This window comes from Streptomyces sp. NPDC005931 (assembly GCF_042871235.1).
Classification (GTDB): Bacteria; Actinomycetota; Actinomycetes; order Streptomycetales; family Streptomycetaceae; genus Streptomyces.
Window position 1 is genome coordinate 230,687 of the sequence record NZ_JBIAIG010000003.1, and the last position, 57,671, is coordinate 288,357.

38 protein-coding genes and 1 pseudogene (2 of these 39 running past the window's edge) are annotated in these 57,671 nt (G+C 70.9%); 16 read left to right on the plus strand and 23 right to left on the minus strand.

Annotated elements, in window-relative coordinates; all coding sequences use genetic code 11:
• Nucleotides 1-118 carry the 5' end (the start) of a glutamate--cysteine ligase gene (locus ACFYOV_RS08665; RefSeq protein WP_389084566.1) on the minus strand. It extends 977 nt beyond the left edge of the window, so only the first 118 of its 1,095 coding nucleotides appear in the window; the start codon lies at nucleotides 116-118; its stop codon lies off the left edge, out of view.
• 221 nt (nucleotides 119-339) lie between these two features.
• Nucleotides 340-728, minus strand: a pseudogene (locus ACFYOV_RS08670) (ATP-binding protein).
• A 110-nt stretch (nucleotides 729-838) separates the two neighbouring features.
• Here ACFYOV_RS08670 and ACFYOV_RS08675 point away from each other — a divergent pair.
• Nucleotides 839-1,417 (plus strand): hypothetical protein, encoded by a 579-nt coding sequence (locus ACFYOV_RS08675; RefSeq protein ID WP_389084569.1) that lies wholly within the window; start codon nucleotides 839-841, stop codon nucleotides 1,415-1,417.
• 11 nt (nucleotides 1,418-1,428) lie between these two features.
• Here the strand turns inward: ACFYOV_RS08675 and ACFYOV_RS08680 are convergent, their stop codons facing one another.
• The 5 genes from ACFYOV_RS08680 to ACFYOV_RS08700 all read right to left on the minus strand — a co-directional run bounded on the left by ACFYOV_RS08680 (nucleotide 1,429) and on the right by ACFYOV_RS08700 (nucleotide 12,362).
• Nucleotides 1,429-4,299: a CHAT domain-containing protein gene (locus tag ACFYOV_RS08680; RefSeq protein ID WP_389084571.1), complete on the minus strand. Its 2,871-nt coding sequence runs from the start codon at nucleotides 4,297-4,299 to the stop codon at nucleotides 1,429-1,431.
• Between the two features lie 43 nt (nucleotides 4,300-4,342).
• Complete coding sequence (locus tag ACFYOV_RS08685; RefSeq protein WP_389084574.1) at nucleotides 4,343-5,713, minus strand: hypothetical protein; 1,371 nt, start codon at nucleotides 5,711-5,713, stop codon at nucleotides 4,343-4,345.
• Nucleotides 5,714-5,765: 52 nt separating this feature from the next.
• Complete coding sequence (locus tag ACFYOV_RS08690; protein ID WP_389084576.1) at nucleotides 5,766-6,494, minus strand: Crp/Fnr family transcriptional regulator; 729 nt, start codon at nucleotides 6,492-6,494, stop codon at nucleotides 5,766-5,768.
• A gap of 296 nt (nucleotides 6,495-6,790) precedes the next feature.
• Nucleotides 6,791-8,656 (minus strand): caspase domain-containing protein, encoded by a 1,866-nt coding sequence (locus ACFYOV_RS08695; RefSeq protein ID WP_389084579.1) that lies wholly within the window; start codon nucleotides 8,654-8,656, stop codon nucleotides 6,791-6,793.
• Between the two features lies 1 nt (nucleotide 8,657).
• A complete protein-coding gene (locus ACFYOV_RS08700) occupies nucleotides 8,658-12,362 on the minus strand; it encodes a CHAT domain-containing protein (protein WP_389084581.1) in 3,705 nt (1,234 codons plus the stop codon).
• A gap of 669 nt (nucleotides 12,363-13,031) precedes the next feature.
• On the opposite strand from ACFYOV_RS08700, the gene ACFYOV_RS08705 reads away from it, so the two are divergent.
• Complete coding sequence (locus ACFYOV_RS08705; protein WP_389084583.1) at nucleotides 13,032-13,166, plus strand: hypothetical protein; 135 nt, start codon at nucleotides 13,032-13,034, stop codon at nucleotides 13,164-13,166.
• Here the strand turns inward: ACFYOV_RS08705 and ACFYOV_RS08710 are convergent.
• Both ACFYOV_RS08710 and ACFYOV_RS08715 read right to left on the minus strand, forming a co-directional pair.
• A complete protein-coding gene (locus tag ACFYOV_RS08710; protein ID WP_389084586.1) occupies nucleotides 13,161-17,474 on the minus strand; it encodes a tetratricopeptide repeat protein in 4,314 nt (1,437 codons plus the stop codon). The genes ACFYOV_RS08705 and ACFYOV_RS08710 overlap by 6 nt on opposite strands.
• A 37-nt stretch (nucleotides 17,475-17,511) precedes the next feature.
• Nucleotides 17,512-17,841 (minus strand): CU044_2847 family protein, encoded by a 330-nt coding sequence (locus tag ACFYOV_RS08715; protein ID WP_389084588.1) that lies wholly within the window; start codon nucleotides 17,839-17,841, stop codon nucleotides 17,512-17,514.
• Nucleotides 17,842-17,957: 116 nt separating this feature from the next.
• Here ACFYOV_RS08715 and ACFYOV_RS08720 point away from each other — a divergent pair, with 116 nt between their 5' ends.
• Nucleotides 17,958-18,929 carry a hypothetical protein gene (locus ACFYOV_RS08720; protein WP_389084590.1) on the plus strand — a complete coding sequence of 324 codons (972 nt, stop codon included), beginning with the start codon at nucleotides 17,958-17,960 and terminating at the stop codon, nucleotides 18,927-18,929.
• Here ACFYOV_RS08720 and ACFYOV_RS08725 read toward each other — a convergent pair.
• Genes ACFYOV_RS08725 through ACFYOV_RS08760 form a run of 8 tightly spaced genes read right to left on the minus strand, consistent with a single transcriptional unit; the run spans nucleotide 18,904 to nucleotide 31,808 of the window.
• Complete coding sequence (locus tag ACFYOV_RS08725; protein WP_389084592.1) at nucleotides 18,904-21,510, minus strand: AAA family ATPase; 2,607 nt, start codon at nucleotides 21,508-21,510, stop codon at nucleotides 18,904-18,906. The genes ACFYOV_RS08720 and ACFYOV_RS08725 overlap by 26 nt on opposite strands.
• Complete coding sequence (locus ACFYOV_RS08730; RefSeq protein ID WP_389084594.1) at nucleotides 21,507-22,907, minus strand: hypothetical protein; 1,401 nt, start codon at nucleotides 22,905-22,907, stop codon at nucleotides 21,507-21,509. Before ACFYOV_RS08730 ends, ACFYOV_RS08725 begins: the two co-directional genes overlap by 4 nt.
• On the minus strand, nucleotides 22,904-23,548 hold the full coding sequence (locus tag ACFYOV_RS08735; RefSeq protein WP_389084597.1) for a 4Fe-4S single cluster domain-containing protein: 645 nt from the start codon (nucleotides 23,546-23,548) through the stop codon (nucleotides 22,904-22,906). Before ACFYOV_RS08735 ends, ACFYOV_RS08730 begins: the two co-directional genes overlap by 4 nt.
• Nucleotides 23,545-25,149: a VWA domain-containing protein gene (locus ACFYOV_RS08740; protein ID WP_389084599.1), complete on the minus strand. Its 1,605-nt coding sequence runs from the start codon at nucleotides 25,147-25,149 to the stop codon at nucleotides 23,545-23,547. Before ACFYOV_RS08740 ends, ACFYOV_RS08735 begins: the two co-directional genes overlap by 4 nt.
• Entirely contained in the window at nucleotides 25,149-26,495 is a 1,347-nt protein-coding gene (locus tag ACFYOV_RS08745) for a hypothetical protein (protein WP_389084602.1), read from the minus strand. The genes ACFYOV_RS08740 and ACFYOV_RS08745 overlap by 1 nt, the downstream gene beginning before the upstream one ends.
• A complete protein-coding gene (locus tag ACFYOV_RS08750; protein WP_389084604.1) occupies nucleotides 26,492-29,077 on the minus strand; it encodes a hypothetical protein in 2,586 nt (861 codons plus the stop codon). Before ACFYOV_RS08750 ends, ACFYOV_RS08745 begins: the two co-directional genes overlap by 4 nt.
• On the minus strand, nucleotides 29,074-30,297 hold the full coding sequence (locus ACFYOV_RS08755; protein WP_389084608.1) for a hypothetical protein: 1,224 nt from the start codon (nucleotides 30,295-30,297) through the stop codon (nucleotides 29,074-29,076). Before ACFYOV_RS08755 ends, ACFYOV_RS08750 begins: the two co-directional genes overlap by 4 nt.
• Before the next feature lie 26 nt (nucleotides 30,298-30,323).
• Nucleotides 30,324-31,808, minus strand: a complete 1,485-nt coding sequence (locus ACFYOV_RS08760) for a hypothetical protein (protein ID WP_389084610.1) — start codon at nucleotides 31,806-31,808, stop codon at nucleotides 30,324-30,326.
• Nucleotides 31,809-32,665: 857 nt separating this feature from the next.
• Between ACFYOV_RS08760 and ACFYOV_RS08765 the strand changes: the two genes are divergently transcribed.
• Entirely contained in the window at nucleotides 32,666-32,995 is a 330-nt protein-coding gene (locus tag ACFYOV_RS08765) for a transposase (RefSeq protein ID WP_389084613.1), read from the plus strand.
• Between the two features lie 94 nt (nucleotides 32,996-33,089).
• Here ACFYOV_RS08765 and ACFYOV_RS08770 read toward each other — a convergent pair whose 3' ends face one another.
• The 3 genes from ACFYOV_RS08770 to ACFYOV_RS08780 form a co-directional block, all read right to left on the minus strand.
• On the minus strand, nucleotides 33,090-34,619 hold the full coding sequence (locus tag ACFYOV_RS08770) for a helix-turn-helix domain-containing protein (RefSeq protein ID WP_389084615.1): 1,530 nt from the start codon (nucleotides 34,617-34,619) through the stop codon (nucleotides 33,090-33,092).
• Between the two features lie 64 nt (nucleotides 34,620-34,683).
• Nucleotides 34,684-34,881, minus strand: a complete 198-nt coding sequence (locus ACFYOV_RS08775; RefSeq protein ID WP_389084618.1) for a DUF4236 domain-containing protein — start codon at nucleotides 34,879-34,881, stop codon at nucleotides 34,684-34,686.
• 46 nt (nucleotides 34,882-34,927) lie between these two features.
• A complete protein-coding gene (locus ACFYOV_RS08780; RefSeq protein WP_389084620.1) occupies nucleotides 34,928-35,296 on the minus strand; it encodes a hypothetical protein in 369 nt (122 codons plus the stop codon).
• 136 nt (nucleotides 35,297-35,432) lie between these two features.
• Between ACFYOV_RS08780 and ACFYOV_RS08785 the strand changes: the two genes are divergently transcribed.
• Complete coding sequence (locus ACFYOV_RS08785) at nucleotides 35,433-36,185, plus strand: DinB family protein (protein ID WP_389084623.1); 753 nt, start codon at nucleotides 35,433-35,435, stop codon at nucleotides 36,183-36,185.
• Here the strand turns inward: ACFYOV_RS08785 and ACFYOV_RS08790 are convergent.
• Nucleotides 36,157-37,269, minus strand: a complete 1,113-nt coding sequence (locus ACFYOV_RS08790; protein ID WP_389084625.1) for an amidohydrolase family protein — start codon at nucleotides 37,267-37,269, stop codon at nucleotides 36,157-36,159. The genes ACFYOV_RS08785 and ACFYOV_RS08790 overlap by 29 nt on opposite strands.
• A 312-nt stretch (nucleotides 37,270-37,581) precedes the next feature.
• Here ACFYOV_RS08790 and ACFYOV_RS08795 point away from each other — a divergent pair, with 312 nt between their 5' ends.
• From ACFYOV_RS08795 to ACFYOV_RS08805, 3 genes are all read left to right on the plus strand, one after another.
• Nucleotides 37,582-40,377, plus strand: a complete 2,796-nt coding sequence (locus ACFYOV_RS08795; RefSeq protein WP_389084627.1) for an aconitate hydratase — start codon at nucleotides 37,582-37,584, stop codon at nucleotides 40,375-40,377.
• Between the two features lie 127 nt (nucleotides 40,378-40,504).
• On the plus strand, nucleotides 40,505-40,927 hold the full coding sequence (locus ACFYOV_RS08800) for a hypothetical protein (RefSeq protein ID WP_389084629.1): 423 nt from the start codon (nucleotides 40,505-40,507) through the stop codon (nucleotides 40,925-40,927).
• Between the two features lie 13 nt (nucleotides 40,928-40,940).
• Nucleotides 40,941-42,416 carry a caspase family protein gene (locus ACFYOV_RS08805; protein ID WP_389084632.1) on the plus strand — a complete coding sequence of 492 codons (1,476 nt, stop codon included), beginning with the start codon at nucleotides 40,941-40,943 and terminating at the stop codon, nucleotides 42,414-42,416.
• 216 nt (nucleotides 42,417-42,632) lie between these two features.
• Here ACFYOV_RS08805 and ACFYOV_RS08810 read toward each other — a convergent pair whose 3' ends face one another.
• Together ACFYOV_RS08810 and ACFYOV_RS08815 are read right to left on the minus strand one after the other, a co-directional pair.
• A complete protein-coding gene (locus tag ACFYOV_RS08810; protein WP_389084634.1) occupies nucleotides 42,633-43,160 on the minus strand; it encodes a hypothetical protein in 528 nt (175 codons plus the stop codon).
• Between the two features lie 160 nt (nucleotides 43,161-43,320).
• Entirely contained in the window at nucleotides 43,321-47,148 is a 3,828-nt protein-coding gene (locus tag ACFYOV_RS08815; RefSeq protein WP_389084636.1) for a GH92 family glycosyl hydrolase, read from the minus strand.
• Nucleotides 47,149-47,569: 421 nt separating this feature from the next.
• On the opposite strand from ACFYOV_RS08815, the gene ngcE reads away from it, so the two are divergent.
• The 8 genes from ngcE to dxs all read left to right on the plus strand — a co-directional run.
• Nucleotides 47,570-49,042, plus strand: coding sequence for an N-acetylglucosamine/diacetylchitobiose ABC transporter substrate-binding protein (gene ngcE, locus ACFYOV_RS08820; RefSeq protein ID WP_389084638.1), 1,473 nt, complete (start codon nucleotides 47,570-47,572; stop codon nucleotides 49,040-49,042).
• A 75-nt stretch (nucleotides 49,043-49,117) separates the two neighbouring features.
• Nucleotides 49,118-50,047: a carbohydrate ABC transporter permease gene (locus ACFYOV_RS08825; RefSeq protein WP_389084641.1), complete on the plus strand. Its 930-nt coding sequence runs from the start codon at nucleotides 49,118-49,120 to the stop codon at nucleotides 50,045-50,047.
• Nucleotides 50,048-50,062: 15 nt separating this feature from the next.
• Nucleotides 50,063-50,998, plus strand: a complete 936-nt coding sequence (locus ACFYOV_RS08830; RefSeq protein WP_389084644.1) for a carbohydrate ABC transporter permease — start codon at nucleotides 50,063-50,065, stop codon at nucleotides 50,996-50,998.
• 230 nt (nucleotides 50,999-51,228) lie between these two features.
• Nucleotides 51,229-52,440, plus strand: a complete 1,212-nt coding sequence (locus ACFYOV_RS08835; RefSeq protein ID WP_389084646.1) for an ROK family protein — start codon at nucleotides 51,229-51,231, stop codon at nucleotides 52,438-52,440.
• 133 nt (nucleotides 52,441-52,573) lie between these two features.
• On the plus strand, nucleotides 52,574-53,674 hold the full coding sequence (locus tag ACFYOV_RS08840) for a substrate-binding domain-containing protein (RefSeq protein ID WP_389085595.1): 1,101 nt from the start codon (nucleotides 52,574-52,576) through the stop codon (nucleotides 53,672-53,674).
• A gap of 192 nt (nucleotides 53,675-53,866) precedes the next feature.
• Nucleotides 53,867-54,658 carry an ATP-binding cassette domain-containing protein gene (locus ACFYOV_RS08845; protein ID WP_389084649.1) on the plus strand — a complete coding sequence of 264 codons (792 nt, stop codon included), beginning with the start codon at nucleotides 53,867-53,869 and terminating at the stop codon, nucleotides 54,656-54,658.
• Nucleotides 54,655-55,947, plus strand: coding sequence for a sugar ABC transporter permease (locus tag ACFYOV_RS08850; RefSeq protein WP_389084651.1), 1,293 nt, complete (start codon nucleotides 54,655-54,657; stop codon nucleotides 55,945-55,947). Before ACFYOV_RS08845 ends, ACFYOV_RS08850 begins: the two co-directional genes overlap by 4 nt.
• A 197-nt stretch (nucleotides 55,948-56,144) precedes the next feature.
• Nucleotides 56,145-57,671 carry the 5' portion of a 1-deoxy-D-xylulose-5-phosphate synthase gene (dxs, locus tag ACFYOV_RS08855; RefSeq protein WP_389084653.1) on the plus strand. The gene runs 405 nt beyond the window's last position, so 1,527 of the gene's 1,932 nt are visible here — the first part of the coding sequence; its start codon is at nucleotides 56,145-56,147; its stop codon lies off the right edge, out of view.

Consider the following 57,671-nt stretch of genomic DNA (forward strand, 5'->3'; position numbering starts at 1 on the left):
GGTCGGACACCAGACGCGCCAGACCCGACGCGTCGCGCACCTTGTCGGCCAGGGGGACCGGCAGACCCGTGACCGGGTCGAGCAGCAGGTACTCCTCTTCCACACCGATCGTCGTCATCGGGCACCCTCGTTCTGCCCCGTCGCCGGGACCGGATCGCGACACGCCGGGGTGGACGCTCGCGGTGCCCCGAGTTGCCGCCGCCACGAGGTCACAAACACCGGCCGGTCCGTGCGCGTGGATGAGCACCGCCGTGTTCTGGCCGGCGTCGGTGAACAGCAGATCCACCGGGTCCGCCCGTCGCCCCGCACGCCGATTCCCCGGAGGCCGAGTCCCGCGCGTCACGCGAGGTCGAGTTCCGCCCAGACCGACTTGCCCGGCGCGCCCTCGCGACGGGCGACCCCCCACCGCGTGGCCGGCCCGGCGACGATCAGCAGACCCCGGCCGGACTCCGCGTCGCCGGGCGGCCCCGCTTCGGAGAGGACGGGGACGCGCTCGGTCCGGGTGTCGGTGACCTCGACGCGCACGGTGCCGGTGCCGTGGGTCACCCGGACGTGGAGTCCCGTCCGGCGACGTGCCCGTGACGTACGGCGTTGGCCACCAGCTCGGCGGTGATCAAGGTGAAGGTGTCGTTGATCCGGCCGCCGTACGGGTGCCCCCACGCGTCGAGCCGGTGGGAGACAAGTCTGCGGGCGAGGCGCGCGCCGCGCCGGGAGGAGGTGAAGGCCATCGCGAACTCGTGGCCGTGGCGAACGGGTTCGGCCTCGGCGCCGGGGGCGTGCATCCGTGGGGTGGAGATGGGGCTGTTCATGTGGCTCACGGTGCCGGTGTCGTCCTAGCGTGCTGCTGGGCAGGGGACGGGCGCGCAGGCTCGTGCACATCTTCGATACCGCCGGTGAGCGCTTCACCAAGCTGGAGGACACCGACGCGCTGCGGTACGTGCGGACCGCCCGCACCTTCGTCTTCGTACTTGACCCGTTGTCGGTGGCCGCGTTCTGGCAGGGGTTGTCCGCCGAGCGACAAGCCCACATGGATCGCTCCCTCGCCTCTCCGGTCGATCCGGAACTCGTCTTCAACCAGAGTGCGCAGACGATGAAGCGCATGAACGGCGCCCTCACTCAGTCCCGGCTCGCGGTGGCCGTCAGCAAGTACGACCTGCTGCGACGGCAGCCGCTGCTGGGTGAACACCGGCCGGACGACAGCCAGTCCACCCGGGCCTGGCTCGTCGATGTGCTGGGGCTGGGCAATTTGGCGCGCGCCATGGAGATGGAGTGTCGTGAGGTGCGCTTCTTCTTCGCGGCGCTGCTCATCGCCGAGGGCGCGCAGGTGGACGGCAGTATCGCCCCGCTGGTCGACTGGTGTCTCGGGTCCGGCCGTTACGACGCCACGACGTCCGCCGACCGGGCGCCCCAGCGGTGAGGTGACAGCGATCACCGCCCGGTGTGTACGAAGGCCGCCCAGGACGCGATGTCCGACTGATCGTGGCTGCGGAGTTGGGCACGCATCCGCCCGGGCATGGCCACCGGCGGTTTCTGACGGCCCACCATGCACAGCTGCGCGGTCCGCAGGGCGTCCGCGGGTGCCAGGCCCTCCTCCTTGAGGAAGTGGTGGAACATGAACATCAGCACCGAGGTCGCGTCGTCCGGCACGCTCCAGGTCGCACTGACCACCGACCGGACCCGGCCGGCCAGCAGTGTGGTGCTCAGGCTGAACGCCTCGTCGTAGCCGCGCCCGGACCGGCCGCTGCTGCACGCGGCCAGGACGGCGAGCGCGATGCCGCGGTCGGGTCCGGTGCCCAGGGTCCGCACCAGCCGCTCGGCGGCGAGGTGTTCTCCTCGGTCGAGCAGCAGGTAGGAACTGTCTCGTGCCGAAGTCGTCTGCTCGACGATTCCGTGGCAGGCCAGGTGCATCATGGTGCCGCCGTCGGGATCGGCGAGCCAGCGCAGCACCTCGTCGCGGGTGCCCGATCCTTCCTGACTGAGCTCTCCGTCGGGGAGCCTGCCGACGTATCGTGCGTCCGGATAGAAGCAGTCCTTGATCGCCAGCGCTTCGAGGCGTGCGGCGGGGAGGTCCCTCGCTTTTCCGGCGGGGTCGGGGTCGCCGACCACCAGTCCCGTCGCGGTGAGGGGCACCGGAGCGTGCCAGGCCGACTCGCACAACAGCCGGGCGGACGGCGCGTAGGAGAAGACGACGCGTTCCATGGCGTAGCGCCACGTCCCGTCCGTCGACCTGGTGCGCGCCGCGTGCCACGGCACTCGGGCCAGTTCCCGTACGGGAATCAGCACCAGTCGCGCCGGGCGGTCCGCGGGCAGGTTCAGATGGCGCTCGACGAGCGGTCCGATCGCGGCCTCCCACGCCCACTCGCAGATGTCCTCGAGCGCCTGCGGGGCCCTGGCCCGTGCCCCCAGCAGAGCGCTGTCACGGGTGCGCGCATCCCCGCCCTCCATGCCCTGAGCGGCGTCGAAGAGGAACGCTTCGAACTCTGACATGCCGTTGTCGTTCAACTTCGGCAGCAGGAACCAGGTCGGGGGTGCGTCGGCCGGGATCACGACAGCGGCTCCGTTGAGCTCGTCACCCGGTACCAAGTAGACGAGCGCGTCCGCGCCGAGCGAACGCAGGGCGGCCCTCGTCTCGTGGGGCTGCGGCGGGTCGAGCAGCCGGGTCGTGCCCTTGGCCGGACTGGCCTTCGGCGAGCCGTCGGCCGTCAGCTCGACACCCGCCAGCGCGCCGACGACCCGGCGTCGCAGCTCACCCGGGATGTCGTCCGGTGTGTGACTCCGCTGTGCCCGGGCCCATTCCTCGGCGAGGGCCGGGGCGCCCTCGGCGGTGAGCCGGGCCTCGATGTCACGGGTCTCGGCGGTGGCGTAGAGGATCAGACCGCGGCCCGCGTCCAGGGCGGTGGCGGCGCCTTCCGGATCATGGTCCATCAGGCACAGTCGCGCCGTGTCCAGGGCGTCGCCGGCCGCGTCGCGTGCGGTGGCCTGCATCTCGTCGGGCGTCGACTGCAGCAGCACGCTCCACGCGTGCCCGCGCAGCCCGCTCAGCGCCGTCGAGCGGCCCAGCTCATGGCGGCCGGCGAGCCGATAGGCGTGGGCCAGCGGCATGACGGTCGTGGTCCACAGCGCATGGGTGCTGGACTCGGCCTGCCGCCAGGCCTGTTCGAGCAGTTCGGTGCCGGTCTTGAGGTCGTGCCGGTCGCCGGTCATCTCAACCCGGCGCAGGTGCGCGACCCCGGCGAACATCAGGTAGTACGTGCGTCGCGGGTCGTGTTCCGTGGCGACGGACAGAGCCTCGGTGAGGTGGCGCACCGCGCTGTCCACCGACTGCGGGGTGTCCGTGGCCAGTTCGGCGGTGCCGAGCTGGGACAGCCTGAGGGCGCGTTCGTTGTCCGGGATGCCGACCTGGTCGGCCATCTCCCTGAACATGCGCAGATGGTCATCGCCTGCCGCGTTCACGAACTGGGCACGGCGCGCGCCCCCACCGCCCGTGCCGTTCGGCTGGAGCATCTCCAGAAAAGGGACGAGCTGGTTCCACACCTCGTCCACCGCCATCCGCAGCGGATCGCCCACAGGCAGCCGGAGGGCGCCCTCGCGCAGTTCCTCCAGCTTCTCCATGGCTCCCGCGGGGTCTCCACGCACGGCCTTGGCGCTGGCCTCCTGCAGCAGTGCCATCACCTTGCCGCGGTCGAACAACGGTGACCGGGGATCCAGGCCGTCTGCGAACGCGCGGACGTCTTCGGCCAGGCGCTGGGCTGCCGCCGGATCCATGTCGTCCTGGATGACCAGTTGCTGCAGTCCCCTCCGCGCCGCGTCGACCAGGCCGGCCTGGGGCTGGGTGTCGCCGACGATCCGTGCGTACCGCTCCAGCTCCTTCAGCGCGGCGCGCGGACGGTATCCCGGCCGGCTCTCCTGCCAGGCCACGAGCAGGTCCGCGGCCCGCAGCGCGGCGGAGGTCACGGGCCATTCCGGAAGCGGGGACGCGTCCGTGTCGGCGATGTCCACGAGAACCATCGCGCGGGGCATGCGCGTCGACCCCAGGAGCGTGCCCGACCTGATGAGGGCGGTCGCCAGTACGGCAGCCAGTTTGGCCCGGCCGGGCAGCTCCACCGGCAGGTCGTCGAAGTCGTCGAGGGCTCCGTCGATGTCCGTGGGGTCCTTAATGATCGCGTCGTAACGGGTGGCCCGCATCCAGCAGCGCGCGAACAGCCAGGGCACGCGGTCGTGCGGGCCGGCCATCTCGATGGCCTGAGTGGTACGTGCGATGACCATGGCCAGCGTGTCCGCCGACGCCGTGTCACTCATGCCGGCTCCTTTGCCGATAGAGATCAGAACACACTTGAACGAATCAGCCTTCGGCCACGGAGCGCATCGCGCGTACCCACGCGATGGCGGCGAAGTTCTTGGCCGCGATCTCGATTTCCACCTTCTCGAAACCGACGGCCGACAGTCCCTCGTAACCGGTGTCGACGAGGTCCTGGTAGAGCGTGTCCGAGAAGGCGGTCACCAGGTCGTAGTCGGGGGACTCCGCCAGAATGCGGCGTACGGGGCCGGAGTCGAGTACGCGGAAGAGGGCAACCACGGCGGAGCCCGCGTATCCGCTGTCGGCCTCGTGCACGATGCCCTGGTGCAGACTGGCCCGCATCCGCACACTGCCCGGCTTGCGCCCCGAACTCTCCTTTCCGGCAACGGATTTGGTCGCGGACGCTCGTGCGTTGGCCGCTGCCAGGCCCGCTGTGAGTGCGGCCAGGAGTCCGGGTACAACCCTGGCCTCCTCGACACCCGGTTCCAGGACGAGGAGGTAGCCGTCGCCCTGGGCCTGCCTACCGCAGCGCTCCCAGACGACTCCGGCCCGCTCGCAGGCCGTGCGCAGGGTGCGCAGCAGCACTCGCTGCAACCAGACCATGTTGGCGTTGTCACGGGTGCTGTACTTCTCGATGTCCACCGCAAGACACAGTCGCCGAAACCCCGGGGGCATCTCCTCGTCGTCCGGCTCCCATTCATCGGACTTCGGCATCTCGTACTCGTACGGGGCCAGAGCCCAGGCCGCGGGCAAGGTCCCCGGCCGCGCGAGCGGGGTGACCGCTGTCCACATGTCCGCCGCCCTCATACGGAACGGCGTCTCGCAGCGTGTCTCGGCCGCCCGGCGCAGCAGGGTGCCACCGAGCACCGGCTGCACGGTCGTCGCGCTGAGACTGATCCGGCCGGTTACCGCCGTCGAGGACGCCGGCATCCGCACCACGGCCTGTGCCCACCGCCCGTCGGGTCGGAGCACACCGCCGCGTCCCGGGGCCCGGAAAGTCCAGCGGAGCCGCTGTCTGCCAAGCCCGAACACGGAGATCTCCGTTCCGTCGGCGGCGACGGTGCCCGGAGCAGGGTCCAGGCTCAGCGCGTACAGACCCTCGGCCAGGTCGATGATGAGGGTGACCTGTTCGTAGTGGCGTCCGTCGGGCAACTCCTCCAGATCGAACGGGAAGCAGACCAGGAACTCACGGTCCCTGTCCGCTGACGCGCGGCGGCAGCCCGGGTCCTCCAGGGCGTAGGCGAGCGGTCGGCCGAGGGACACACCGCCGATCCGGTCGTGGACGGACGGCCCTCCTCCCTTGGGAACCACTCCGTCGAGGGCGACGAGATCCTGCGTGGCGAGCACGTCACTCCACACCTCCCCATCGTCACCGCCGTCGTCGTCCGCATCCGTGTACGCCGTGTCGTCCCGCATTCGTCCGGTCCCCCTCGTGTGCGTGCCGTGCGCGTCCCGGTGCCGGCTCCGGTCAGCCGTCGAGTTCTGTCAGCAGGGCGGCCCGTCGCAGCCCGGCGACAGACAGGACGGTCGTCCGTCCGTAGCCGACCTGTATGACTCCCCGCCCGGCCAGTTCGCCGAGCGCGTGGTGCACTCTGCGCTCCCTGGCACCGACGAGTCCGGCGAGCTCCGCCTGGGTCAGCCGCGGTCCGACCAGCACGCCGCCGTGCTGTGGCTCCCCGTAGTCCTGGACCAGGTCGAGGAGAACCCTGGCGACCCGGGTCCCCACCGGACAGCCGCCGAAGTCGCCCCGGCGCCGCACCGACCACCTGTTCTTGCGCACCAGCATCCGGCTCACGGCCAGCGCCGCGGCCGGATTCCCGTCCAGGCATTCCAGGAAGTCGCGCTGGCCGATGCGTCGGGCGGTCACGGCCCCGGCAGCGGTGACGTTGGCCGACCTGGGCCGGTTGTCGAAGGTGGCGAACTCCCCGACCAGATCCCCGCCGATCCGGATGGCCAGCAGCGCGGTGTTCCCGTCATCCGCGGTCGTGGTGATCTTTGTGACACCGTCGAGCAGGAGCAGTACGAAAGTCTCCCGCAGGCCTTCGATCAGGAGGTGTTCGCCCGCCTCGTACGAGCGGGGTGTTCCCAGGGAGAGCAGGGCCTTGGCCACCTCCGGGGAACCGGCCAGTTCGGCCAGGAACGTGCCGTGCGGCCACGGGCCGACAGCTCCAGGGTCCTCCGCTCGCCTCTCTGACATCACGGCACCTCTCCAGAAAACCTTGCTTTCTGCGGCATTGGCGACGTATCGCATCGTATCCGCCGAGCAGCGAACAGCCTCTCCTTTCGCCCAAGTTGGGCGACGGAGGTGACCTTCGGATCCGCTGTGGACCCAGGTGCGGCATTCCGCGTCCGCATTCCGCAGTGCTGCGGAGAGGCTGTCACCGCGGTTGCCGCACCCTGGCTGTTCGGGGGACAGCGCGGGGGCCCGGCCCGTCACTGACAGCCGGGTCCCCGTCGCTCGCGGCCCCGATGCGCGGCGGACGGCCGACGGGATCACGCGTCGGCCTGCCGGGGCCGGGGCAGCGCGTCGGCGTGCACGGTCCACACCCGGTAGTGGAATTCCTCGCCCCCGTCCATCTGCTGGTCGCGCGCTCCGTCCCAGACCTCCTGGAGCAGTGCGCCAAGAGCGGGGGCGGTCAGGTGCGCGGACCGGTCGCGGGCCTCCCGCGAGGCGAGTGCGCTGAGGTCCATCCGGCGGTCGCCGACGATCAGGTGGATCGTCTCGGGGCGCGGGCCCCGCTCGGGTACGTCCCCGGGCCAGTACACCCGCACAGGGGCGGTCGCGCGGTGGGTGTGGGGCTCCGTGCGGTAGCCACTGGGCTGGTCGTTGGTCACCAGTGCCGTGCGGCCGCTGAGTCCGACCCCTAGCACCCAGAAATACAGCGGCGTGCCGGCGCGGTTGTGCACCGTGACCCGGTAGAGGTCGCCGTCGTACAAGCGCTCGCCCATGGGTCTGATCACACGCCAGCCGCCGTACCCCGTGGACCGCCGGGTCTCGAACAGGACGTCCGGTCCGGCGTCGAGACGGCTCGAGTCCTGCGGGTCGCGCAGCCACCGCACGCGTTCGCCCCTGGCCAGCTCGTCCAGAAGCGCCATCACTGCGGAAGCATTGGAGTACGTCGGATCGGTCGGTCTGCGCACGGGCAGCCCCGCGCGGTCCAGCACCTCGGGCCTGCCGTCGCGGACGCGCACGACAGCGAAGGCCGCGTTCGCCTCGAGGGTCTCCGCCAGGCGCGGTGAGCGCACGAGTTCCTCACGCAGTGCGTCGGCGAACGGGCCGACGGCGTCGATCAGCACCTGTCGACGGTCGTGCACCCGTACGGCGAGCGCGTACGAGCCCGGCGGCACCAGCGCGCTGGACAGTTCGTCCCCCTGTGGCCGAAACGAGGTCCGCCTGGCGCGCAGCACCGCATCGCCCCCGCGCATCTCCTCCACGGTCGCCGGCACCGATGTCTCCCGGCCCCCGTCCTGCGCAGTGTCGTCGGGGAACACCATCCTGACCTCGTCCTCGGGACCGAGTCCGAACAGGGCCCCGCCCGGGATACGGAACCGGCCCTCCCGCCGCAGCAGGGGAAGTCGCTCCGGCTCGGCGGGCTCCTCCAGGGAGAACGGCAGCCTCCCTGAGGGCCCGCCCGCATCGGGCCACTGAAGCACCTGCTGCTGCTTGATCCGGTCGCGGGCCCGGGCCACCAGCGTGGTCCAGGGGACCGGACGGGCCACGGAGGCGTCGAGCAGGTCAGCGAGGGCCGCGGTGAACACCCCCTGCCGACCGGACCCGGGCCGGAGTTCGGCCTCGTACGCCGAGCCGTGCTGCTCGCACGCCGTCAGCCGTACGACGTTCGGTACCAGCGGGTCGTCCGAACCGGCCAGGAGGGCCGCGCGTGCGAGTCCCGCGTCCGGGGGCACGCGGGGCAGTCGTACGGACTTCAGCGCCCACCGGCCCGATTCGTACGCCGCCTCCCGTACCGCTCCGCCCGAGTGACAGGAGTCCAGGACACAGGTGATGTTGCGCGTGACCGCGGAGAGCGCGCGTACGGCGGCGGTGAGCTCCTCCGCGAGGTAACCGCGGAAGTCGGTCGAGCTGCTCTCGTCCATGTCGACGGGTACCAGGTACTGCAGCCCGTCCGACAGCCCGCCGTGCCCCGAGTAGTAGATGACCACCCCGTCACCCGGCCGGACGACACTGCGCAGCCTGGCCATGCCCTCCGTGATGCCCGAGTACCGGGCCCGCCTCCCGGTACGGACGTCGAGGTCGGTGAACCCGCGATCCGCGAGGACACGGCGCATCAGCTCGACGTCGGCGTGCACGCCGCTCAGTCCGTAGGTCTGGGCGCCGATCAATACAGCTCTCAGGGTCATTTCACACCCCCACGTGGATGAAGGGCGCCCAGTGGTACGGGTGCCGCCCGGCCACGGCCGGGCGCCGCACCGGCTCGCTGTCCCGCGACGACCCGAAGTGTTCGCGCGGGGGCCATGAGCGGGCGCGGGCCCGAGGACCCGGGGCGACCCCGGCCCGGCGCGCGAGCAGGTGGAACTCTTCGTCCCGTTCCGCGCCGGACAACCCGCGCACCTCGCGTTGAGCCAGGGCCAGTGCGTCGCCTACATGAGCGGTCTGGTGGCGGACCAGGTGCCGGTACATCCTGGTGATCACCAGGCATCCGACGCTGTCGTCCACCGGCCAGAGCGACACCACCGTATGCCGGGCACCGGTGATCAGGGCGGCCCTGGTCAGCCCCAGGACGTCGCCGCCCGAGGTGGCCCTGCCACGCCCGGTGTCGCAGGCGGACAGCACGAGCAGTTGCGGGTCGTGGACGACGGACAGGAGGTCGGCGAGGCCGAGGGAGTCCTCGCCGGCCAGAGGCAAGCGGCTGCGGTTCGGCGCGAGTTCGTCGACCAGACCATGAGTGGCGAGGTGCAGCACGTCGTGACCGGGGGCTGCCTCCATCACCTCGGCGCGGGTCGCCCCGACGTCCGTCAGCAGTTGGCTGCGAGGCAGCAGGCGGGCGATCTCGGCGGTCTCGACAGCAGTGCCGGGAAGTGCCGGCAGCCCCTGGCGGGGATCGCTCGCGGGAGCACCGACCAAGAGGGCCCCGAGTTCGCTCCAGGGCCGGTCCGGGCGCTGCGAGCGGCGCCGCGTGAGCTCGGCAGCGGCGGGCAGGTACGACACTTCGTGGGTGGCACCGAGGACGTCATCGTTCCAGGGCAGCACGTGGAACGGCAGCAGGGCGAGCGTCGCGGGCGGCACCACGATCACACGCCGGCACTCCCGGAGCGGCGCCGCGAAGGGCCGTAGCAGCCAAAGGGTGAGTTGGCGACCGTCGGCTTCCCCGCGGTCGCCGCCCACGGCCGCGGCGCACCAGTCGCGGTACCGGCGGGCGGTCGCCACCACGTGGTGGGCGAGCTTCCGATGACCGGGCGGTCCCGTCACCGGCTCGACCAGCAGCCTGTCGCGGGTCATGGCCCAGCCGACCAGCGAGTCGTCGTGGAGGTGGTGGGCGAGCAGCACGGTGTCAGGGGGCAGTGCCTCGGCAATGGCCGCCGCGTCAGGCACCACGTCGCCGACGACGGGGTTGAGAGCCGACGGAACCCGCATCCGTACGACCGCCTCGGCAGTGCTCAGCGCCTGGTTCGCGGCCTCGATACGCGTCCGCCGCCGGGCCAACGTCGTCTCGGCACCCCCGGACAGCCGCTCTCCGGCCGTCTCCGCCCGGTCGTCGTGCGCACCGACGGTCTCACGGCGGATGACACCCATGTGTTCCTCGAACTCCGCGGCCCAGCGGGCCTCGGCTGCCAGCCAGTTCCTGACGGCTGTACGGTCCTCACGGTCCGATCCCGCGGCATCGAGGGCGCGGACAGCGCTGAGGAACCCCGCCCGGACGCGCTCGGCCTGTGTGAAGGCGGCGGCTGCCGCGTCCTCGCCACCGGGCAGCAGCAAGGAGAGGACGGCTGCGTGGTGGAGCCCGGCCGGCACCGGGTCATCGGCGAAGGAGGCACGCAGCGTGTCTCTGGCCAGCCTGCGACGGTGCTCCTCGTACCCGGCGAGCCCGCGCAGCGCCTGGTCGGCGGCGTCCTCGTAGGAGCCCTCGGCCAGTGCCAGGTCGGCGCGCAGGGCGGCGCCTTCCCAGGAGTGGTCCACGTCGGGACCGATGACGCCGATCAGCGGAACATGCCTGCGCGCCCGCTCGGGGCTGCCCAGCCGTACCCACAGGTTGGCCGCCTGGACGGGGGAGAGCCGTGGCTCGACGACTCCGGCCTCGGCACGGGCCGTTTCCCACCGGCCCAACTCCGCGAGAGCGGCGCAGCGCACCAGGCTGCGGAGGACCTCGTGCGGGATCTGCCCGGCCCGGACAGCCGCCTGGTCGGCGAGCCGGTCCGCCTCCTCCTCCAGCCCCGCCGAACGTGACCGCCGGGACCGGAACAGGGCCTCCTGGGCCGGACAGGTCGCCAGATCGGAACGGAGACCTTCGAAGGCCTGGGCCAGCGGGCCGTCCGCCAGAGGACCGGTGCCTGCCACATGGAGTCCGCCGAGGCCGAGGGCGAGTTCGATGCGTGAGCTCGCGGCGGCCATCAGGTCGGGATCCCCCATGGTGGAGGCCTGCTGATGGAAGAGCTGGGCGCTGCGGATGACGCCGAGGCAGTGGGCGAGGTCGGGCGGTTCCCCCAGGTCGGTGTGGCGCCGAACGTGTGCGAGGTGGTCCCGCTGCTCCAGGTCACAGGTGACGACCGTGGCCAACCGGTGCCGCGCCGCCGCATAGGTGCCCGGCATCGGCGGGGCGCCTGTGTCCGCGGTGTCACCGTCCCGGTCCGGGGTCAGCAGTCGGGCCAGAGACGTGGCACGGCCGCTGCGCACCAGATACCCCTGCGCGCTCCAGGACTCAGCCCTGGCCTGGACGAGCTGGGCCAGCCCCCGCGCCCATGACGTGCTGCCGACCGTGCCGGCCCAGTCCCCCACGGTCGCCGCCACCTCGGCCTCCGCCGCGGATTCGGTGTCGGTGGCGATCAGGTCCAGAAGCTGGTGGACCCGGAGCAGCGCCGCGCAGGCTCCGTCGCCGGCCGTCACCGCCGCGGTGAGCGACGCGGCCATGGTCGCGCGGCAGGCCTCCGTTTCGCCGCGCAGTCGGTGGACGTGCGCGAGACGCAGCAGCGCCGCGGCTCGTCCGCGCTGCGAGTCCGCCGCCTGGTAGGCGGCTTCTGCGCGTTGGTACCGCTCGGCGGCCAGGGTGAGTCCCGGCGTGGTCGGCGGGACCGGCGGGACGACGCACTGCTCCGCCGAGCCCGGAGGACCGAGTTCCCAGTCGCCCCTGAACAGTTCGGCCAGACCGGTCGGGGCCGGGCGCCGGGCGGCGTACCGGAGTCCGGCGCGCAGCAGCGAGGTGGCCGCCTGTCGATCCCCTGCCCTCATACGCAGATCCGCCGCGAGCAGGAGATGGCAGGCCGCGGACTCCGCATGACCGGCTTCGGCGATCGGCTCGTACAGGTCGTCGAACCACTTCAGCGGTTCATCGATGCCCTTCGAGAGGTTCCACTCCGCGCCTTCGGTCCGCGCCCCGTAACGGTCGGCTCGTTCACGTGCGGCCTCGCCCGTCGTCGCCTGCCCCAGTGTCATCCGCGCGGACAGGAGGACGGGAACGCACTGTCCGGCCAGGTGCGCGCACAGCCGCAGCCGCTCGTCGGCGACGGGCCCGGATACCGTGGTCACGGCCTCGGTCTGTGGCGGGACGAGGTACCCGCCGGGAAGCCAGTCCGTGTCCATGGCGAGCGCGGCGGCCTGTATCGCGCGAGTCAGTGCGTGCGATGTGGGCGACATCCCGTCCAGGACGGCCAGAGCCCTCTTCGGCTCCCCGGCGGAGAGGGCGGCCGCCGCCGCGAACCAGGTGTCGAAGAGCGCTCGGTCCGGTCCGGCGGCTGCGCCTGACGTGCCGGCCGCGGAGCCGCTGCTCCCGTGCTCGATCCGGATCGCGGCGGGATCGACGCCTCGCACCTCGACGAGCAGCAGTGCAACCAGCTGATCGACGCGGAATCCGTCCCCCGTGCCTGCTGCCTCTCCCTTGAGTATCTCGGCCATGGTGTCCCCCCTCGCAGCCACCCGGACATCGACAGTAACGGCGTAAAACAGGAATGCGCCAGGCCTGTTTTGTCGAAGTCGAGAAGAGGAAATTTTCGATCCGCCATCCGGTCGATTGTGAACAATTTTTGGCAAGGCGGCAGGTGGACCAACGAGCAGTGTCGCGAGAGGGGTTAGGTTGACAGTACGAAACAATGGCCCCATCCCGGCGGGCTTCGGGTCGCTGCGAAATGCCGTTCTCCAGGGGTATCACGGTCCGTACCGGTCGATTCGGCAACGCTACTGGATTTCGGCAGGGGGCCCGGTGGAACGGCGGCAGGCAGGCGTCGGCAGCAGGAGTCGACGCGCCTTGTGCCCGTCGCGGCGCACCCAGTTCCGCATCCGTTCCTCGGTGAACTGCGCCGTGCACGCGGCGGAGTCCGTACGAGTTCGTCGAACGGGAATTCCTGGAGCGGCCATGCCGCGAAGTCGCGGATCCCTCCAGTCGAAGCATGAAGGCACCGAGCGGGCCGCGCCGGAAGCCGGAACGCCGAGAAATTCGCCGATTACCCCTACGAGCCCTCGGTCACGCGGAACTCGCCGCCCGGGTCAGCCACCGCCAATACCGCGAACGCCGCTCGCGTCGAGGGCTTCCTCGATCCGCCTCGCGCACCCCTTCTTGACCAGGTAGTGGCGGCCCTGCTGCCGGCCGACGAGCGCGCCAAGACACTGCACGGCGTCTACGAGGACCTCTTCAAGGTCCGGTCACTGGAGCGGGGCATCCCGGGCGTGGGCGCCGTCGGCAACGCCCTGCCCGGTTCATGACGCCTCTGCCACCCCGGTCCCGGCGAGGCCGTACCAGTAGCGGGCCTCGCCTTCGTCGCCCTCGGCGGACGCCACATCGCCGAGCAGGGCCAGGACCGCCGCCGGAAGCGGATGGGGTGCGGGAGCCGGGGGCACGGACACCGCGGGGGCCACCGACGCCGTAGCCGGACCCGGGGCGACCTCCGCGGGACCGTCCTCTTCGGACACCTCCGGCACCCACACCTCCCGGGCGCGTTCTCGCTGCCCCATATCGACCAGCAGCGCCGCGAAGTGGTAGCGCGCCGTCGACTCGGTCTCCGGGTCGCCGCAGGCGATGGCCTCCTCGAACCAGGAGTACGCCTCCTCGGGCCTGTTGTCCGTCACCAGTACCTGCGCCAGCAGGAGCAGCGCCTGCGGGCGGTGTTCGGTGTCCGCGGAGCGGGCCAGCGGCAGCAGTGTCTCCTCGGCCTGCCGCAGCAGTCGCATCCGGAACAGCGTGCTGCCCAGATAGCGCCGGGCGAGCGGCTCGACCTCCGGATCCCCGGTGGCCAGGGCGTCGGACAGCAGCCGTCGGGCCTCCTCGAAGTCGTTGTTCGAACGGCGTAAGACGCCGAGCAGGGCGCCTGCCCTCGGCGCGGTCTCCGCGGTGCCCACCCCCAGCGCGCCCTCCAGGAGGTCTCCGGCGGCCTGGAGCTCACCGATCTCCAGCAGGTGCTCGCCCATGCCGAGATAGGCCACGGCGATGGCCTCGGAGTCGCCCGAACGTTCCACGCCGAGAAGCAGTTCCTCCGCCGCGTCCTGGTCGCCCTCGCGCAGCAGCATGACGCACAGATAGGCGCGGGCGGCCTCGGTGACGTCCGTCGGGCGGTCCTCGACGACAGACCGCAGCAGCTCCCGGGCTTCGTCCAGCTCGCCGTCCTCGATCAGGAATTTCGCCAGCTGGAACCGGGCCATCTGCGCCACCGGGGCCTCACCGGTCCGCCCGGCCTCGCGCAGGTGACCGAGGCCCTCGGCCCGCCGTCCGGCATGCACATGGACCATCCCGAGCAGCGTGGTCGCCCAGGCCACGGCGGTGGCGTTGGCGGACTCGGCGACCACCCGCAGCAAACTCTCCGCGCGGGTGAACTGCTCGTTGTCGGCGAGCAGCAGGGCCAGGTCGATGCGGCCGATCAGCGACCACTCCTCATGGCCGGAGTCGATCGCGACCCGGTAGGCGTGTTCCGCCTCCGCCGACCGGCCCGCACCGGCGAGCAGGTCGCCCAGCAGGTCGGCCGCTCGCGGCCCCTGCTCCGGATGGTCCGACTCCATCACCTGCGTCAGCAGCTCCCGGGCCCCGGCCGTGCCGTCCTCCCCGGCCGCCAGCAGGGAGGCCAGGTTGATCCGGGCGATCCATGTCCACTCCCGGTGCCCCGAGTCGATCGCCACCCGGTAGGCCTCCTCGGCCTCAGTCGGCAGACCGGCCAGGGCGAGGAGTTCGCCGAGGAGGTCGGCCGCTCGCGGCACCTGCTCGGGGTGCCCCGAGCGGATCACCTCCGTCAGCAACTCCCGTACCGGGTCCATGTCGTCCGACTCGGCGGCCAGCACCACCGCGAGGTCGACGCGGGCCGTGTGCGACCAGTCCGGGTGCCCGGACTCCACCGCGGGCTCCAGCCACTCGCGGGCGGCCGGGCCGTCCTCCCGCGCGGTGTACCACTCGCCGAGGACGCAGGCCGCGCGCGGCCCCTGATCAGGGTGGCCCAGCTCCGTCACCTCACGCAGCAGGGGCAACGCCGTTTCGGCATCGCCCTGTTGCAGCAGTGCGATGCCGAGGGCGACCTGGGCGGTCGGTACCAGCAGCGGGTGCCCGGAGCGCAGCACGGCCTCGAACATCCGCTGGGCCTCGGCGAAGCGCCCTTGGAGGAGGTACAGCTCGCCGAGCCCCGACCGGGCGTGCGGGGTGGCATGGTATCCGCCGCTGTCCACGGCCGACTTCAGCAGTTCCTCGGCCCGATCGAGCCGGCCCTGGTGGGCATAGATGCCGCCGAGTCCCACCGATGCGAGGGCGGTGATCTGTCCGGCGATCGACTCGCTCAGGGCCCGGGACAGCGCCCATGGCTGCTCCGTGGGTTCCGCCGAGCCGCCCCGGGCGGCGGTGCCGCGCTTGCCAAGTGCCCGGCCCGAGTCGCGTCCCGCGCGTACTCCGGGTGAGGCGCCGGTCAGGACGCGGACCAGCTGGGTCTGGGCGAGCGGCGTCACCTCCGTGTCCCCGGCGGCCAGTACAGCCTCAAGGAGCCGCTCGGCCCGCTCGGCCTCGCCCTGTGCCGCCAGCAGCCGGGCGAGGCCGACCTGTGCCATCTGCGACACCTGCGGATCGCGGGAGGCGACGGCGGTTTCCAGCAGTGCCCGGGCTCGCGCGCGCTCGCCGGTCACCATGAGGACCCCAGCCAGGTCGAGTTGGGCCAGCGGGACGACGTCCTCGACGCCGGAGTCGGCCGCCCGGCCCAGCAGGTCCGCCGCCGCCTCGAAGTCGTTCTGGTACAGGCGCATCTCGCCGAGCATCAGCGAGGCCCGGGCCGCGCCGTCCCGGTCGTCGGTGGTCCTCGCGACCTGCTGGAACATCCGCTCGGCGACCTCGGACTCCTCACGCGTCAGCGCGACGTAGGCGGTGCGGAGCAGTTCGCCGGGCGGCTGCCGTTCGGCGAGGTAGTGCCAGGCGAGCGGCGGCACCGCGGCGGAGGGGTCGTCCGAACGGGTGTCCAGGTACTCGGACAAATAGGGGGAAGCGGCGTAAGCGGGCACCTCGCCGGAGACGCGGTGCAGCAGGGCGATGCTGCCGGCGACGGGCTCCCGCGCCCACGCCAGCCCGGTCCGGTAGAGCGTGTCGTCGGTGTCGGACTGGGGGTCGTGCGCGCTGAGGTAGGCGTCGAAGAGTTCGCGCAGCGCGGCCTCCGGCACCGCCTCCGTCATGCCCATCCGCAGCCAGTCCGTGGCCGCCTTCACCAGCGCCCAGCCGGCCGGGCAGCTCTCGGCGCCGTCGTCGAATCGCTGCTCCAGCGCGGGCGCGGCCACCATCAGTTCGCCGATGCCGCGGGCGGTGAAGTCCTCGCCGGGGTACAGACGCTGGGCGACGGTCTCGTCCACCGGCGTGAGTCGCGAGGGCAGTTCGACGGTGCGGGCCTTGCCCAGAACGGTACGGGAGACACGGCCGACGTCGTTCTCCATGGCGGTCAGCGTGGCCCGCTGCTTCGCCGGGATGGTGGCGACGACCGTGAGGGCCGGGAGCCGGCGGGCCAGCCGGTCGAGGATCTGCAGGTCGAGGCCGCCGGGCTGCAGGAAGCGGTGCAGGTCGTCCAGCCAGAGCACGCTGCGGTCCGGCCCGGTGGGCAGGTTGAGCCGGCTGAGGTCGTCGAGCACGCGCTGCTCCGGCTGATCGGGCCGCGGCACGATCAGCCGGGCGCCGGGCAGCGTGCGCCGCAACGCCTCATACAGGGTGCGGGACTTGCCGGCCTTGGAGCGGCCCGCGAGCACCACGAACCGGGCGTCGGCGAGGGCCGCGTCGAGTTCCCCGTCCTGTTGTCGCCGGGCCACGTAGGGCGCATCGTCCGGGCCGCTGCTGTACTTGGAGCGGGAGACGCCGATGTCGTACGGATCCACCTGGTCGACCCGGGGGATCTCGCCCTCCTCGGTCAGCGGGACCCACAGCAGGCTCTCCAGCCGGCCGCGCGTCTCCTCTGTCGTGGCGTCCCGTACGTGGGCGGCGAGCGGGGGCCAGTACCGGGCGAGGGCCTCGACCCGGATGGCGTAGGCGGTGCGCCGGTCGACCTTGCCCACGGAGTCGCGGGCGACCAGGATCCCGACGACACCCTGGCTGTTCATGTCCCACAACGGCGCACCGGAGAAGCCCTGTTCGAGCGCCCAGCCCGCGTGCGGGCTCGCCTCGACCTGCAGTCGGTCGTCGCCGGCCTGGCCGATGATCTCGCCCCGGGCGTAGACGCCCTCACGGGGATGCTCCTTGGGATACCCGTACGCCCGGAAGCGGTGGTCCCAGGTACCGGGGTCCGTGGTGCGCAGCGGTGCGGGCGCGGCGCCGGCGGGGGCAGGCCCAGCCAGTTCGAGGACGGCGATGTCACCGGTGTCGTGTCCGCCGGCCGGGTGCCAGCCCTCGGGTACGACGGTGGCGGCGATCGGGTCGTGGTGCCGGGCGAACTGGAACTGGACATAGACGGGATCCGTAGGGACGCCGGGTGCCGTGCCCGGCCGCACGACGTGCGCGCAGGTGAGGACTTGGCGGGGGGTGACCAGCAGGCCGGCGCCGACCGGGTTGTCGTCCCGGCCGCGGCGGATGCTCACTTGCCAAGGCGGGCGCTCCCAGGTGACGGACACCGCGTCACTCCGCCGGGTGCCGGTCGGTGCGGGACCAGTGGATCCTGACGCTGAAGTGCCCCTCCACGGCCGTCTTCGCGATCACCACGCCCGACTCCGCGTTGAGCTTCATCCCGAACTCGACCTCGTACTCGGCGGGTGCGAGGGCCTTGACGGATTCCACGACCGAGCGGAGGGCCGGGTGCACCGCGGCCAGCGCGTCCTCCAGCCGTCGGCTCGCCTGGACGACACCGCTCGGATCCCGGGCGATCAGCTCCAGCCCCGTGTCGTCCTCGTCCACCTCGATCAGGAGCGACGCTCCGTCAGGACCGCGGAACCGCACCAAATCGGCCATGAATCCCCCGAACTGCCACCGCCGGACGTTGTGCGTGAAGGATAGTGGTGCCCATACCGGCTGCGTGGGGATTTGGGCGATACGCCGACACCGGCCGAAACACGGACGGGGGCAGCGTGGAGGACAGCAGACGAGAGATCGCGGAGGCGCTGGCCGCCTCCGACACGACCGGCGCGGAGGCCGCCCTGCAGGTGTTGGGTCATGCGCTCCGGTGGGTCATCGCAGCACTGCGTGGGCTGGACGGGGGAGCGGGCGGCAGTGATGCCCTGGCGGCCTTGTTCGATCTGGACCTCGCTCTGGAGGCGGGCAGTGGTCTGCCGGATGTACTGCCGGGACTGCTGGCCGCGGCCCGGCCCGGCGACCAAGGAGCGCCCTATACCGAGGAGTTGACCCGGCGACTGACGGAGACCAGCGACCGGGTGCGGGCGGAGCGCGAGAGGCTGGAGAAGCTGACGGCCACGGAGGAAGCCCTGCGTGCCAGGCTCGCGGTCCACGAGGACCTGCGCCGACAGGTGGACGAACTGCGCCGACTGGAGCGGCTGGTGGCCGCCCTGGACGGGCTGCGCGACCAGCAGCAGGTCGTGCAGGAGCGGCTGGTGGAGCTGCGCGGCCAGGACGCCGGAGTCGACGAGGCCCTGCGCACCAGCAGCGACGCCCTGGTTCGGCTCACCGAGGACCAGCTGGCGGTCCTTGCCCCGCAGACCCGGCAGACGCTGGAACGGGCCGCCACGGCGCAGCGGGCGCTGGCCGCTGCGGAACGCGAGTACCGGGCGAGCTCGGACGAACTCGCCGCCTGCCACGATCGGTTGGAGCGGATCCGGACGGACCGCGGCGGCCAGTTGGCCGCGTTGACCCGGCACGCGCAGGCTGACCGCGAGCTGGCGCACGCCCTGCGCGGGGCAGCGGGGCCCGACGGCGCGGCCCCCGCGACGGCCGAGGAGACGGTCACCCTGGAACAGGTGGCGACCGTCACCGAGGTCATCGAGCGGCGGCTGCGCGAGGCGGACGACGCACTGGGCCGGGTACTCGGACAGCGTGCGGGGCGGGACACCGACGGGCGCGTCACGGTCCCGCACGGCGGCGGGTGACCGGCGCGGCCGGTGGGCCGGTCGGACCCGGCACGTCCTCCGGCAGGAACACGGGATCGGCGGGCCGCAGAGCGAACCGGGCGGCCATCCGGCCCTCCATGGTCTCCAGCAGCCCGCGCACCGTACGGGCGTTGCCGAACGCGGCCGGGTCGGCCCGTCTGGTCGCCTCCAGCCAGCGCGCGGCCCGTTCGGTAACGCCCTCGCCCAGGGCGTAGCCCTCGGCGGCGGCCATCCGGCCCAGGATCTCCACCAGGTCGTCCGGTGCGTACTCGGGGAACGGCACCCGCTGCGTGAAGCGGGACGGCAGGCCCGAGTTGAAGGCCAGCAGACGCTCCATGTCCTCGGGATAGCCGGCGGCGATCACCACGAGCCGACCGCGCCGGTGTTCCATCTCGCGCAACAGTGTGTCGATCGCCTCGGCGCCGAAGCCGCCGAGTCCGCCGGTGTCGCGGGCCAGGCTGTAGGCCTCGTCGATGAAAAGCACACCGTCCAGCGCCTCCTGTACGGCCTTGCGTACCAGCGGCGCGGTCTGGCCGACGAAACTTGCCACCAGGTCGGCGCGGGTCACCTCGACGACGTGTCCCTTGCGCAGCAGGCCTAGCTCGCGGAACAGGTCCCCGGTCATCCGGGCCACGGTGGTCTTGCCCGTGCCGGGTGGCCCCGTGAACAGCATGTGCGGTGGAGTCGGCGCGCCCTTGTTGTGGGTCTGGCGCATCCGCAGCCGGTTGGCCAGGTTCTCCAGGACCGCGCGGACCGGGCCCAGTCCGACGTACGCGTCCAGTCCGGCGAGCAGGGCGGCCGGATCGGGTGCGGGCCCCGGAACGTGTGCCCGGTAGGCCTCGGGGATGTCCTCGGGGCGCACCGGTTCGGCGATGTCTCGGCGGTTGCGGTAGGACCAGCGTTTGTAGACGGCGTCGCCGAAGGTGCGCATGGACCGGGCGTTGGCGAAGTCCTCGCCCCGGGTGCGGTGCATTTCCGCGACGATCGCCCGTAGTTCGCTGGCCGTCTGCTCAGCGAGCCGCAGCCCGCGTTCCGCCAGGCGGATGTGGAGGATGTCCTGGAGGACCTCGGGAGTGTAGTCGGGGAAGTCCAGGATGTTGTCCTGCGGGAACCGGCTCGCCAGTCCCTCGTTGGACTTGAGGAACTCCTTCATCTTCTCCGGGTATCCGGCGACGATCACGACCAGTCGGCCGCGGTCGTCCTCCATGCGTTTCAGCAGGGTCTGGATCGCCTCGCCACCGAACCCGCCCAGCTGGTCGCTCAGTCCGTACGCCTCGTCGATGAACAGCACACCGTCCAGGGCACGGTCGATGGTCCGGTTGGTCAACGAGGCGGTCTGGCCGATGTATCCGCCCACAAGCTCGCTCATCTGCGGTTCTATGACATGGCCGCGGCTGAGCAGTCCGAGGTCGCGGTACATCTCGGCGACGAGCCGGGCCACCGTGGTCTTCCCCGTGCCCGGGTTGCCGGTGAACACCAAGTGCAGGGCGGGAGGTTCGGCCGCGGAGACCCGCCCCGCGGCGACGAGTTCCTCGCCGGACTCCACCTCGGCGCGCAGGTGCTCGAAGTGCTGCTTGACGGCCTCGAGGCCCGGCATGGCCTCCAGTCTCTCCCACGGTGTGCGGGCATCGCCACTCACCGCGCCGAGCCACCGGCGTACCGATTCCCTGTCCAACGGACTGTTCCGACTCGCCAGTTGACCGAGACGGGCCTCCCAGGTCCGCGCCTTGACGGGTTGCCCGGCCATGGCCTTGACGATGGGGTCGAACTCCCGCCAGTCGGCGATGCGCAAGCCTTCGCGCAACCGCACATGGTGCACGAGCCGTTCCAGTTCGGCGGCCTGGGGATGCCCGATCCGGAAGGTGCCGCCGCGTCCGGGCGCGGCCCGCTGTTCGTGCACGAAGGTCTCCAGGAGCGGGAAGTCCCCGCGTCCGCGCACCCACTCCTCCACGTCGTCCAGTCCGGTCCTGCGGAAGACCAGGATCCACAGATTACGCTCATTGCCGTCGTGGGCCCAGCGCTCCATGACACCCGCCAGCTGCCGTGGCGCCCTGGTGTGCCGCAGGGTCTCCTCGGCGTGCGAGAACACGACGGCGGTCCGGGGCCCGTTCTGGCGGAGGTAGCCGATCAGGGTGCTGACGCCGAACGGATCGGAGAAGCCGGTCGAGGGGGCCGCCGGACGTCCCGCCTCCGCCCCGCCCGCGCTGTCGGGCTGTGCGGCCGGACGGGGGGCGAAGTCCCGTACCAGCAGCCTGCCGAGCGGGCCCTGGAGCTGCGGGTGCCGCATGGCGCGCGGCCCCGCCGGGCGGGCTTCGGCGGCCGGGGCCGCCCGGCGGCGGGAAAGGTCGCGGGAGCCCTGGTCCCGGTAGTAGAGCGGCTGGTCCAGGGTGCTGAAGACGATCCGCTCGTAGCCCTCCGCCCGCAGCAGCCGCCAGAGCGCGTGCTCGAACTCGCACACCTGGTAGGCGTCGTCCACGAAGTGGTCGCCCACACCGGGGCCGTAGACGATGGTGAACGGTTCGCCGCCGCGCAGGGCGGCCGGGTCCATCCGTTCCGTCGACGGCATCGGCGGTGCGGTCACTCGGCCGCCTTCTTCCCCCACTGCCCCTGTTCGGTCGGCAGCGGAGCGGGCTGGGGACTGCTCCGGCGGGCGGACGGGCGCAGGGCGGGGTCCGGGACGCCGGGCTCGGTCTCCGGCGCGGAGGCCCGGAGCCCCTCCGCCGCCAGTGCCTCCTGGACGGCCTGGGCACGGTCCATCAGGTCGGCCTCGGCCGTGGTGTCGTGGTCGTAGGACAGCACCCTGATCACGCACTGGTCCGAGTCCCGCTCGGCCTGCGAGACGCCCACCACGATCTCGTTGCCGTTCGCGTCGTTGCGGAGCTTGGCGAAGTAGGCGCCGCGTTCGTCGCTTTCGTACTCGCCCTCCACCAGGTCGTAATAGGCATGTGCGGTGAGGGTCTGGGCCACCGCGTCGGCCAGGTTGACCCGGATCTGCGAGGACAGCTGACGCATGCCGGCCCGTTCCACGGTGTCGCCCAGTTCCTGTTCGAGCCGGGTGGCCTCATGGTCGCGCAGGTCGTGCAGGGCGTCGGCGTCCGTCCCCTCGTCGCGGGCCCGGGCCAGGGCCCGGACGGCCTCCTGGCGCAGGCCGTCCAGTTCGCCCTCCGACCAGTACACGACGTCCAGCCGGTAACCGGCCAGGGCCTCGCCGTCCGGTCCGATGACGGGCCGCTCCTCGTTGCCCTCAATCAGTTTCTCCACCCGTACGAGGGCCTCGACCGCCTCCGTCTGGGTCGAGCAGCGCTCCAGTTCCCGCTGCGTGATGTCGACCCGCAGATCGCTCAGGGAGTGGAAGGTTTCCTGAACGACGGCGAGGGCTGCGTCGAAGCGGCCTTCCGCCAGGTTGTGTTCCGCGGTGGTGAGCCGCCCGGTCAGCCGGGCCAGATCGCCCGGGGCGTACCGCTCGTGCGGCAGGGTGTCGCCGATCAGTCCGGCCATCGTCCGGGCGTCCGCCAGCCAGGCGCGCACCATCTCCGCGGCGTGGACCCGGTCCGCCTTCATGGCGTCGATCTCCTGGGCCAGCGCGGCCATCTCGGCACGCCGCTGAGCCCTCTCGGCGGCGATCGCCTGCCGGTTCTCCGCCTGCTGCCGGGCCAGCTCGTGCCGGGTCTCGGCCTGGATCCGCCCCGCGGTCTCGTCCAGTGTCCGGTGCAGCTCGGCCGCCTGCTGCTGGAGTCTGCGCGTGGTATCGGCCTCCAGCCGCCGGGTCTGTTCGCTGAGCGAGCGGACCGCCTCCTCGTGCCGGCGCTGCCGCTCCTGCACCCCGGCGAAGGTCCGGTCGATGTCCGCACGGGTCTGCGTGCGGACGTCATCGATCAGCCGAGGGATGTTGCGCTGCACCTCTTTCAGCTGCTGCGCCTTGCGCTGGATGCGGTACCACTCCGACTCGTCGACCTGAATGCGCTTCCTACCACTCATTGGGGTGTCCTTCCTGGGGTTGTACGGGCGCGGACGGCGTCTACCGCCGTGTCGAACGCGTTCAGCAGACCCGTCGGTGGCACCCCGATGAGCAGGGCCTCAGGTCCGCTGACGGCGATCTCGGCGGTGCGGGGGCCCTGACCGAAGTCGTATCCGCAGTCCGCCAGTCGTGAAGTGAGGTGGTGAATGCGCTGGTTGGAGCTGCCGCGCAGGCCACGTCCATCGTTCAGTGCGGCGACGTACAGGCCGTCGACGAGGACGTCGACCGCGGAGAGCAGGGCCGTTACCCCGGGCGAGGGAGGCCGGAGGCGCAGCTGTTCCAGGCGGTGTCCGGTGAAGCAGATGACGGAGACGTCCCTGATTTCCTGGGCCGCGCGGACCAGTTCGGCAAGTCCCGCGGCCTGTCCCATAGGTTCGCCGCCGGAGAGCGTGAGCCCGCACACCCGGGGATCGGCGAGCAACTCGGCGGCCAGCTCGTCGGGTCGGGAGTGCCGGGCGGGCCGGTCCGGGATCCAGTCCGGCGAAATGCAGCCGGCACAGTGGAACGGACAGCCCTGTACCCACACTACGGACCGTACGCCGGGCCCGAGGGCCTCGGTGCCGACGTGGGAGGCCGCGATGTTGAGCGCCGGGGCGTTCACAACGGCCGTCCGTCCAGCGGAACGCGGCTGTCCGCCCGCTGTTCGGGCACATGGGTGAAGGACACGCCGCCCACGACGACGTGGCCGCCGGGTCCGCAGGTCGCCCCGCTCCACCGGTCCGCGGATCCGTCCGGTGTGTAGCGGATGAGCAGGTCGACCTGCGGGCCGCGGTCGGTCGCCCGGCGTCGTCCGCGTACCGAGCCCTGGCCGCCGAGGATCCGCGGACGCAGCGCGACCCGACGGCCGGACAGTGCGATCCGGTCGGGCAGTTGCCCGCCGAACACCGGCTCCATCAGCAGCTCGCCGCGCAGCCGGGGGCGGTGTGTGCGCCGCCACGCCAGCCAGAGGACCAGCAGCACGGCCAGGAGACCGGCGCCGAGGGCGGGCAGCAGCACCGCGGAACCCACCGTGGCCCGCAACGGCAAGGGCGTTCCCGTGACCCGGACCTCACGCGGCACCTTCAGCGCCACATCCGGTGCGAGCACCCGCTCCCAGTCCGAGGTCACCCGACCTGACAGCTTGAGCCAGACCGCGCTGTCCTCGGTGCGGCGGTACGGCAGTAGACCGGCCGACAGCTTTCCGTGCAGCCGTACCGGAATGGTTTTGGACCGGCCGGGTTCCAGGGTCATGGTGGACGGCACCCCGGTGACCCGCAGGGGCTGCCCGGTCACCGAGACGCTCAGGTCGTGCACGCTCAGCGGGACATGCCGGGTCGCCGACCGGAGCGTGATGGTCGCGGCGACCGAGCCGCCGGTGATGTCCTGGCGGGCGTTCGGGCCCCAGGTCGCGGTGATGCCCTTGCCGACGTCGTCCGCGAGCAGCAGCCGCGCCTTGCGGGCCTGTGTCCCGGTGCCCGCCCGTTCCAGATAGCCGCTCAGGTCCTGGATGCTGTCCGGGCGCAGCACGGTGGTGTTGTCGACGACGTCCCCGAGCAGGTCGGCCCCGGTGGCCCCGGTGCCCAACGGCAGGGCGTAGCCGGCCAGTTCCGTGTGGGCCGCCAAGGCCTGGGCCCGCCGGTGCAGTGCGGCCCACATGGAGCCCGTGGACTTGGGATAGGCGGAGCCCGCCGGCGGATGGTGCACTCCGTCGGTGATCAGCACGACGGAGGCGATCTCGGAGGCGTCAGGCCGATCCAGTTCGCCGAGCGCGCTGTTCAGGGCCGCCCCGATGTCGGTCTCGCCTTCAGGGTCGGGGAACTTGGGCAGCCGGGTCATGATGGCGTCGGTGTCGCCGGCCGAGCCGATGTAGCGGGGCTCGGGACGGGAGTCGAAGGTGAACAGCGCCACGTGGTCCTTGGCGGACAGCCCGTCCAGGAACGGGCGCAGCGTGGAGCGTACGGTGTCGTACTTGCCGTCGTGCGCCATTGACCCCGACGTGTCCACCAGCACGACGTAGTCGGCCGGTTGGTCGCCGAGGCCGAGAGCCCGGTGGATCTCGGCGCGGGACGGCGCGGTGTCGGCTGTCGCCGCGGGCGCGCTGAACGGCACGAGTGCCAGGACCGCCGCGGTCACCACGGCGGCGCGGGCACACTGGGCGAACCGCCGGGCGCGTCCGGCGGCAGGCTGCCGGGCCACGTCCGACGGCCCGGTGGCGGATGACATCACGATCGAGCTCCCTCGATGTCGGTCGGCAGGGCGCCGAGCGGATATTCGCCGGGCGTTCCCGAACCCAGTGGGTGCAGTACGAGCAGGGCCTCGCCGTCCACGGCTAGGCGGACGCCCACGTGGAAGCGCGTGCCCTCGGCGGCGGCAGGGACCGTCAGGGTGCCGACCTGCACCGGACGGCCGTCCCGTGCGGCACGGACGTGGATGCGCACGGGGCGCCCGGCGGATGTGCCGACCGGCCTGGTCCGGATCCGTACGGGCCGGCCATCACTCTGCGCGAAGACCGTCGCGCCGCCCGGTTCCAGCGCTCCGGCGGGACTGATCAGCAGCTCCTCCCCACGGGGCACACCGTCGACCGTCCGGTGCGTGCCCACGAGGACGGCGTACGGATACCGGTCGGCGGGGTCGATCCGCCCGGCGGCTACGAGGGCCGCGCCAAAGGCGGCGGCGAGCGCGGGGTCCACGTTCCCCGGCAGCGCAAGCAGTTGCCCTTGCCGAGCGGTCAGCTGCCGTACCAGAGCTCCGAGCCGCGCCGCACCGCCCACGGCGACGACCGGGGGGCCCGGCTGCTCGCCCCGCGGCGCGTCGAGCGAGTCGAGCGCGGAGCCCAGCCCGGTGGTGAGCCGGTCCAGCGCCGGTCGCAGATCGCCCACGGTGATGTCCCGCCCGTCCGCCCGCCAGACCATCCGCTCGTCGTAACGCCCGGGATGCCGCGCACTGTGCGCCAGGGTGAGGTCGAGCCGCCGGTCCGCGCCGTCCTCGGCCCGGGCCGCGGCGAGCGCCGTCCGCCCGTTCTCGTCGTCGGGCAGCCCCACGGCGGTGAGCAGCGCCGTGTCGAACCCCGCACCGAAGCCGTCCACGGGCGCGTGGCGAGCGGAACCGGTCACCGCCACCGCGCCCGGGGCCAGAGCGCACCGGGACACCTCGGCCGCCGTGGCTCCCAGGTCGCACACCGTGTACAGGGGGCCGGTCGCCGCGTCGGCGTGGCGCAGCAGCGCCAGGACGGCATGCGGGGTGCCCAGGGCCCGCAGCCGGGGCAGCGGCTCGGTGCCATGCAGGGCGGTCAGTACGTCCGTGGCCCGGCGGGCGTGCGCGGCGCGGTCGTGCTGCGGTACGACCACCACCACCTGGTCGGGTGTGCCGTAGCGTTGGCGGTAGACGGCGTAGGCCGACCGCAGTGCGGCACCATGATGGCCGCCGACGCTCGCGGACGTGGGCAACCCTTCGCCGGGCACCGTGCCGGGCAGGTCGGCCAGCACGGGAGTGCCGTCCGGGGCGAGGTGGGCTACGCGAGTGTAGCGGGCGCCGGGATCGACGGCGATGGCGGTCGGGTGCATGGTCATCCTCTCCAGCCGTTCCACCAGATGGGGCGCCGCGGGCGGAGCCGCTGCCAGAAGCTTCTGCGTTGGCGGTGCTGCGGTGGACCCATCGGACGGGGTGGGATCGGCACCGACGGCGGCTGCGGCATGCCGGCCGGCGGCGATGCCGGCGCGGGAGCGGGCCGGTATGTGTAGCCCAGGGCCGAGATGGCCTGCTGGTGGCCGATGATCTCGTTACGGCTGAAGTGGGCCAGGTTCGCGCACAGACCCGCGTTGCCCTCGACCTGGGCGATGGCCGTGTACAGATCGTGGTGCGGGCCGTCCTGGGCGCCGCGCACGGCCCGCATGAGGTGGTAAGCGTCCGTTGGAGCGGACGCTGCCATGTAATCCGTGACCTCACCGAGCAGTTGGGGGGAGAACCCTCCGCCAGTGGACCCGCCGAGGATGGCTCGGGCCAGGTTCTCGTAGATCGGCACCTGTGCCTGGGCGGCCGCGCGGAAGTCGCACACCGGCCGGAGCCAACCGAGGTGGGGCCGGTGGCTCAACTCTGTCACCAGGTCGACGGGCAGATCGAGTTGGAGCCAGCGGCGGTAGTCGTCGGTCAGCCGTCGGTCCAGGGCGTTGCACACATAGGACGTGGAGCTCGCCCGGGCCGCCCTGAGGCGGTCGAGCACCTGCCACGAGCCCTGGTCCGGTTCCTCACCGAGCAGCGCCTCGATCGCGGTCACGAGCAGTCGGTCGTCCGGCTCGACACGCCTGATCAGCGCGGTGGCGTAGGCGTCCCGCGCGGTGGGGTTGCCGATCCGGCGCAGGCTCGGCAGCGACAAGGGGCCGCGGGTTGCTTCGGCCGCCTCGGCGATCACGGCACGCAGCAGGTCGACGTCCGCGGCGATGTCCGGCGCGAGGCCGATGTCACCGGGCGGGGCGAGCCGGTCGAGTTGCGACCGCATCTGCGACCGGCCTTCGCGGCTCCGCGCGATCTGCCGCAGCCTCTGCCACATGGGGACGACGACCTCCGGCCTGCGTTCGGCGGCAGCCACCTCCAGCGCGATCCACCAGGCGTCCTCGGATACTTCGAGGAACTCGGCGGCATCCTCGTCCGTGGCTCCTCCGGGGGGACTGCCACCGACCAGGAGCGCGGCGAACCGCAGCCACCCGGCCATCCCGGCGACGGTCTCACGCAGTACCCTTGTCGTCAGCCGGCGCAGCGGTGCCAGATCGCGAGTGGAGTCCCTGAGCAGCATGCGGAGCCAGGCGCGCCCGGCCTCGGGGGAGCGGATGACCAGGGCGTCGGCCTCGTCCGTGCGGCGGCCGAACCGCTGCTCCACCATGTAGACGAGGGTTCCGGTCCAGCCTAGATCCTGTGTGTGTCCCTCGACCAGGGCGGTGAAGAGACCCTCGAACGCATCCGGATGCCGCTCCTCCGCCGTGGTCATGAGACTGAGGAGGTCCTGCGCACGCCGGAAGGATTCCTGGGTCGCGCCGGTCAGCAGGACGGTCTCGGCCAGCAGGCGGGGAGTCAGCGGACTCCAGTACCGGTGCAGGAGTGTCTCGGCGGTGCATCCGGGCGCGCCGGACGCGTGCCCGGCCAGGAAGGACAGGATCAGCCGGAGGATCTCCTCGTTCAGACTCTGCACCGGGTGGAGCTCCAACACCCGCTGCACTTCGCTGAGTTCACCACGTCCCTGACGGAGGTCGGCGACGACCGAGTCGAGGAGGTCGACCTCGCGCAGCGTGCGCAGCGCCGTCGGCGCGTCGTGCGCGGGTAGGACGAGCGCGGCGCGCAGCAGATGCTCGACCAGTTCGGTGGTGGACTGCCGTTTCGCGCGCAGTCTCAGCAGCTCGTGAAGGTAGGTACGGGCCGTGCCGCCGCGGGGCTCGGGTGGATCGCCCGCCCCGAGCCGGACCTCGGTCTGACCGGTGCGGACCGCTGGCGCGAAGGCGAGCGCGATGTCGTGCTCGCCGTCGCCGGACCAGGTCGCCACGCTGAGCCAGGAACGGCAGCCGTACGGCAGGAGCGAGCAGACGGCGTCGAGGATGCGCACCCGCTCCCCGCCGTCGGGGAGCGCGGCACCGACCGGCGCGGTGACCGCCACCCGCTGCCGGTCCAGCAGCAGCGCGGCGACTCGGGCGGCCCACTCGAATCCCAACCGGTCCACCGTGCCGGCGAGTTCGTCGGCCGACGTCGGACGGACCAGGAGGGACACACCGGTCCCGTCGTCAGACTGCTCGCCGGGCTCCGCCAGGTCCAGCCCCGACCAGGTCAGGCCTGCCCCGGCGGCCTGCGCCCAGTCCAGCAGGAGCAGGCGCCAGGAGTAGCTGGGGGCGCCGGTGCCGTCCGTACTGCCGTCCCAGGTGGTCAGGACGGACGCGCACACCGGGCTCTCGTCGTTGCGTGCGCCGCCCAGAAACACCCTCCAGGGCAGGCCGTCGGCGGGGTTGCGTTTGTCGGGGACGCCGGTGGCGGCAGCGGTCCACAGATACTGTTCGGCCCGGTGCTCGGGCAGGCTTCCGGACAGCACCTGGTACCCCATGTGCCGCCCCGCGTGTTTGCCGAGGACCGACCAGTGGGCCTGGAGCCGCACGGCACCGAGGGCGTCGCTCACCGCCGCCTCCCCCGGCGTCCACCGCGGTCGGTGCGGATCCTGCGCTCCAGATCGGTCAGCGGTTCCAGGACGTTGATCGGTACGGGGGAGGTGCAGATCCGGGGCTGTCCGCCGACGGTGTCGACGTTGGCGTAGTTGCGGTAATCGAATATGTGCTGCGGGTTCAGCCGGAACCCGATCGCCGACGTCGCGTAGTACGTGATGCGGTCGGGGTGGAAGAAGTTCGCCAGTCCGTCGCGCACCAGCCGTGCGGTGGATCCCCGGAACTCGTCGCACAGCCACTGGAAGTAGGCCTGGCTCTGTTCCGCGGGGACCCGGGGCAGCTGTGAGCCGACGGAGTCCTGGGTGACCCAGCGGGCTTCCACGGAGGGCCGGAACACTTCCGGGTCGTCGAACTTGGCGACGCAGACCGACACATGGTGCGGCAGTCTGCCCCGGTGCAGTCCGCCGCTGTCCCGTACCCGGGTGCTCAGTTCGCTCAGCGTCGAGTAGAAGAAGGCCAGGCTCTCGCTGTCCTTCTCGGCGTCGCCGAGTGGATCGAAGAGGTAGATCAGCCCCTGGGACCTGGCGAGTTGATCGACGACCCGCTCGTGGTAGGGATGGCCCGGCTGGTAGGACTCGCCGGGCGCGTCCATGGTGTCGAGGACGAAGGCGGGTTCGCGGGACCGGCGCATCAGTCCCGACCCGGGTTCCTCGCCCTGGAATGCCCAGCTCATCGTGTTGAGGGCCAACGTGGCCTGCGGGAAGACCCGGTCACTGGCCAGGGAGTGCACGCTGTCGCTCAGGAACTTGCCGGCTTCGGGTGTCATGCCGCTCATCACCCAGTTGCCCTGCCCGTGCCGCTGGAACTGCATGGCGGCGATGGGCAGCGCGGCCAGATAGGTCGTCTTGCCCGCCCTCGGGGCGCCCCAGAGACCGATACGGACACTGTCCTGCGACGCGTCCTCGCCCTGTGGAGCCGTCGGGATGCGCAGGGGTGCGAGGTTGTCGTCCTGCAAGGGGGGCGCCGGCGGCCGGGGCGGGGCCTGTTGGACGGGGGCGGCCTCGGCCGACGCGACCACGGTCGGGGACCACGGCCGGTGCGCGGGCTGTGGTCCCGTGGCCGGTGCGGGGCCGGTGGGCTGTGGGGGGACCGGCGGCAGAGGCTTGGGGCTTAGCGAACCGCCCGCCGGAGCGCCGCCCGACGCCATGTCGTTGGGGTCGTAGTAGTCAGAGGACATGGGTTCTCCTCGAAGCGCGCGGTGGGTCACAGCAGGGGGGTGGCGAAGGCCAGTCGGCAGGGAGGGCCTTCCATGTGCCAGGACGGCACGAGGGTCCCGGCCACGTCGGCGGCCGAGTCGGTGTCCGGGCGGTACGAGCCGTCGGCGGATAGCTCGGCCCAGGCCGCGTCCGCGTAGCGCCGGGCCGCGGCGGCCGACCGAATCGACGGCTGGGGCTCGGCCACGGGATCGGCCCTGGTCATCACCCGGACTCCGGCGGCCCGCAGTTGACGCAGGGCCAGCTGCCAGTCGCGGCCCAGAGGGCAGGTCGGGACGCTGTCGTGCTGCTGGGGCCGCCCGGGCGGTCTGCGGGCAACGATCAGCAGGACACGGTGTACGTTCTCGCCGGCACCACGCGGCGAGGCGGCCAGAGGCACCACCGCGTCGAGCGCGTCCTCCAGCGAGGACGCCAGGTCCTGGGTGCGCTGTGTGTGCCGCCAGCCGGCGAGGGCCGCCGTCAGCACGGACGCCGGGCCCGCCGGCACCGGGGGTTCGAGCAGCCGGGGCCGGACGGTGTGGCTGTTCTCCCGGATGACGTGGTCGTAGTGGCCCACCGCGCCGACCCGCAAGCCGGGCCCGGTCGTGCCGTGGCGGGCGAGCGTGGCGACCAACTCGCGAGCGAAGGCCAGGCGTTCCTCGGTCTCCGCCCGGTCCGCACCACTCAGCTCGATCGTGAGGAAGAGTTCCAGCCGCGGGGGCCGGACCATCCGGTGGGGCAGGCCGCTGAGCAGCGCGGGTATGTCGACGGCGGCCCGCTGTTCCGGTACCGGTGCCGTCCCGGTACGGGGATCGGTGAGGGCGACCTCGCCGGGCCCGCGCAGCACGAACGTGAGCGTGGCTTGGTCCAGCGCGTCGACGGCGACCCGGTGCACGGTCAGTGGCTGGGCTCCGGTTCCGTCGGGGGCGGGTCTGCCGGCGAACACCGGCAGGTACAGCGGCTGTGTGATGCCGACCCCGCCGTGGACGGTGACCTGCGCGGTCGCCGTCTCGCCGCGCCGCAGTCTGGATCCCGCGGAGAACAGCACGTGGAGGTGCGTGCGCACCTTGCCGGTCTCCTGGTCGCAGCGGGCCAGCACCAGCGTGTGGTCGGCGAGCAGGGGAGCGGTGCGCAGAAGCTCCGCGACGGTGTCCTCGGTCGTGCTCTGCGGGGCCTCCTCGTCGCCGCGGCCCAGTTCCGCCCGCAGGGTGTATGTGTTCCGCACGGCGGCCGCGGCCCGCTCCAGCAGGACCCAGCCGGGGCGGGGCGTCAGCAGCAGCAGTGAGTGCTCGTACGAGGGGGGTATGTACGCCTTGAGCCAGTGGAGAACGGCGGCGTCGAATTCGCCCCGCGAGATGGGCGGCAAGGTGCCGATACCGCCGGCGAGCTGGAAACGACGGATTTCCGGATGAGGGTCGAGTGTGGGGGCCAGGGAACGCCAGTCGATGCTGCCTGCATCGGCCTGGTGGGGTAATCCTCCTTCTCCTAAGGTCACCTTGATCACATTCACGTTGTCCGGAGTGAATTCGATGAAGAGTAATTCCTTGACGCGATGCCCGAAAAGATCATCGAGATCGTCGTCGTATCTCTTCGAACATTCGTCCCGATGTTCGAACCGAAGTCGGTGGGAGGGCGCTCCCGGAGAATCCGGGGGACCGTCCGGCATCCACTCCCTGGGTCTGGGAGGGCCGCCCCGGATCACCGCCGCGAGCCGCTCGCCCGCGGCCTCGCCTGGTGCGCGGTCAGTCCGGCTCGACCGTCGCGCCGCTCCCACGTCCCACGTGTGACCGGCTGTGTCGAGGCCCGAGCGTGCCTGTTCGACGTCGCGTGGGGTCAGCTCCCCGAGGACTCTGTCGTCATACAGCTGCCATCGGCACACCGGACAGAACTCGTCTCCGTGCGTCGGAGTTCTGCATACAGGGCATACCTGATCACTGCGGGATTCCCCCATTGGCTGACTCCCCCGATATGGACGGCCGGCCATGCAAACGGACTGCCGTCCACCCCACTGTGCGCCGTGTCAGATCCCCACCCGAGCACGGTCGTTCGTCAGAGACCCTGGCCTCTGAAGTGCTTCATAATGACACACCCCGGAGGGAGTGCAAGACGCATTGGGACGGAATTGCGAAACGATCATTCCGTGGCCCCTGGACTTTCGGGGACCGGTAGGTGGCCGGGGAACTCGTGTTCCCATCAATCTTGACAGGTCCAATCCCGATGTCATTCAGGAGCTGGGTTCGACGCTCCGTTTCCGTCACGGCAGCTGCAAGTCTTGATCATTGAGGCGTCCGTGCAGGTCAGGATGGGAGGTGGCCGCAGACACGGGAACGGCCACCGTGATCATTGACGTGTGTGAAGACGATCAAGAACCAGGTGGCCGTGGAGGCCAAGATAGCCGAGCGGGTCTGGACGGCGGCGTTCGGGTCGTTGATGGCGGCGGTGGCCGTCTGTTTCCCGCGCCGGGACTCGCGGATGCTGGGCCGGGCGATGACGCAGGGCATGCTGATGGAGCTGGAGCGGCGCAACTGCTGGACTCTCGCCGAGGCGCTCGGGCACGACGGGCCGCACCGCCTCCAGCACTTCCTCTCGCGCGGCGCCTGGAACCATGACCTGGCCCGCGACCGTCTCGCCGCCTGGGTCGCGGCCACTCGCGTTGCACAAGGTGATGAAAAGCAGCGATGATCAATGGAAGGTTCCGCAAGTGTGTAACAGCAGGTCAGCAGGCACTTAGGAGTGTCGTGCCCCTCACCTCCTAGGGGCACGACACTCCTGCCGATCAGATGTCCCGGAAGATCTCGATCTGCGCCCCGATCGAGTTCAGGCGCTCCGCCAGGTCCTCGTAACCCCGATTGATGACGTACACGTTGCGCAGCACCGACGTGCCCTCCGCCGCCATCATGGCCAGCAGGACGACCACGGCCGGGCGCAGGGCCGGCGGGCACATCATCTCGGCGGCGCGCCAGCGGGTCGGCCCCTCGACCAGGACGCGGTGCGGGTCGAGCAACTGCAGGCGTCCGCCGAGGCGGTTGAGGTCGGTCAGGTAGATCGCGCGGTTGTCGTAGACCCAGTCGTGGATGAGGGTCTGGCCCTGCGCCACCGCCGCGATCGCCGCGAAGAACGGCACGTTGTCGATGTTCAGGCCCGGGAACGGCATCGGGTGGATCTTGTCGATCGGCGCCTCCAGCTTGGAGGGCCGCACGGTCAGGTCCACCAGCCGGGTACGGCCGTTGTCGGCGAAGTACTCGGGCGTGCGGTCGTGGTCGAGGCCCATCTCCTCGAGGACCGCCAACTCGATCTCCAGGAACTCGATCGGCACCCGTCGTACCGTCAGTTCCGACTCGGTGACGACGGCGGCCGCCAGCAGGCTCATCGCCTCGACCGGGTCCTCGGAGGGGGAGTAGTCCACGTCGACGTCGATGGTGGGTACCCCGTGCACGGTGAGCGTGGTGGTGCCGATGCCGTCGACCTTGACGCCCAGCGCCTCCAGGAAGAAGCACAGGTCCTGCACCATGTAGTTGGACGAGGCGTTGCGGATGACGGTCACGCCGTCGTGCCGGGCGGCGGCGAGCAGGGCGTTCTCGGTCACCGTGTCCCCGCGCTCGGTCAGCACGATCGGGCGGTCGGGGCTGACCGAGTGGTCGACCACCGCGTGGTACTGGCCCTCCGTCGCCGCGATGTCCAGGCCGAACCGGCGCAGCGCGATCATGTGCGGCTCGATGGTGCGCGTACCGAGGTCGCAGCCGCCGGCGTAGGGCAGCTTGAAGCGGTCCATGCGGTGCAGCAGCGGGCCGAGGAACATGATGATGGAGCGGGTGCGGCGGGCGGCGTCCGCGTCGATGGCCCCGAGGTCGAGCTCGGCCGGCGGCACGATCTCCAGGTCGACGCCGTCGTTGATCCACCGGGTGCGCACGCCGATGGAGCTCAGCACCTCGAGGAGGCGGTACACCTCCTCGATGCGGGCGACGCGGCGCAGCACGGTGCGCCCCTTGTTGAGCAGTGAGGCGCACAGCAGCGCCACGCACGCGTTCTTGCTCGTCTTCACGTCGATGGCGCCGGAGAGCCGGCGCCCGCCGACCACCCGCAGGTGCATCGGGCCGGCGTACCCCAGTGAGACGATCTCGCTGTCGAGCGCCTCGCCGATCCGGGCGATCATCTCAAGGCTGATGTTCTGGTTGCCGCGCTCGATGCGGTTGACGGCGCTCTGGCTGGTTCCGAGCGCCTCGGCGAGCTGCGCCTGAGTCCAGCCACGGTGCTGACGGGCGTCGCGGATGAGCTTGCCGATGCGTACGAGGTAGTCGTCTGCCATGGGGTTGAGGCTATCTCAGATATGAGATGGCACCTCTCGGGGGGTCCGTTCGGGTGACGCGGTGTCAGTGTCCCCTGGTGTGACGGGTGCGCCGCCACCCGAAAGGTCCGGGCAAATCAACCGATGTCGTACGACGTCCGGTGCTGCTGCGTGTGTACCGCGGCCCGTTCTTGCTGCCGGTGGTGAGGGACCAGGAGCGCTTGTTGATGTTCAGGCGCACTCCCGGCAGGATCCGAAAACTCTTGCGAAACGTGAGGGGCATCCCTGTCTCCTTTCGACGTCCGCCGTATGACCCCGTCTCAGCACGGTTACCCCGCACGGGCGTACTGATGGCAGAACAGCAGGGGTTCGCCGAAGGTGACCGCCGGGACGGGATCCGGGGTGTGCGCCGGTACGGCCGGGGCGAGGACGTACGGGTGACGCGTCACGGCGCCGTCCTCCTCGCGGACTTCGAGCACGCCGGGCCGAGGGCAGTGCCAGGTGAAGGGGGTGACGTCGTCACCGAACGCGTTGGCCAGGGTGGCCGTTCCGTGTCCGTCCTCGCGCAACTCCAGCTCGGACAGCTCCATGACGCCGTAGTCGAAGGGCTGGCTGCTCCAGCGTCCGACCAGTTCCTCGTCCAGCAGTGCGGCCTCCAGAGTTCGAGCATGCGGTGACAGGTATGGGATGACAAGCATGCGGTGATCCCCTGATGATCGCACCGGTCGGCCGACATGACGCACGCATGAGCGCATCCCGTCGACGAGCGGAGCTGTTCGGCGCGCAGGGCAGCAAGGAGCGTTCCGCGGTCACGCCACCGGGGGCGAACGGACGTTGCTGCTGGACGCGTCGGCGGCCCAGCGAGCCACGCTGGAGATGAAGTGCGCGGGGCTGGGGGACGACGTGGGGCTGCGGTCGGCCGAGCCGTCCGCGCTGTTCCTGATCGGCCTGGTGCGGCACCTGGCCGACGTGGAACGCAGGTGGTTCCGCCGGGTCCTGGCCGACCATGACGCGCCCGCCCTCTCCACCTCCCCGGACGACCCCGATGGCGACTTCGATGGCGCGGCCAATCATCCGGCGACGGTCGACGCGTCGTGGGCGTCATGGCGGGCGGAGGTGGCGTACGCCGAGCACTTCTGCACCGAAATCCCCCACCTCGACGTCGGGGGCCGGGACTCCTGGCGCGGCACGGTCTCCCTGCGCTGGGTCCTCATCCACATGATCGAGGAGTACGCCTGCCACAACGGCCACGCCGACCTCCTGCGCGAACGCGTCGACGGTGCGACCGGCATTGTGAGCAGGGGGTCCCGGACGCCAGGGCCCAGCCACCGGCTTCAGGTTCCGAGCGCGGCCACCGGCTCCGGTGCCAGGCTCGGCCACCGGCTCCAGTACCAGGCCCCAGGCTTCGCACGCACCTGCCGCCGGGGCCGGACATCATGCCCGGAACCCGTCCCGCGGCAGCAACCGGACCCGGTCCGCACACACACCCGTCGGGCGGGGGCGGGGCTCACGCGCGGGCACCGGCCGCCGGCCATCTCCGTGGAGCCGGGCCGCGGGCTCACGCCACCACCCGCCCCCGCAGGATGATGCGGCTCGGGTGGGCCCGTGCCGAGGGGGGGAGGGTCGGGTCGGTGTCGTAGGCGACGAGGTCGGCGGGGCCGCCGTCGGTCAGACCCGGCAGGCCGAGCCACGACCTGGCCGTCCAGGACGCCGCGCCCAGCGCCGTCTCGGGGGGCAGGCCCGCACGGGCCAGCCATTCCACCTCCGACATGACCGTTCCGCAGGGAAAACTGTCGGTGCCCGCCAGCACGGTCACGCCGGCCTCGTGCGCGGCCCGGACGGTGGGCAGCAGGGCGTCCCAGCCGGCCAGCCACCAGTCTCGGCGGCCACTCGGCTCCTCGGAGCGCCTCGCCCCGGCGCCGGCGCCGAAGACGGCGAGCGTCGGGACGAACGCGGTGCCCTGGGCGGCCATCCGGTCGATCAGCCCGGGATCCAGGTGCATGCCGTGCTCCAGGCTGTCGACGCCCGCCAGGACCGCGTTGCGGCTGCCCTCGGCGGTCTGGCAGTGCGCCGCCACCCGGCCGCCCGCCGCGTGCACGGCCCGGACGACGCCGGTGAGCACCTCCACGGACAGCGCCGGTTCGTCGTACCTCCAGTCGGCGACGACTTTGCACCAGCCCGAGGACGCTGTGGCCTCCTCGACCGCCGCCCGTGCCAGTTCGGCCTCGCTCACGTCCCGCCCGAAGCCGGGAAGGAAACGGCCGGGGGTGGCCAGCCAGCGTCCACCCGGGTGGACCCGGGGCAGCTCCGCGTCCTCGTGCACCCACCCCGGGATGCGGGCGGCCGACCCGGGTGTCCGGACCAGCAGCACACCGGCGTCGCGGTGGTCGGTGAGGTGCCGGCGCAGGGTGTCGTCGCTGAAGGGCGCGTCCAGGGCCTCGGTGCCCGGATGGGTGTGCACGTCGACCAGTCCGGGCAGCAGCCAGCCGCCGTCGACGACGGTCTCCGCGTCCGGCACCGGCTCGGTGCGCAGTCTGTCCTCGTCGATCCAGAAGGACCGCTCCTCCCGCTCCGGCAGTACGACGCCCCGCACCCGCAGCACCACGGCCCGCCCCCTCGAAGCGTTCGCCCTCACCGATTCCGACGTCGATCCGCTGATCGGCTGATCCATCGACCCACCGACCGACTGATCCCGCCGACGCACCGATCCGCCGACGCACCGACCCCTGGGACGCCCCGAGCGCACCGAAGGTTCACCGGACCGCCCGGAGGGCCGCGTCCACGGGCCGGGACACACGAAACCCGGGCATGACCATTCGGCGCCCGTGTACTAGAGTTATCTCGACATCGAGATATCTGCCGAGGTGCACCGCAGCCGCCACCCCGGTAAGGGTTACCTAACTTAGCCTTACCTCAGCGGATCGGTCCAGAGCCGTGGCGGCAGGATCGTGGTGATACGCGCACATCAATGAAGGAGACTGTCGTGTCGGCGAACAGCTTCGACGCCCGCAGCACGCTGCAGGTGGGCGACGAGTCGTACGAGATCTTCCGGTTGGACAAGGTCGAGGGCTTCGCGCGCCTTCCCTACAGCCTGAAGGTGCTGCTGGAGAACCTGCTCCGCACCGAGGACGGCGCGAACATCACCGCCGACCACATCCGCGCGCTCGGCTCCTGGGACTCCCAGGCCCAGCCGTCGCAGGAGATCCAGTTCACGCCGGCCCGCGTGATCATGCAGGACTTCACCGGCGTGCCCTGTGTCGTGGACCTCGCCACCATGCGCGAGGCCGTCAAGGAGCTGGGCGGCGACCCGGCGAAGATCAACCCGCTGGCCCCGGCCGAGCTGGTGATCGACCACTCCGTCATCGCCGACAAGTTCGGCAGCAACGACGCCTTCCAGCAGAACGTCGAGCTGGAGTACGGCCGCAACAAGGAGCGCTACCAGTTCCTGCGCTGGGGCCAGACCGCGTTCGACGAGTTCAAGGTCGTCCCGCCCGGCACCGGAATCGTCCACCAGGTGAACATCGAGCACCTGGCGCGCGTCGTGATGGTGCGCGACGGCAAGGCCTACCCGGACACCCTGGTCGGCACCGACTCGCACACCACCATGGTCAACGGCCTCGGCGTCCTCGGCTGGGGCGTCGGCGGCATCGAGGCCGAGGCCGCCATGCTCGGCCAGCCGGTCTCCATGCTGATCCCGCGCGTCGTCGGCTTCAAGCTGACCGGCGAGCTGCCCACCGGCACCACCGCCACCGACCTGGTGCTGACCATCACCGAGATGCTGCGCAAGCACGGTGTCGTCGGCAAGTTCGTCGAGTTCTACGGCGAGGGCGTGGCCGCCACCAGCCTCGCCAACCGCGCCACCATCGGCAACATGTCCCCGGAGTTCGGCTCCACCGCCGCGATCTTCCCGATCGACGACGAGACCCTGAACTACCTCAAGCTCACCGGCCGCAGCGAGCAGCAGGTCGCGCTCGTCGAGGCGTACGCCAAGGAGCAGGGCCTCTGGCTGGACCCGAAGGCCGAGCCGGACTTCTCCGAGAAGCTCGAGCTGGACCTCTCCACGGTCGTCCCGTCCATCGCCGGCCCGAAGCGCCCGCAGGACCGCATCGTCCTGGCCGAGGCCGCCCAGCAGTTCGCCAAGGACGTCCTCAACTACGTCGAGACGCCGACCGCGCAGGCCGGCACCGCCGCCTCCCCGGTGGACGAGGCGAGCGCCGAGTCCTTCCCGGCCTCCGACGCCCCGGCCTACGGCCACGAGGACAACGGCGCCGGCGCCCCGCATCACGCCGACGGCACCGGTGCCGCCGTCCCGTCGAACCCGGTCACCGTCACCGCCCCCGACGGCTCGACGTACGAGATCGACCACGGCGCGGTCACCGTCGCGGCCATCACCTCCTGCACCAACACCTCCAACCCGTACGTCATGGTCGCCGCCGCCCTGGTGGCCAAGAAGGCGGTCGAGAAGGGCCTGACCCGCAAGCCCTGGGTCAAGACCACCCTCGCCCCGGGTTCGAAGGTCGTCACCGACTACTTCGACAAGGCGGGCCTGACCCCGTACCTCGACAAGGTCGGCTTCAACCTGGTCGGTTACGGCTGCACCACCTGCATCGGCAACTCCGGCCCGCTGCCGGAGGAGGTCTCCAAGGCCGTCAACGACCACGACCTCGCCGTCACCTCGGTCCTCTCCGGCAACCGGAACTTCGAGGGCCGCATCAACCCCGACGTCAAGATGAACTACTTGGCGTCCCCGCCGCTGGTCGTCGCCTACGCGATCGCGGGCTCCATGAAGGTGGACATCACCAAGGACGCCCTCGGCACCGACCAGGACGGCAACCCCGTCCACCTCAAGGACATCTGGCCCTCCGAGGCCGAGGTCAACGACGTCGTCGCCAACGCCATCGGCGAGGACATGTTCTCCAAGTCCTACAGCGACGTCTTCGCGGGCGACGCCCAGTGGCAGGCGCTGCCGATCCCGACCGGCAACACCTTCGAGTGGGACCCGCAGTCCACCTACGTCCGCAAGCCCCCGTACTTCGAGGGCATGCAGATGGACCCCGCCCCGGTCGAGGACATCACCGGCGCCCGGGTGCTGGCCAAGCTGGGCGACTCGGTCACGACCGACCACATCTCCCCGGCCGGCGCCATCAAGGCCGACACCCCGGCCGGCAAGTACCTCACCGAGCACGGTGTGGAGCGTCGTGACTTCAACTCCTACGGCTCCCGCCGGGGCAACCACGAGGTCATGATCCGCGGCACGTTCGCCAACATCCGCCTGCGCAACGAGATCGCGCCGGGCACCGAGGGCGGCTACACCCGCGACTTCACCCAGGACGGCGGCCCGGTCTCCTTCATCTACGACGCCTCGCAGAACTACCAGGCCGCCGGCATCCCGCTGGTCGTCCTGGCCGGCAAGGAGTACGGCTCCGGCTCGTCCCGCGACTGGGCGGCCAAGGGCACCGCGCTCCTCGGCGTCAAGGCCGTCATCGCCGAGTCCTACGAGCGCATCCACCGCTCCAACCTCATCGGCATGGGCGTGCTCCCGCTCCAGTTCCCCGAAGGCGCCTCGGCGCAGTCCCTCGGCCTGACCGGCGAGGAGACCTTCTCCATCGCCGGCGTCACGGAGCTGAACGAGGGCCGCACCCCGCGCACGGTCAAGGTCACCACCGACACGGGCGTCGAGTTCGACGCGGTCGTCCGCATCGACACCCCTGGTGAGGCCGACTACTACCGCAACGGCGGCATCATGCAGTACGTGCTGCGCAACCTCATCCGCAACTGAGCGGAGAGGTAAGGCACGTGAGGGCCGCATCCCCGGCGACTGGGATGCGGCCCGCCGCCTTCGCGACACCGCCCCGCCTCCCGCCCCCGTTGTAGGCTGGGGACATCACCAAGTGACGGGGGTGGCGGTGAGTCGCGGCACGCAGCGGATGCAACTCGTCCTGGCCGGACGCGAGGACAGCGACCAGGAGGAGCTCGGCCGGCTGACCCTCCGGCTGCGCGAGCGGCTGCTCGAACTGGACGTCGACGACGTCGCGCTGGACCGCTCGGGCCATATCCCCGACGGTGCCAAGCCGGTGGACGCGATCGCCCTCGGTGCCCTCGTCGTGACCATGGCCCCCCTCGCGCTGCGATCGGTGCTGGGTCTCGTGCAGACCTGGATCGAGAACCGCCCGGTCCGCACGGTCAGCATCTCCCTCGGCGAGGACACCCTGGAACTGGAGGCGGTCTCCTCCGCCGACCAGCAGCGGCTCATCGACGCCTTCCTGGCCGCCCACACCCCGTCCCCCGAGGACGCCGACGACGCCACGGCCGGCACGCCGGAGGACTGAGGGAGCGACGACCGTGTCCGCAGGCCGCTTCGCCCTGCTCGTCGCGACGGGCCGCTACGACAGCCCGGACCTGAGGCGGTTGCGCTCGCCCGCCCACGACGCCCACGGACTGGCGCGGGTGCTCGAGGACCCGCGGATCGGCGACTTCGAGGTCGACATGGTCGTCGACGGCCGCCAGCACGAGGTCACCCGCGCCGTCGAGGGCTTCTTCCGGGACCGCCGTCGGGACGACCTGCTCCTGCTCCACCTGTCCTGCCACGGCATCAAGGACGACGACGGCGAACTGCACTTCGCCACCATCGACACCGACCGCGAACTGCTCGCCTCCACGTCCGTGCCCGCCGCCTTCCTGCACACCCAGATGCGCCGCTGCCGGGCGCGCTCGATCGTCCTGCTCCTCGACTGCTGCTACAGCGGCGCCTTCCTGCCCGGCGCCAAGGGCGACACCGCGGTCCACGTCAGGGACGGACTCGCCGGCCACGGCCGCGCGGTGCTCACCGCGACCAACCGCACCGAATACGCCTGGGAGGGCGAGCGGCTCGACGAACTCGACCCGAGGCCCTCCCGCTTCACCGGAGCCGTCATCAGCGGCCTCGCCTCGGGCGAGGCGGACCGCGACCGCGACGGCATGATCAGTGTGCACGACCTCTACGACCACGTGTACGAGTCGTTGCAGACCGGCGGGCCCGGCCAGCGCCCGCAGATGTGGGCCGAACTGGAGCACCGGGTCGTGATCGCGCGCTCGGTCCAGCACCCGCCCCCCACCGCGCCCCTGCCCGCGACGGACACCCGCCCCGGCCCCCCTCCCACCGTCCCCCGCCCCCCTCCTGCCGTCCCCCGCCCCGCCCCGTCCCGGGCGGCCACCCCCGCCCCGCCCGGGCCGCGCGGCGGCGACCGCTCGCACGGCATGCGCCTGCTGCTCCCGCTCACCGAGGCACTGACGGGGCTGTCGTGCATGGCCACCCCGCCGGGACGGGCCCAGTTCGCCACGGTGCTGGGGGAGGAGCTGGACCGCCGGGTCGACCTGCGCGGGGTCGGGCTGCGGGAGGACGTGGTGACGATCGTCCGCGCCGCGCTGAACCGCGAGGGCGGGCTGCGCACCCTGCTCTGGACGGTCGCCCTCTTCGAGGGGAGGCGGGCCGCGGTGGGCGTCCAGGATCTGCTGGACCCGGACGACCGCTCCCCGCACCCCCCGCCGTCGATGCGTCCGCTGCTGGAGCTGACCGACGGGCTGAGCGGGCTGCCGTGCGTGGCGGACGCCGCGGGCCGGACGCACTTCGCCGGGTTCCTGGCCGAGCAGCTGGACCGCCGGATCGACCTGCGGGGCGTCGGGCTGCGGGAGGACGTGGTGACGATCGTCCGCGCCGCGCTGGACGTGGAGCGCGGCGCCCACCTGCTGGTGCGCGTGGTCGAGGTCTTCGAGGGACCGAACGCCGCTGACGAGTTCGACCGCCTGGTCCTCGCGATCGGCTCCGGCACGGGACACTAGACCGCCCGTCGTCCCCGGCCCGGCCGCGGGGGCACGTCCTCGCCTTCGGGCCGGTCTACCACCGCGGCGCTCGGCGCTACCGTCCCTCCAGGACGGGACGGGAGCACTCCCATGGAGGACCCCGCCGTCGGAACGCTCCCGGCCCGTCCGCCCGCGGCGGCGCGCGCCCGCGTCACGCGGCGGCTGTGCTCACGCCACGCGGTGGCCGCGCCCACGTCACGCGGTGGCCGCGCCCGTGCCGCGGGCCGCGGCGATCAGGTCGGAGCGGCCCGAGCCGTCGTAGACGGAGATGTCCACCGACGCGCCCTCCGGGATGTCGAAGTCCTTCACCGTCACGTCCACGACCTCCGAGGTGCCCGGCGCCGCATGGGTGCCGAGGTCGTGGTACGAGCCGCCGTAGGAGTAGCCGATGGTCACCTCGAAGCCGTCGCCGTCGTTGCGCGTGTCGTAGACCCAGAGCTTCTCGTCGTAGGGGTGGAACTCCACCTTGCCGACGAACCAGCCCGACGCGTTCAGCTCCATCTTGACCGCGAGTCCGCCCGCGTCGTGCGCGAAGTACGTGCCGTCGAACGGGTCGGTGAGCGTGCCGCCGCTGCACGGGCAGGTGTCGGTGTCGCGGTAGTACGTGCTGACGGCCGGGTTCGGGCTGTACGCCTGGGCCGGTGCGGCGGCGCCGAAGAGCGCCGTTCCCGCCGCCAGTGCGGCGCCGGCGAGCAGTCCCGTGAGTCGTCTGCCGAGGTTCATCCCGCGTTCTCCCCCTGCCGTGGACGGCGCCGGCCCAAGGAGGCCGGCGGCGCGCCCATTGTGCTGCACGGGGCACGTGAGGGGGAGTCGGTGTGACGTGCGAAGGGCGGGTTCGCGCCACGCCCGAACCCGCCTCGCGGCGAACCGACATGACTGACGGTCAGCTCAGCAGTTCCACCTCCGTCAGCGTCGACTCGCCGGTCAGCACCAGCCGGTGGTGGCGGTGCGTCCCCGGCTCGCCGACCGAGAAGGCCCGGGTCTGCCGGTCCCAGCGGAAGGACTCCCCGCTGCGCCGGTCCAGGTCCGTCCACGTCGTGCCGTCGGCCGAGCCCTGGAGCACCCAGCCCGTGGGTGCCGCGGCGCGGTCACCGGACGTCAGGGTGTACTGCACCGCCCGGGTCGCGCCGCTGACGGGAAGCTCGACCGCCGTCACCCGGGCACCGGTCGCCGAGGTGTCGTCGAACAGGGCGCCCTCGCCCTCCAGCACGTCCGCGCGGGGCGTGGGCACCTTGTCGTCCCGGGTGATCGACACCGGCGCGGCGTCCTTGCCCGTGCCCCACGACGACGGGCGCGGTCCCATGTCGAACTCGAGGACCGCACCCTTGGCGATCAGCGAGTGCGGGAGCGAAGTGGAGTGCCAGGGACGGCCGTTGACCTTGAGACCCTGCACGTACACGTTCTTCGCACTGTTCCCGGGCGCCTCGACGACCAGCTTCCGGCCGTTCTCCAGGTGCACGGTCGCCTTCGTGAACAGCGGGGAGCCGATGGCGTACTCACCGCTGCCCATGACCAGCGGGTAGAAGCCGAGCGCGGAGAACAGGTACCAGGCGGACTGCTCGCCGTTGTCCTCGTCGCCGTGGTAGCCCTGGCCGATCTCGCTGCCGGTGTAGAGCCGCGACAACACCTCACGGACGTTCTTCTGGGCCTTCCACGGCTGCCCGGCCGCGTCGTACATGTAGATCGCGTGGTGGGCCACCTGGTTCGAGTGCCCGTACATGCCCATCCGCACGTCCCTGGCCTCGGTCATCTCGTGGATGACACCGCCGTAGGAGCCGGCGAACTGCGGGGAGGCCGTCTCCGGGGTGGAGAAGTACGTGTCCAGCTTGTCCGCGAGGCCGCCGCGGCCTCCGTAGAGGTTGGCCAGGCCCCGGCTGTCCTGCGGGGCGGTGAAGGCGTAGCCCCAGCCGTTGGTCTCGGTGTAGTCGTGCCCCCACACCCTCGGGTCGTACTTCGGCGACTCCACGCGCCAGTGGCCCGCCGCGTCGCGGCCCTGGAAGAAGCCGGCCTCGGAGTCGAACAGGTTGACGTAGTCCCGGGCGCGGTCGAGGAAGTACGCGGACTCCTCCTGGTAGCGCTTCTCGCCGGTCTTCCGGTACAGGGCCTCGCCCATCCTCGCGATGCCGTAGTCGTTGAGGCAGCCCTCCAGCGCCCAGGACAGGCCCTCGTGCGTCTCCGTGCCGGTGTAGCCGAGGAACGGCGAGGTCGCCATGCCCTTGCGGCCCACGCCGGAGGACGGGGGCACGACGGTGGCGTTCTTCACGGCCGCGTCGTAGGCCGCCTCCGCGTCGAAGTCCACGCCCTTGACGTAGGCGTCGGCGAAGGCCACGTCCGAGGAGGTGCCGGTCATCAGGTCGGCGTAACCGGGGGAGGACCAGCGGGAGGTCCAGCCGCCGTCCTTGTAGTGCTGCACGAACCCGTCGACCAGCTCACCGGCCTCGGACGGGGTCAGCAGGGAGTACGCCGGCCAGGTGGTGCGGTAGGTGTCCCAGAAGCCGTTGTTGACGTACACCTTGCCGTCGACGACCTCCGCGCCGGTGTGCGCGGGGGTGTCGGGCCGGGGCATCTTCGAGAACGGGGAGGCGTACTTGTAGGTGCCGTCGACCTTCTCGAAGCCCGAGTTCGGGTACAGGTACAGCCGGTACAGGCTGGAGTAGAGCGTGGTCAGCCGGTCCGGGGTGGCGCCCTCGACCTCGACCCTGCCGAGCAGCGCGTCCCACTGCCGCTGGGCGCTCCTCTTCACGGCCTCGAAGGAGCGGTCCTCGGGGATTTCCTGGCGCAGGTTGTCCTTGGCCTGGTCCACGCCGATCAGCGAGGTGGCGAGGCGCAGCGTGACCCGGCGGTCCTCGCCCGCGTCGAAGCGCAGGTGGCCCTTGACGCCGCTCGCGGAGCCCTCCGTGACCGGCTTGTCGAACTCGCCGTACACGAACAGCCGGGTCGCCCCCGTGGACAGCCCGGACTTCACGTCCGAGTAGCCGCTGAACGTGCCGCTCCGCTGGTCCAGTGTCAGGCCGGCCTGGTCGGTGACGTTGTCGAAGAGCACGCTCGCGTCGTCCCCGGGGAAGGTGAAGCGCAGGGCCGCCGCGTGGTCGGTGGGCGCCATCTCGGCCCTCAGGCCGTTCTCGAACCGCACCCCGTAGTAGTACGGCCGTGCGGTCTCGTTGTCGTGCCGGAAGGCCAGCTCCCGTGCCTCACGCCCGAGGTCCGGGGTGCCGGTGGCCACGGACGGCATCACCTGGAAGGTCTGCCGGTCACCCATCCAGGGGCTCGGCTCGTGGCTCGCGCTGAACGCCTGGATCGTCGGCAGGTTGTCCGCGTTGTTGCCGCGCGCGTAGTCGTACAGCCAGCTCAGCGAGCCCGCGTTGGTCACCGGCGTCCAGAAGTTGAAGCCGTGTGGCACCGCGGTCGCGGGGAAGTTGTTCCCGCGCGAGAAACCGCCGCTGGAGTGGGTGCCCCGCGTGGTCACCACGTAGTCGGACGGATGGGCCTTCGGCCGCTCGGGCGCCACCCGGCGCAGCGACACGTCGTCCAGCCAGCCCCGGAACCTCGCCGGACCCCCGGGGGAGTCGTAGGCCACCAGGATCCGGTCGACGGTCCTTCCGGCGGCCACCGAGCCGATCCGGGAGATCACGTTGTTCCACTGATTGACGTACAGGACCTTGGAGGCACCCTGCCCGCGCGGCGTCAGCGGGAAGCCGTGCAGGTCGGTGGCGTGCAGGTCGCTCAGGTACGTGCCGTCGGTGAAGGCCAGGTCCACGGAGACGTTCGTGGCGTCGTAGTCGAGGTCGCCGTCCGCCATCGACGGGAAGATCCGGTACGACAGTTGGGTGTTCCGCTCGACCGCCACGTCGACGTCGAAGACCTTGTTGTAGGAGTACGCCCGCCCGTCGGCGGGGTGGCGGCCGGCGTACCGCAGGGCACGCTTCCCGGTGAACCCGGCGCCCGCCTTCGCCGTCGGGGAACCGCTCGGGCCGCGGTCGACCAGGGAGAGCATGTCCTGCGGCACGGGAGCGTCGCTGCCGCCGGTGGAGAACCGGACGTCGGCGAGCTGGAGTATGCCGCCGCCGTGGTTCCTCGTGATCTCCAGACGGAAGTGCCGGTACTCGGCGACCGCGGAGGTGTCGATGTCGTACATCTTCGTCCGGAAGCGCTCCGGGAAGGACTCGCCCGCACGGCTGTCGAGAGTCGTCCACTCCTCGCCGTCGACCGAGCCCTTCAGGGTCCAGTCCTGCGGGTCGCGTTCGGCGTGGTCGTTGGCCGAGGTGAGCGCGTAGCGCACCGCCCTGACCGGTGCGTCCAGGGCGAACTCGGCCCAGCCGGTGGGCTGGAACGTCAGCCACTTGGTGCTCGGCTCGCCGTCGACGAGGTTCTCCTTCACCTCCCCGCCGCCGGTGTTCTCCGCACTGGCCCGTACGTCCGTGACGTGGTCGGTCACATCGCCGGGAATGCCGTTGCCGTTCCCGCCGTCGACTCCCGACGCCCGCTTCCGGCCGTCGGGAGCGGTGTCGACGGTGTTCACCCAGTCGGGGGCGGGGTCCCCGGACTCGAACGAGGAGGCGAACTCGCGGTCGGCCTTCACGGGTGCCGCGGGCAGCGCCACCGCGACGCCCTGGGACCCCGCGGCCAAAGCCAAGGCGGTCGCCGTGACGACCGCCGTTCCCCATCCGCGCCGAAGTCTGTGCCGAAGTCTGTGCCCAACCCTGTGCTGCATACGTGCGGACCCTCCCCGCGCCGGACAACGTTGTCAACCGCGATGCGCAAGGACCAGTAGTGGGTCAAGTGCCCAGTGCTGTCAAGAGTGTTGAGTGTGGCATTCCTGTTCGGCGGCGAGGAATTCTCCGCCGGGGAGCGTGTCGGCCGCCCGTATTTCCGCGAGGTCTCAACTCGGAAAAGACCCGCGGCGAACCTTGCATTCGATCTTGCTCCGCCGGCGGGAAGTGGACTATACCTGTCGGCACTCCGGGGCTTCTTCACGGCACCCGACCCTTACCGACGAGTTGTCGAAGAACGTCCCGCACCACCGGCGCGACCAGCGCCCGCCGCACTTCCTGCACGACCCAGCTTGACCCGAACGCGGTGCCGGGGAGGATCCGGTTCACCGCCTGAGTCCTGGAGAAGGCGAGGACTTGAGCATGGGATCCACTTCATTCGAGAACCCCGGCACCGACGGCACCGCCCCCGGCGGCCCCGTCACCCCTGGCGTCGGCCGCCGCGATCTGATCAAGCGGTCCGCCGCGCTCGGACTGGTCACCGTATCCGCGACGGGTTTCCTGTCCGCGTGTGCCAGCGGGGGCGGGGACGACGACTCCGGCGACAACGAGGGCAAGACCTCCGAGTCCAACCCGTTCGGCGTGAAGAAGGGCAGCAAACTCGACGTCGTCATCTTCAAGGGCGGTTACGGGGACGACTACGCCAAGGCCTGGGAGGCGAATTTCAAGAAAAAGTGGGGCGTCACCTCCGTCCACACCGGCACGCAGGAGATCACCGGCAAGCTCCAGCCGCGCTTCAACGCCGGGAACCCACCGGACATCGTCGACGACTCCGGCGCCCAGCAGATCCCGATCGACGTGCTGCACAAGAACGGCCAGCTCCTCGACCTCGCCGAGGTGCTGGACGCGCCGTCCGTCGACGACCCGTCGAAGAAGGTTCGCGACACCCTCGTCCCCGGCACGCTCGACTCGGGCATGCAGTCGGGCAAGGTCGTCGCCCTCAACTACATCTACACGGTGTGGGGCCTGTGGTACTCCGGGAAGCTCTTCGAGGAGAAGGGCTGGGAGCCGCCCAAGACCTGGGACGACTTCCTCGCCATCTGCAAGGACGCCAAGTCCCAGGGCATCGGCGGCCTCGCCCACCAGGGCAAGTACCCGTACTACATCAACGTCGCCATCATGGACCTGATCGCCAAGAAGGGCGGTCTGGACGCCATGAAGGCGATCGACAACCTCGACCCCAAGGCGTTCGTCGGCTCCGACGCGGCCCAGGAGGCCATCGAGGCCGTCTACGAGGTCGTGGAGAAGGGCTATCTGATGCCCGGTACGAACGGCCTGACCCACACCGAGTCGCAGACCCGCTGGAACGAGTACAGGGCCGCCTTCATCACCAGCGGCTCCTGGCTGGAGAACGAGCAGCTCAAGACGACGCCGGCGGACTTCGACATGAGGTTCCTGCCGATGCCGCTGCTGCCCGGCAGCGCGCTGCCGTTCGAGGCGATCCGGGCCGGTTCCGGCGAGCCCTTCATCATCCCCGCCAAGGCCGGGAACCTGCCCGCGGCCAAGGAGTTCATGCGGATGATGCTCTCCAAGGAGTGGTCGACCATCTTCGCCAAGGAGGCGAACTCCCTCACCATCCTCAAGGACGGCGTCGACTCGGGCGTCCGGCTGCGGCCGGGCACCCAGTCCACCGTCGAGGCGTCCAAGGCGGCCGGTGACAACACCTTCCGTTACCTGTACACCGAGTGGTACAGCGAGATGGGCACCGCCATCGAGAACGCCTCCAACGAGCTGATGGCCAGGCGCATTCAGCCGAAGGAGTGGCTGAAACGGGCCCAGGCCGCCGTCGACAAGCAGGCCAAGGACCCGGCCTCGAAGAAGAACCGCCGCGACTGATCCGGCTCGACCGACCGGATTCCGGGCCGGGAGGAATCCCGGCCCGGTACGGCCACACCCAGGGGCAGGAACGCCATGCGCAAAGGGCAGCACCGGTTCGTCGCGGGATTTCTCCTCGTCCCCGTGGCGCTCTATCTGATCTTCGTGATCTGGCCGTACATTCAGACGTTCGGTTATTCACTGACCGACTGGAAGGGCCAGTCGCAGACCTTCGAGTTCGTCGGCCTGGACAACTACGCCGCGTTGCTCGAGGACGACATCTTCATGGGAGCCATCTGGCACAACATCCTGTTCCTGGTGTTCATCCCGGTGATCACCATTCTGCTCGCCCTGTTCTTCGCCTTCATGCTGAACGCGGGCGGGCGCGGGCGGTCCGGAGGCGTCTCGGGGGTCGCCGGATCCAAGTACTACCGGGTGATCTATTTCTTTCCCCAGGTGCTCTCCCTGGCGATCATGGCGGTGCTCTTCGGCGCGGTGTACCGCAGCGACGGCGGCGGCATGCTCAACGGAGTCCTGATCAAGCTGGGCCTGGTCGACGAGGGCAGCCCGGTGGAATGGCTCAACGAGCCGAACATCGTGCTGTGGGCCCTGATCGCGGTGGTCGTCTGGCACGGCGTCGGTTTCTACCTGGTGCTGTTCTCCGCCGCCATGCAGTCCATTCCCCGGGACATCTACGAGGCCGCGCTGATCGACGGCGCGGGCCGCGCCCAGTCCTTCGTCCGCATCACACTGCCGCTGCTGTGGGACTCCGTGCAGACCGCCTGGGTCTACCTCGGCATCGCCGCGATGGACATGTTCATCCTCGTCTCCACCATGACCGCCGGTGACTACGGCGGCGGCCCCGACCACCACAGCGAGGTCATGTCGACCGTGATGATGCGCAACTTCCTGCTGTACGGCAGGAGCGGCTACGCCTGCGCCATGGGCGTGGTCATGCTGCTCCTCACCCTGATCGTGTCCGTGGTCATGCTGCGCGCCACCCGTCGCGAGCGCATCGAGTTCTGAGGCGGAGGGACGACGATGAGCGCACCCCTGAAGGAAACCACCCCCGCCGGCGGCTCCACCCCGCCCGCGCCGGCGGTCACCAAGACCTCCGTACGGTCCGGCGAGCGGCGCGGCGAAGGCGTCGTGCTGAACGTCTTCTCGCACGGCTTCCTCGCCCTCTGGGCCGTGATGATCCTGCTGCCGCTGCTGTGGCTGGTGCTCAGCTCCTTCAAGACCGACGCGCAGATCGGCGGCTCGGCCTTCGGCTGGCCGCAGAACTGGGACCCGGGCGTCTTCTCCCGCGCCTGGGAGAAGGGCATCGGGGACTACTTCCTGAACACCGTCGTCGTGCTGGTCTTCTCCGTGCCGCTGACCATGCTGTTCGGCTCGATGGCGGCGTACGTGCTGGCCCGCTACCGGTTCTGGGGCAACCGGTTCCTGTACTACTTCTTCGTGGCCGGCGCGATGTTCCCCGTGTTCCTGGCGCTGGTGCCGCTGTTCTTCATGGTCAAGCGGCTGGACATGCTGAACACCTACCAGGGCCTGGTCCTGGTCTACGTCGCCTACTCGATGCCGTTCACGGTGTTCTTCATGCACGCCTTCTTCCGGACCCTGCCCACGGCGGTCTTCGAGGCGGCCGTGCTCGACGGCGCCTCGCACACCCGGACCTTCTTCCAGGTGATGCTGCCCATGGCCAAGCCCGGGCTGCTCAGCGTCGGGATCTTCAACACGCTGGGCCAGTGGAACCAGTACATCCTGCCCACGGTGCTGATGCAGCCGCAGAGCGGCGACGACCCCGAGCGCTACCTGCTGACCCAGGGGCTCATCCAGCTCCAGCAGCAGCAGGGGTACGCCTCGGACCTTCCGGTGCTCTTCGCGGGTGTGACGATCGCCATGGTGCCCATGCTGGTCGTCTATCTGTCCTTCCAGCGCCAGGTGCAGGCCGGTCTGACCTCCGCCACCCTGAAGTAACGCAGGTGGGCCCGCGTTCTGTTGACCGCTGAGGTAACGCAGCGGAACCGCTCCCACACGCGCCGCTCCCGTCGCCGGGGGCGGCGTCCGTGTATGTGTCCGTGCACCCCGATGCGCCCCGAAACGGTTCAACCTCTTGACGGGAGGCAACCCGAACGGCTCAGCTTAGAGTTCACTAGTTGGACATTCACGGGGTCTCATCGAAGCGGCCCCGCGCGCAGGAGGTCGTCGTGGAGACTCCGGGGTCGCAGTCGTCGCTGCACCGAGCCAACCTGGAGCGGGTCGTCCGAGCAGTACGTCTTGCGGGTTCCCTCACGCAGGCAGAGATAGCGAGGACGACGGGCCTGTCGGCGGCGACGGTCTCCAACATCGTCCGGGAACTGAAGGACGGCGGGACGGTCGAGGTCACGCCCACGTCGGCAGGCGGCCGCCGGGCGCGCAGCGTGTCGCTCAGCGGGGACGCGGGCATCGTCATCGGCGTGGACTTCGGCCACACGCATTTGCGGGTCGCGGTCGGGAACCTCGCCCACCAGGTGCTCGCCGAGGAGTCCGAGCCACTGGACGTGGACGCCTCCTCGACGCAGGGTTTCGACCGGGCGGAACAGCTGGTCAACCGGCTGATCCAGGCGACCGGCGTGGACCGCGCCAAGATCACTGGAGTGGGCCTCGGTGTGCCGGGCCCGATCGACGTCGAGTCCGGGAGCCTCGGCTCGACCGCGATCCTGCCCGGCTGGACCGGCACCAAGCCCGCCGAGGAGCTGCGGGGGCGGCTCGGTGTGCCGGTGCACGTGGACAACGACGCCAACCTCGGCGCCCTGGGCGAGATGGTCTGGGGCAGCGGGCGCGGCGTGCGCGACCTGGCGTACATCAAGGTGGCGAGCGGCGTCGGTGCTGGTTTGGTGATAAACGGAAAAATCTACCGCGGCCCAGGGGGCACCGCGGGCGAAATCGGTCATATTACACTAGATGAATCCGGCCCCGTCTGCCGCTGTGGAAACCGCGGCTGTCTGGAGACCTTCGCGGCCGCCCGCTACGTGCTCCCGCTGCTCCAGTCCAGTCACGGCACCGATCTGACGATGGAAGGCGTCGTGCGGCTGGCCCGGGACGGAGACCCGGGCTGCCGTCGGGTGATCGCCGACGTCGGCCGCCACATCGGCAGTGGAGTGGCCAATCTCTGCAACCTGCTGAACCCGAGCCGAGTGGTCCTGGGCGGTGATCTCGCCGAGGCCGGCGAACTGGTGCTCGGGCCGATCCGGGAGTCCGTCAGCCGCTATGCGATCCCTAGCGCGGCGCGTCAACTGTCCGTTCTCCCCGGGGCACTTGGGGGTCGTGCGGAGGTGCTCGGAGCCCTCGCCCTCGCGCTGAGCGAGATGGGTGATTCGACGCTTTTGGACGGCACCGTCACCGGCTCTCCGGCGGTGGCCACCCCTGCCTTCACTTAGAGAACGGATGGCACCGTTGCCATCTCGTTAAGGATTTACTTCTTGACGTCGCACGTGTGGCCGAGTTGACTTCCAGCCACCTCGGCCGCAACGACGCGGCCTCGTCAGGGAGGTTTCTGAAGTGAACACGCGTATGCGTCGTGCCGCCGTTGCCATCGCCGCGGGTGCGATGGCCGTCTCGCTGGCCGCCTGTGGCAGCGCCAAGGAGTCGGGCGACAAGAAGGACACGGGCGGCACCGCCGCCAAGGGTGACGCCGTCAAGATCGGTCTGCTGCTGCCGGAGAACCAGACCGCTCGCTACGAGAAGTTCGACAAGCCGCTGATCGAGAAGAAGATCAAGGAGCTGACGAACAACAAGGGCGAGGTCGTCTACGCCAACGCCAAGCAGGACGCCAGCCTGCAGAACCAGCAGGTCGACACGATGGTGACCAACAAGGTCGACGTGCTCATCGTGGACGCGGTGGACTCCAAGGCCATCGCCGGCTCGGTGAAGAAGGCCAAGGACGCCGGCATCCCCGTCGTCGCCTACGACCGCCTGGCCGAGGGCCCGATCGACGCCTACACCTCGTTCGACAACGAGACGGTCGGCAAGACCCAGGGCGAGGCGCTCCTGAAGGCGCTGGGCGACAAGGCCAAGGACGGCCAGATCGTCATGATGAACGGGTCCTCCACCGACCCGAACGCCGCCCTGTTCAAGAAGGGCGCCCACTCCGTCCTCGACGGCAAGGTGAACATCGGCCGCGAGTACGACACCAAGGAGTGGAAGCCGGAGAACGCCAACGCCAACATGGAGGGCGCCATCTCCGCCCTCGGCAAGGACAAGATCATCGGCGTCTACTCCGCCAACGACGGCATGGCGGGCGGCATCATCACCGCCCTCAAGGCCGCCGGCATCGACGACATCCCGGTCACCGGCCAGGACGCCGAGCTCGCGGGTGTGCAGCGCATCGTCACCGGTGAGCAGTACATGAGCGTCTACAAGCCGTACGCTCCGGAGGCCGCCGCCGCCGCGGAGATGGCCGTCGCGCTCGCCCAGGGCAAGTCCCTGGACTCCGTCGCCAAGGACAAGGTCGACAGCCCCACCACCAAGGGAGTGCCGTCGGTCCTGGTCCCGGTCATCTCGCTGACCCAGGACAACATCAAGGACACCGTCGTCAAGGACGGCGTCTACACCGTGAACGAGATCTGCGCCGGCAAGTACAAGGCCGCCTGCGACAAGATCGGTCTCAAGTAAGCAGCTCACGGTCCCGCGAGTCGTATGGGAGTCCGCGGCGGATGTCCGCGCCGGACTCCCGTACGGGACCGACTGCCCCACGCTCCGCCGGCGCCCCGCACACACCAGCCCCGCAAGCTACGCGGGGCGCCGGACGGAACACCCCCCCGATAACTTCTGCACAACCTCCCGCCGGGTCAGGCGGCGAAGGAGATGGTTCACGTGTCCGCTACGCCCGTGCTGGCGTTGCGCGGGGTCTCCAAGCGGTTCGGTGCCGTCCAGGCGCTCACCGACGTAGAGCTTGAGGTCCACGCCGGTGAGGTGGTCGCCCTGGTCGGCGACAACGGTGCCGGAAAGTCCACGCTGGTCAAGACGATCGCCGGCGTGCATCCCATCGATGAGGGCGCCATCGAGTGGGAGGGCAGGTCCGTCCAGATCAGCAAGCCCCACGACGCCCAGAACCTGGGCATCGCGACGGTGTACCAGGACCTCGCGCTGTGCGACAACATCGATGTCGTCGGCAACCTCTACCTGGGCCGGGAGATCCGCAAGCGCGGCGTCCTCGACGAGGTGGAGATGGAGCGCCGCTCCCGCGAGCTGCTCGACACCCTGTCCATTCGGATCCCCAGCGTCCGCATCCCGATCGCCTCCCTCTCCGGCGGTCAGCGCCAGACGGTGGCCATCGCCCGTTCCATGCTGGGCGAGCCCAAGCTGGTCATCCTCGACGAGCCCACCGCCGCCCTCGGCGTCGAGCAGACCGCCCAGGTCCTCGACCTGGTCGAGCGGCTGCGCGAGCGCGGCCACGCGGTCATCCTCATCAGCCACAACATGGCCGACGTGAAGGCCGTCGCGGACAAGGTCGCCGTCCTGCGCCTCGGGCGCAACAACGGCGTCTTCGAGGTCAAGTCGACCTCGCAGGAAGAGATCATCTCCGCCATCACGGGCGCCACGGAGAACGCCGTGACCCGTCGTGCGGCGCGCACCAATGGGGAGATCAAGAAGTGAGTACCGAAAAGACCACCACGCCCGCCGAGGACCATGTCGTCGAGAACCCCGAGGCGGCCGCCGCAGCGGTCACGGTCGTCGACCCCCGGCTGCTGGTGCGCGAGCAGGGTCTCGCGGGCTATGTGACCGAGTTCAAGCGGAAGATGAAGTCCGGTGACCTGGGATCCATCCCGGTCGTCATCGGCCTCGCGGTCATCTGGGCCATCTTCACCAGCCTCAACTCCAACTTCCTGACCGCCGGCAACCTCTCCGACATGTCGGTCGCCATGGTCGGCACCGGCATGATCGCCGTCGGTATCGTCTTCGTCCTGCTGCTGGGCGAGATCGACCTGTCGGTCGGCTCGGTCAGCGGTGTCGCGGGCGCCACCTTCGCGGTCCTGAACGTCACCAACGGCATGAACGAGTGGCTCGCCTTCGTGCTCGCCATCCTCACCGGCACGGCCGCCGGCGCCCTCCACGGCTTCTTCTTCGCGAAGATCGGTGTCCCGGCGTTCGCCGTGACCCTGGCCGGCCTGCTGTTCTGGAACGGCTTCATGCTCCAGATCCTCGGCGACAACGGCACCATCAACCTCGACTCCGAGGGCGTGGTCGCCAAGCTGACCAGCTACTACTTCAGCGACGTGGCCGCAGCGTACGGCCTGGCCGTGGTGGTGACCGCCGGCTACTTCGTCGCCTCGTTCCTCGGCAACCGCCGCCGCGAGGCCGCCGGAGTGCCGTCCCGGCCGCTGAGCGAGACCATCGTGCGCACGGCGCTGCTCGCCGTGGTGGCGTTCGCCGTGGCGATCGTCTTCAACCAGTACAAGGGCCTGCCGCTGGCCGTCGTGATCTTCATCGGCGTCCTCCTGGTCACGGACTTCGTGCTGCGCCGCACCTCCTACGGCCGCAAGGTCTTCGCGCTCGGCGGCAGCGTCGAGGCCTCCCGCCGCGCCGGCATCAACGTGGCCATGGTCCGGATCTCGGTCTTCGCGATCGCCGGTACCTTCGCCGCTCTCGGCGGTCTCTTCATCGCCTCGAAGATCGCCTCCGCCAACCAGGGCGCCGGCGGTGGTGACCTGCTGATGAACGCCATCGCCGCCGCGGTGATCGGTGGCACGTCCCTCTTCGGCGGCCGCGGCCGCACGTGGAACGCGCTGCTCGGTGTCCTCGTGATCGTCTCGATCCAGTACGGCCTCGCCCTCGAGGGCATCGCCTCGCCGGTCCAGTACATGATCACCGGTGGTGTCCTGCTGGCGACCGTCGTCATCGACGCGGTCACCCGCAAGACGCAGAAGACGGCCGGCCGCGCCTAGCCGCACCGCCTTCCCAGACCTGTTGCCCGGTACCAATGGGGGTACCGGGCAACAGTCGTGTCGCGGGACGGGCCGATCGTGGACAGGGCCGATCGCGTGACGCACGACGCACCGCCCGGACTCCGCCCGCCGGAGCGGAACATTAGACTCGCTCAAGCCCGGCAAAGCTCGATCAGCTCTACTGCAAGGAGGCACGGGTGCCGCTGCTGACCCGCATCAGGGGACCGCGCGATCTGGACCGGCTCAGCCAGGAGGAGCTCGACCAGCTGGCCGGGGAGATCCGGACCTTCCTCGTCGACGCGGTCTCCAAGACCGGCGGACACCTCGGGCCCAACCTGGGCGTGGTGGAGCTCACCATCGCCCTGCACCGGGTCTTCGAGTCCCCCAAGGACAAGGTGCTGTGGGACACCGGCCACCAGTCCTACGTGCACAAGCTGCTCACCGGCCGGCAGGACTTCTCCCGGCTGAAGATGAAGGGCGGCCTGTCCGGCTACCCCTCGCAGGCCGAGTCCGAGCACGACGTCATCGAGAACAGCCACGCCTCCACCGTCCTCGGCTGGGCCGACGGCATCGCCAAGGCCAACCAGCTGATGAAACGCGACAGCCACGTCGTCGCGGTCATCGGCGACGGTGCCCTCACCGGCGGCATGGCCTGGGAGGCGCTCAACAACATCGCCGACGCCAAGGACCGCCCGCTCGTCATCGTCGTCAACGACAACGAGCGCTCCTACGCGCCCACCATCGGCGGCCTCGCCAACCACCTGGCGACCCTGCGCACCACCGACGGCTACGAGCGCTTCCTCGCCCGCACCAAGGAGGTCCTGGAGCGCACCCCGGTCGTCGGCCGCCCCCTCTACGACACCCTGCACGGTGCCAAGAAGGGCCTGAAGGACTTCATCGCCCCCCAGGGCATGTTCGAGGACCTCGGCCTGAAGTACGTCGGCCCCATCGACGGCCACGACATCGAGGCCCTGGAGTCCGCCCTGGCCCGCGCCAAGCGCTTCGGCGGCCCCGTGATCGTGCACTGCCTCACCGAGAAGGGCCGCGGCTACCAGCCCGCCCTGGCGGACGAGGCCGACCGCTTCCACGCCGTCGGCAAGATCCACCCCGACACCGGCCTGCCCATCGCCACCTCCGGCGCCGACTGGACCAGCGTCTTCGGCGACGAGATGGTCAGGCTGGGCGAGGAGCGCGAGGACGTCGTGGCGATCACCGCCGCCATGCTCCAGCCGGTCGGCCTCGACAAGTTCGCCAAGCGCTTCCCCGAGCGGGTCTACGACGTCGGCATCGCCGAGCAGCACGGCGCCGTCTCCGCGGCGGGCCTCGCCCACGCCGGCGTGCACCCCGTCTTCGCCGTGTACGCCACCTTCCTCAACCGCGCCTTCGACCAGGTCCTGATGGACGTGGCCCTGCACAAGTGCGGGGTGACCTTCGTGCTCGACCGGGCCGGCATCACCGGCACCGACGGCGCCTCCCACAACGGCATGTGGGACATGTCGATCCTTCAGGTCGTCCCCGGCCTGCGCCTGGCCGCCCCGCGCGACGCCGAGCAGGTCCGCGCCCAGCTCCGCGAGGCCGTCGCGGTCGAGGACGCCCCGACCGTGGTCCGCTTCTCCAAGGGCGCCGTCGGCCCCGCCGTGCCCTCCGTGGGCCGCGTGGGCGGCATGGACGTCCTGCGCGAGCCCGGCACCGACACCCCCGACGTGCTGCTGGTGTCCGTGGGC

Bases quoted from the DNA above. Each gene is read 5' to 3' on its own strand.
- ACFYOV_RS08680 (WP_389084571.1), bottom strand. From the start codon at position 4,299: ATGAGTGACACGGCGTCGGCGGACACGCTGGCCATGGTCATCGCACGT.
- ACFYOV_RS08685 (WP_389084574.1), bottom strand. From the start codon at position 5,713: ATGCGGGACGACACGGCGTACACGGATGCGGACGACGACGGCGGTGAC.
- ACFYOV_RS08690 (WP_389084576.1), bottom strand. From the start codon at position 6,494: ATGTCAGAGAGGCGAGCGGAGGACCCTGGAGCTGTCGGCCCGTGGCCG.
- ACFYOV_RS08695 (WP_389084579.1), bottom strand. From the start codon at position 8,656: ATGACCCTGAGAGCTGTATTGATCGGCGCCCAGACCTACGGACTGAGC.
- ACFYOV_RS08700 (WP_389084581.1), bottom strand. From the start codon at position 12,362: ATGGCCGAGATACTCAAGGGAGAGGCAGCAGGCACGGGGGACGGATTC.
- ACFYOV_RS08715 (WP_389084588.1), bottom strand. From the start codon at position 17,841: ATGGCCGATTTGGTGCGGTTCCGCGGTCCTGACGGAGCGTCGCTCCTG.
- ACFYOV_RS08730 (WP_389084594.1), bottom strand. From the start codon at position 22,907: ATGAGTGGTAGGAAGCGCATTCAGGTCGACGAGTCGGAGTGGTACCGC.
- ACFYOV_RS08740 (WP_389084599.1), bottom strand. From the start codon at position 25,149: ATGTCATCCGCCACCGGGCCGTCGGACGTGGCCCGGCAGCCTGCCGCC.
- ACFYOV_RS08745 (WP_389084602.1), bottom strand. From the start codon at position 26,495: ATGACCATGCACCCGACCGCCATCGCCGTCGATCCCGGCGCCCGCTAC.
- ACFYOV_RS08755 (WP_389084608.1), bottom strand. From the start codon at position 30,297: ATGTCCTCTGACTACTACGACCCCAACGACATGGCGTCGGGCGGCGCT.
- ACFYOV_RS08770 (WP_389084615.1), bottom strand. From the start codon at position 34,619: ATGGCAGACGACTACCTCGTACGCATCGGCAAGCTCATCCGCGACGCC.
- ACFYOV_RS08775 (WP_389084618.1), bottom strand. From the start codon at position 34,881: ATGCCCCTCACGTTTCGCAAGAGTTTTCGGATCCTGCCGGGAGTGCGC.
- ACFYOV_RS08780 (WP_389084620.1), bottom strand. From the start codon at position 35,296: ATGCTTGTCATCCCATACCTGTCACCGCATGCTCGAACTCTGGAGGCC.
- ACFYOV_RS08790 (WP_389084625.1), bottom strand. From the start codon at position 37,269: ATGGATCAGCCGATCAGCGGATCGACGTCGGAATCGGTGAGGGCGAAC.
- ACFYOV_RS08810 (WP_389084634.1), bottom strand. From the start codon at position 43,160: ATGAACCTCGGCAGACGACTCACGGGACTGCTCGCCGGCGCCGCACTG.
- ACFYOV_RS08815 (WP_389084636.1), bottom strand. From the start codon at position 47,148: ATGCAGCACAGGGTTGGGCACAGACTTCGGCACAGACTTCGGCGCGGA.
- ngcE (WP_389084638.1), top strand. From the start codon at position 47,570: ATGGGATCCACTTCATTCGAGAACCCCGGCACCGACGGCACCGCCCCC.
- ACFYOV_RS08825 (WP_389084641.1), top strand. From the start codon at position 49,118: ATGCGCAAAGGGCAGCACCGGTTCGTCGCGGGATTTCTCCTCGTCCCC.
- ACFYOV_RS08830 (WP_389084644.1), top strand. From the start codon at position 50,063: ATGAGCGCACCCCTGAAGGAAACCACCCCCGCCGGCGGCTCCACCCCG.
- ACFYOV_RS08840 (WP_389085595.1), top strand. From the start codon at position 52,574: ATGCGTCGTGCCGCCGTTGCCATCGCCGCGGGTGCGATGGCCGTCTCG.
- ACFYOV_RS08845 (WP_389084649.1), top strand. From the start codon at position 53,867: ATGGTTCACGTGTCCGCTACGCCCGTGCTGGCGTTGCGCGGGGTCTCC.